Raw genomic sequence first — 57,671 nt, 5'->3', positions numbered from 1 at the left:
CTGAGGCGGCACCGAGGCGACGGTGCCTTCCATGATCTTCAGCAGGGCCTGCTGCACGCCCTCACCCGACACATCGCGGGTAATCGAGGGATTGTCGGATTTACGGCTGATCTTGTCGACCTCGTCGATATACACGATGCCGCGCTGCGCCCGCTCGACATTGTAATCGGCAGATTGGAGCAATTTCAGGATGATGTTTTCGACATCCTCACCCACATAGCCCGCTTCGGTCAGCGTCGTCGCATCCGCCATGGTGAACGGCACGTCGAGAATCCGGGCGAGGGTCTGCGCCAGCAGGGTCTTGCCCGAACCGGTCGGCCCGACCAGCAGAATGTTGGATTTGGCAATCTCGATGTCGTTATTCTTCTGCGCATGGGCCAACCGCTTGTAATGGTTGTGCACCGCGACGCTCAGCACTTTCTTCGCCTGATCCTGGCCGATCACATAATCGTCCAGCACCTTGCAGATTTCACGCGGCGTCGGCACACCGTCCCGCGTTTTGACCAGATGGGTGCGGTTGTCCTCCCGGATGATGTCCATGCAAAGCTCGACGCATTCATTGCAGATGAATACGGTCGGGCCTGCAATCAGCTTGATCACCTCATGCTGCGATTTGCCGCAGAACGAGCAATACAAGGTGTTTTTCGAATCTCCGGATTTAGTGCTCATCAACGCTCCAGCAGCACCTCAGGATACGCGGTGCCTCAATCATCGGCGATAGACTAGACCCCTGCCCCGCATCATACAAGCAGTCTCGCGCGCGGTGTCGCGCGAAGGGTACAATACGGGGCCGGGGATGAACCCGATCCGCGATCAGGCGGCCTCCTTAGTCGCGGTCTTGGCCTGATCCGGTGAGCCGGTCGGCTTGTGCGCCATCACCTCATCGACGATGCCGAACACTTTCGCTTCATCCGCCGACATGAACCGGTCCCGTTCAAGGGCCGATTCTATGGCTTCGAGGGTCTGACCGGTATGGTTGACGTAAATATCGTTGAGCCGACGACGCAAGGTGAGGATCTCGCGCGCCTGAATTTCGATATCTGCCGCCTGCCCCTGGGCACCGCCGGAGGGCTGATGGACCATGATCCGCGAGTTCGGCAGCGCAAAGCGCTTGCCCTTCTCGCCGGCGGCCAGCAGCAGGCTGCCCATCGAAGCGGCCTGGCCGATACACACGGTGGAGACCGGTGACTTGATGTACTGCATCGTGTCATAAATCGCGAGGCCGGCCGACACCACACCGCCGGGGCTGTTGATGTAGAACGAGATGTCCTTGGAGGGATTCTCGCTTTCGAGAAACAGTAACTGCGCCGAAATCAGTGACCCGACCTGATCGTAGACCGCGCCAGTGAGGAAGATGATCCGTTCCTTGAGCAGGCGCGAAAATATATCGTATGACCGTTCGCCGCGCGCAGTCTGTTCCACGACCATCGGCACGAGGCTGTTCATATAATATTCGGTAGGGTCGCGATCCATCGGCGTCTGTCTCCTGGTCGCGGGCCGAATCGGTCGCGCCCGCATGAAAATCTGATCGTGCCGATCGCGGCTCCGCCTCACCGAGGCCGAAACCGCGACCGCATGATCATAAGATGAGCCGAGAACCGGCTGTCGTAAAGCCCTGCCGGCGGCAGTCGATCAATCCTCGTCGTCCGCGAACAGAACTTCGGTGGAAACCTCCTGATCGGTGACGGTTGCCAGTTCCAGCGCATGATCGACCACCTTATCCTCGAAAATCGGCCCGCGCAGCCGGTCCATCGCGCGCGGGTTCTTCTGGTAGAAGTCGATGATCATCTTTTCCTGGCCGGGGAATTGCTGCATCTCGTTGATCATCGCGCGGCGCAGATCGGGCTCGGTGACCTGCACGTTGTTGGCGCGTCCGATCTCGGCGACCAGCAGGCCGAGCCGGACCCGACGGTCGGCGATGGCGCGATATTCGCTGCGCAGCGTCTCTTCGTCCTTCGCCGCGTCCTCTGCATCGAGCCGGCCATTGGCGCGCTCGGCCTCGACCTGACGCCAGATTTCGGCGAATTCGGCGGCGACCAGGGTTTCCGGCACCGGGAAATCAGCCTGCTTGGCCAGTTCGTCGAGCAGGGCGCGCTTGACCTTCATCCGGCTCGCACTGGAGCGGGCCTGATCGAGCCGCGTTTTGAAGAATTCGCGGAAATCAGCCAGATTCTCGAACCCGTTCGCCTCGGCAAACGCGTCATCGAGCGTGGGGACGACCTTGCGCTTGAGCGCCTTGGCCTTGATGTCGAACGTCACTTCCTTGCCGGCCAGATTCGCGGCGTGATATTCCGCCGGGAAGGTGACGGTGATCACCTTCTCCTCGCCGGGGCTCATACCCTCGATCTGTTCGGCAAATCCGGGGATGAAGCCGGAGCCGCCGATTTCGACATCGGCATCCTGCGCCGCACCGCCCTCGAACGGGGTGCCGTCGAGCTTGCCGAGAAAATCGACGCTGAGGACATCGCCGGTTGCCGCAGCGCGGGTTTCCTCGACCGGTTCGAACGCCGCGCGCTGTTCGGCGAATTTGGTCATCGCCTCGTCGATCTCGGCATCGGTCACCGGCGCGGTCGGACGCACCAGGTTCAATGCCTTGAGATCGGGCAATGCTACTTCGGGGAGAATTTCCATCTCGACCTTGAATTCGAGATCGGCATCGGTGCCGGGATTGACGACCTCGACCTTGGGCGAAACCGCCGGGCGCAGGCTGCGCTCGGACAGCATCTGATCGGTCGCATCGTTTACCGAGGCTTCCAGGATCTCAGCGGCCACCGCATCGCCGAACCGCTTGCGGACCATCGAGAGCGGCACCTTGCCCGGACGGAACCCGGGCATCTGCATCGTTTTCGACAGTTCGGCGAGCCGCTTCTCGCGCTTCTCGCTGAGATCGCTGCCCGGAATGACCACGGTGAAGCCGCGCTTCAGCCCTTCGGTCAGGGTTTCGGTAACCTGCATGTCCAACAAAATCCTTACGTTACGCCATCACATCGAGGCCGCGCGTCGCGCACGACCGGCAAAATTCATCCTGCGGCCCAAAATCTACGGACGGAGGGATTTGAACCCCCACGGCTCGCGCCACCAGAACCTAAATCTGGCGTGTCTACCAATTCCACCACGCCCGCCCGAAGCTATTCCGCCGGCGCACCTAGCGCGGATCGCCGCGCCGAACAAGCGCCGCCCCGCCGCCCACAGCCATTCCCGACCGATCCGCTACATCACCGCGCGATCGAGCGCGACATCCTCGGGCCGGTCGGCCAGCGCGGTGATCAACGCAGCACGCAGCTGGGCGAGCTTGCGTTCGTTTTCCACCTTCATGCCGAATACGTCCTTGACGTAGAACACGTCGACCGCGCGCACCCCGTAGGTGGTGATATGCGCCGAAGCGATCTGCAATCCCTGCGCGCTGATCGCCGCCGTTACGTCGTGCAGCAGGCCGGGGCGATCACGGCCATTGACTTCGACCACGGTGTGCCGATTCGAGGCGCTGTTATCGACGACGACGCGTGGTGGCACATGAATGGCGCGCATCCGCCCGCCGATCACGCTGCGACCGGCCTTGCGGATTTCCGCCGATAGCCGCAACCGTCCCGACAGCACCTGCTCAATCAGGGCGGAAACCCGCGCGAGCCGGTGCGGCGCGTCGAGCGGGCCACCGCCGGCATCCTGGATCCAGAACGTGTCCAGCGCCATGCCGTCGGTCATGGTATGGATCCGCGCGTCGACGATCGAGGCGCCAGCGACGGCGAGCGCCCCGGCGATCCGGCTGAACAGCCCGGCATGGTCGGCGGTATAGACCACGACCTCGGTCACGGAGCGGGCCGGCAGCGGCTCCGCCGCCACGAGCAGCGGCATGTTGCGGGTCCGTGCATCACGGATCAGGCGACCGTGACGAGCGATGCTCTCGGGGTCGAAGCTGAGCCAGTAGCCGGGATAGCCCATGCCGAGGAACTGCTCGCGATCGGCACTTGACCAGTCGGCGAGCAATTCGCCGACCATCTGCTTGACGCGCGCCACCCGCACGTCACGCTCGGTGGTGGCGAGGCCGCCTTCGAGCACTTCGGCGACCCGGGCATAGATCTCGCGCAGCAGCGTCGCTTTCCAGCCATTCCAGACCTTGGGCGACACCGCCCGGATGTCCGCGACCGTCAGGATCAGCAGCAGGCGCAGCCGCTCGGGCGATTGCACGACATCCGCCACATCGAGAATCGTTTTCGGATCGTCGATGTCGCGGGAAAACGCGGTCTGGCTGAGCAGCAGATGATGCAGCACGAGCCAGGACACCATCTCGGTCTCCTCCGGGTCGAGGCCGAGCGCCGGGCCGATGCTCAGAGCAAGCTCCGCGCCGATTTCCGAATGGTCCCCACCCCTGCCCTTCGCGATATCATGGATCAGCAGCGCGACGTACAAGGCGCGGCGCGATTGCAGATGCTGGGCGATCCCGCTGGCGACCGGGAGGGTCTCCGCGAGATCGCCCCGCTCGATCGCATTGAGCACGCTCACCGCCTGGATCGTGTGCATATCCACGGTGAAGACATGATAGGAATCGAACTGCATCTGGCCGACGATCCGCCGCCAGTCCGGCAGGTACCGCCCGAGCGCGCCGGTCTCGTTCAGAATGGTCAGCCAGACCGCACCATCAGCGGTCGGTTCGGCGGCACCGCAGAGAAGGTCGAGAAACAGTGCCGCAGCGGCGGGATCGGTGCGGAGTTCGGCACTTCGTCGGGCCCCGCGGATCATGGCGCGCAGCGACAGCGGATGGAGCGCCAACGCCCGATCGCGGGCGAACCGGAGAATTCGAAACAATTGCAGCGGCTCGGCCAGCGGCTCGCGACCGGGAGCGAACAGGATCTTGCCGTCGGCCAGGACGAAGCCGGCATTGGCGAGTTCGGCATCGGTCGAGGCGGCGATCGCCGGCGGGCCGAGGGCGGCGCGGATAACGGCGGGTTCGAGCACGCCGGTCACCCGCGCGACCTCGCGCACCACCAGGAAATAATGGCGCATGAAGCGCTCGACACCGTCCTGACGCCCGTGCCTCGTGTAGCCCATCCGCGCGCCGATCACCGGCTGAAGGTCGAAGGTCAGTCGTTCCTCGGCACGGCCCGCGACGTAATGAAGGTGAAACCGCACCGTCCAGAGATAATCCCATGCGCGCTTGCAGGCGCGGGCCTCGGCCTCGCTGAGGATGCCGCCGCCCGGTGCGGTCGGCCCGACCAGTTCGGTCATTGCGAAGGTGCCGAACACGTAGCGCGCGACCCAGTACAGCGTCTGCAGATCGCGCAACCCGCCTTTGCCTTCCTTGATGTTCGGCTCGACCATGAAAGGCGTATCGCCGAAGCGGCGGTGGCGGGCGGCGCGTTCCTCCTGTTTCGCCGCGATGTAGCCGGCGGGCGACCCGGCGGCGCAATCGGCACGAAAGGCGATCAGAAAATGCGCGAACAGGGTCCGATCCCCGGCAAGGCAGCGGGCATCGAGCATCGAGGTGCGGACCGTGATGTCGCCCTGCGCCTCGGTAAGGCAATCCGCAGTGGAGCGCGTGGCGTGCCCGACCTTCAGCCCGAGATCCCACAGAAAATAAAGAATGAATTCCACGGCCCGCTCGATCCGTGCCGAAGGTTCGTGATCGGTCAGGAACAGCAGATCGATATCGCTGAACGGGGCAAGGGTTGCGCGGCCGTAACCGCCGGTAGCGGCGACGGCCAGACGATCATCGGTTTCGACCGGCAGCAATTCGAGCGCGTAGCCGATCAGCGCGGCGATGAATTCGTCCATCAGCCCGGACAGCAGCCGGGCGGCCGCGAGTCCGCCGAGATCGCCGCGCTCGAAGACGGTTTGCACATGGGTCTGCAATCGCGCCAACTGGCGGCGGAACAGGCCGATTGCGGTTTCGCGCGGCGGCACCTCGCCGCGCGGGATCAGCCGACCGAGGGCCGCGGCGATATCCGGGCGGGCGGATTCGGACTCGATACGCGTGCCGGCCTGGGAATGGGGCAGGCCACCGGGAGCGAAGGGTGGCGGTTTGATCAGATCGGACATTTCACCCGAGCTTTACCGCGTTCACGCCGTCATCGCCAAGAAACTTTCGCCGCCACGCATAAATCAATTCCAGCGCCTCGCGCGGCGTCAGCTGGTCGGGGCTCACCTCGGCAAGGGCATCGCGCCACGCCGAAGCGCCGGTCAACGACGGGGCCGCCTGATCGCCGGGGGACGAATCGGAAGATTCCAATGCGGCGAACAACGGCAACGGTGCCCTCGCCGCTTGCGCGCGTTCCGCACCGCGCAGCAGCGTATCGGCCCGCCGCACCACGCTCTCCGGCACGCCCGCAAGCTTCGCAACGTGCACGCCCCAGCTTCGCTCGGCGGCACCTTCGACGACTTCATGCAAAAAAACCACCTCGCCACGCCATGATTTCACCCGCATCGTGCAGGGACGCAGCCGGGGCAGCGCCTCGGCCAACTGCACCAGATCATGAAAATGTGTCGCGAAGATGGTCCGGCACCGGATCGATCCATGCAACGCCTCCAGCACCGCCTGGGCGATCGCCAGCCCGTCTCGCGTGCCGGTGCCCCGGCCGATCTCGTCGATGATCACGAAACTGCGCGGCCCGGCCTGATGCAGGATCGCCGCGGTCTCGATCATCTCGACCATGAAGGTCGAGCGCCCGGCGGCCAGATCGTCCGCCGCCCCCACCCTGGAGAACAGCCGGTCGACCAGCCCGATCCGCGCAGCACCCGCCGGAACCGGCAATCCGGCCTGAGCCAGAATGATGATCAGCGCATTCTGGCGCAAAAACGTCGACTTCCCGGCCATATTCGGCCCGGTGAGCAGCATGAGGCGACGTTCCGGCGATAAATCAGCGTCGTTCGCGATGTAGTCGCTCCCCGATGGCAACGCCGCCTCGACCACCGGATGGCGCCCGGCCTCGATCACGAAATCGGCATCATCGGTGAGGTGCGGCGCGATCCAGCGGCCCGACGCCGCGAGGCTGGCGGCGGATTGCAACGCATCCAGCCGCGCCAGCGCCGTCGCACAGCCTGCCAGTTCCGCCTCATGCCCGATGATCGTGCGCAGAAGATGATCGAGCACCACGAGTTCCCGGGCCGCCGCCCGCTCATGCGCCTCGGCGATCTGGCGGTCGAGATCGGAGAGTTCGGGCTGGGTGAACCGCGCGGAAGAGGCCAGCCCCTGCCGCAGAACGAGTTCGGGAAACGACCGCAACCCATCGACCGCGCTTGCCGGCGCTTCGAGCACGTAGCCGAGTTGATTGTGATGGCGGATCTTCAGGCTGGCTACCCCATAGCGCGTCGCGAGTTTCAACTGCAGCGCGGCGATCACCTGTCGCGCATCGTCGCGCAGGCGGCGTTCCGCGTCGAGTTCGCCATCGAACCCTTGCCGGATCGACGCCGCATCACCCGGCCGGGACGGTGGCTGTTCCACCAGAGCCCGATCGAGCAACGCGGCAAGGTCGGGCGCCGCCGTCAATGCCTGCGCATCCTCAGACAGCGGATGACCCGGCATCGCGCACGCGCCCGGCAAAGCCGCGCGCACGGCGCGGGCGGTGGCCAGCGCATCCCTCACCTGGGCGAGATCGCGGGGCGCCAGCCGGCCCGATACCCGGGCAGCGAGGCTCAACCGCGCCAGCGCACGGGCGAGATCGGGCGCGCCACGCAGCGCCGCGCGAACCGAAGGCAGACAGTCCGGCCGTTCGAGCAGTGATTGCCAGCCCGATTGGCGGGCGCGCAACCGATCGAGCCGATCGAGCGGCGCCGCGATCCATCCGGCCAGATGCCGCGCCCCGGCGGCACTGACGGTTCGGCGCACGGTCCCGAACAGGCTGCCGAACTCGCCGCCGTCTCGGGTGCGCAGCAGATCGAGACTGGCGCGCGTCGCCGCGTCCATCGCGAGCAATCCGGCCTCGCCCTGGCGCATCGGGTGCCCGAGCCGGGGCAGCGCGCCGCCCTGGCTGCGCTCGATATAGCGCAGCGCCGCCGCCGCTGCCTCTGCCTCCGCATCGGAGAACGCCCCGAATGCGTCGAGCGAGGCGACCCCGAACAGAGCCGCAAGAGTGCGTCGCGCCTGTGCCGCAACGGGTGGTGCCTCGATCATCGCGCATCGCGCCGCGTAGCCACCCGGAACATCGATCTCGCGCCCTGCGGCATCACCGGTCGATCCGGTATGGAGAATTTCCGCCGGATCGAGCCGTCCGAGCAACGCGGGCAGATCGGCGTGCGAGATCAGCCCGGTCTCGAACATTCCGGTCGAGACATCGATCCACGCGGCACCGATTTTGCCCTGATCTGCCACGAGAGCCAGCAGCAACGTCGCGCGACCGGCTTCGAGCAGGGTTTCCTCGGTGATGGTCCCCGGCGTGATCAACCGCACCACGGCACGCTCGATCGGCGCTTTCCCCGGCCGCGCGCGCGATGCTTCGGCGCTTTCGATCTGTTCGGCGATCGCCACGCGAAAGCCGCGCCGGACCAGGCGGGCGAGATAGGTATCGCGCTGCGACACCGGCACCCCGCACATGCGGATCGGAGCGCCCTGGTGCGTCCCACGCGCGGTCAGTGCAATGTCGAGCGCCGCCGATGCAGCTTCGGCGTCATCGAAGAACATCTCATAGAAATCGCCCATCCGGAAAAACAGCAACGCGTCCGGGTAGTCGGCCTTGGCCGCGAACCACTGCGCCATGGCGGGGGTTGCGCCTTCGGCGCGATCGGAACTCATTCCCGCTGTTTAGCCGAGGCGCCCCCCGTTGCGAAGCCGATTGCAGCACAGCCGATCAGCGGGCAGAACGAGGGCATGAATCGTTGGGCCACAGGGACGAAATCGGGGATGCGCTGGCATGGCCCGGCGCTGCTCGCGCTCATCGCGCTGCCGTTTGCGGCCAATCTCCTCGTGCTGACCGGCGTGCTACACAACGACCCCGCTCTGTTCACCATGTTTCTGACCCGCACGATGGGGCCGCGCCCCCTGCTGGCCGCACCGGGCTGGTTCGACCCCACGATCGGGCTGATCACCCAGCCGCTCGGCATGCTGAGCGCCAAGGACTGGCTCCACGGCATCGTACCCTGGTGGAACCCCTATACCGGCGTCGGCATGCCGCTCGCGGCGGAGATGCAGACCCTGTCCTTCTTCCTGCCCTTCGTGCTGGTGCTGAAATTCTGGCCGGGGTGGCTGGTGCTGAAGCTGATGATGCAGATCCTGTGCGGTCTGTTCATGTACGCGCTGCTGATCGAGCTGCGGCTCACCCGCCTCGCCGCCCTGGTCGGCGGTGCCCTCTACGCGCTGAACGCAACGTTTTTCCTGGTCCCCCACGTCATGGGACCGTTGCCCTTCGCACCGCTGCTTCTGCTCGGGATCGAACGGGCGGCACGCGCCGCACGCGATGGGCGGGGACAGGGCTGGGGGCTGATCCCTCTGGCCCTCGCATACCTGATCTACGGTGGATATCCCGAAGTCGCATATATCGAGGCGACGCTTGCTGCCGTCTGGACCTTATGGCGGTTCGCCAACGTGGGGAGTGGCGCGCGGGCGCGTTTCGCCGGCAAGATCGCGCTCGGCGGCGCGCTCGGGATCGCTCTGGCACTCCCCCTGCTGGTACCGTTTCTCGCCTATGTCCGAACATCGTATCTCGGCATCCACGCAACCAAATATGCCTGGCTCTGGCTGCTGCCGCCGGGCGTGCCGGTCCAGCTGTTTCCCTTCATCTACGGGCCGATCGGCGGGCCGACGCCGCCCGGCCTGAACCCGGCGCTGGCCAACACGATCGCGGCCTACTGGGTGCAGAGCGCCGGCTGGTTCGGCCCGGTTGCCGCATGCCTCGCGCTGGCCGCCGTCGCCCGCCCCGCGCGGCTGCGCGGTCTCGCCTTGTTGCTGTTCGGGTTTATCCTGGTCTGGCAGGCCCGGATCTGGGGCTTCAAGCCGGCGATCTGGCTGATCGACCTGATCCCGATGATGGCCCGGACCGATGCGATGCGGTTCTGCGCCCCGGCAATGGAACTCGCCTGCTTCATCATGGCGGCGATCGCGTTCGATGCCTGGCAGGTCGATGGCGCGCTGCCACGCCCCCGCGCAATCGGTCTGTCGCTCGCGGCCACCGCGATCGGCGCGATCTCGATCGGCGTCGCGCTGCCGGCGCTGTACGCCTGGTTCACGGCGGTGCCGGGCCGGCTCGATCTTGCGCTTGGCGTCACCCTCGCGGAGGCCGCACTTGCGGTCGGGGCGCTGCTGATCCTGCGGCGGCAACCCGGCGGTCGCCGGGGCGTGGTGCTGGCCGCGCTGGTGATCGCCGACCCGCTCGGCCTTGCGGTTCTCACCACTCTCGGCGCACCGCGCAGCGCAGCGCTCGACTTCGGCGGGGTCACCTATCTGCAACGCCATGCCCGGCTGGCGCGGATGTATTCGCTGCAACCCTTTGGCCCGAATTTCCCGGCAGCGTTCGGCGTCGCCTCGATCGACGACAACGCATCGCCGGTCTCCGCCGCCTGGAACCGCTACATCCACCGCCACCTCGATCGCTACGCCGATGTCGTGATGTTCACCGGCTCGCAGGCTCGCGCGCTGGGATGCGTCCTGCTGCCGCGTGCGGCAGCGGCCCTCGATAACGGCATCTTCATCCGCCCGACCCGGGCGATCATCCCCCCGGATCAGAGCGCCGAATTGCGCCGCCATATCGCGGCCTACCGCGCGATCGGCGTGAAATATGTGGTCTCGCCACCCGGCCACGATCCGTTCGTGGCGCATGCCACGCTGCCGGTCAGCATCACGGCACGGTCGGCCTTCGCGCTTTCAGCCGGGGGTAAGCTGAGCGGAGTCGTTCCGGCCGGGCTACTCGGCATTGCGCGGATCAGCGAGGTCGACACACTCATCGGCACCTACGCTGGTGCCGCGCGCGGCACATTGCGGCTCAAGCTCTGCGCCGGGGCCGATTGTGCCACAGCATCGGCCCCGCTGGCCGGGGCAAAGGATAACGGCTTCCTCGCCCTCCCGCTCGACCATCCGTTGACCGTCGCCCCGGCGCAGCCGCTCCGCTATCGCTTCACCCATCGCACCGGATCGGCAGTGGCTCTTTGGCTGGGCGATCTCCAGCCGGATGCACCCGCAACCCTCGCTGTGGCCGCGAGCGCGCCGGCCCAACCGCCGCAGGCACCGATCCTGCGATTCGTGGAAACAACGCCCGGGATTGCGGCCCGCCCGGTGTTCCAGGACCAGGTGATGCGGATCTACCGGCTCGAAGGCGCGCGACGGTTTTTTTCAGCCACCCCGTCCTGCCGGATCACGCCGTCCGGATTCGACCGATTGACCACCGACTGCCCTGCCGCAGCCACGCTCGTGCGGCTCGAAGCGGCGGATGCGGGATGGCACGCGACCGTCGATGGCCATGACGTTCCGATCGCCACGGTTTCAGCCCTGTTTCAATCGATTGCGGTGCCCGCGGGACGCAGCGACATCCGGTTTTTCTATCGCCCGCCATTCATCCGATCGAGCTGTGCTGCCGCTCTTGCAGCCCTTGCAATCTGGCCGTTCCTCATCGCGGGACTCCCGGCTCTCACCGCCGGTCGCAGGCGACCGCCATTCCCGTGACGGTGTGGCCCGTCGCGAACAGCTCAACGATCTGCTCGCGGCGCACTGGCGGGGAAAACAGGAATCCCTGGCAATCGTCGCACTGATAAATCGCAAGGATCGCGGCGTGGTGTTCGGTTTCAACACCCTCCGCCGTCACGCGCAGCCCCAGGGTCTGGCCGAGATCGATCATCGCCTTGACGATCGGCGCGTCGCTGTCGCTGCGCTCAAGGTTGCTGATGAAACTCCGGTCGATCTTGAGACGATCGAACGGAAACCGCCGCAGCGTCGCCAGCGAGGAATATCCGGTGCCGAAATCGTCGATCGCGATGCGGCATCCCAGCGCCCGCAGCCGATGCAGATTATCCAGTGTACGCCCCTCGGTTTCCAGCACGGCGGATTCGGTGACCTCGAATTCGATCCGGCCAGCCCCGATACCGCCGGCCTCGATGATCGCGGAGAGTTGATCGACCAGCCAGGCATCGCGCAGATGCAGCGGCGACAAATTGACCGCGATGGCGATCCCCGGTGGCAGGGTGGCGGCGAAACTGACCGATTCGGCCAGGACATAAGCGGTCACCGCCCCCACGAGGCCAACACGCTCGGCGATATCGATGAAATCGCCCGGCGAGATGATCCCTCGCTCCGGATGATCCCAGCGCACCAGCGCCTCAAGCCCGACGATCCGGCGCGTCGCGAGCGCAATGACCGGCTGATATTCCACGAACAACTGCCCGTCGCGCAGGGCGCGCTTGATATCGCGCTGCAGACCGCGGCGGTCTTCCAGATGACGATCCATGGTGCGGTCGAACAGCCGCCAGGTTCCACGCCCGGAATCTTTCGCCCGATAGAGGGCGAGGTCGGCGTTGCGATAGAGCTCCTCGGTGGTCCGGCCATCGCGCGGCGAGAGGGCAATGCCGATGCTCACACCGATCTCGACGGTGACACCCTCGAATTTGTACGGGCGGGAAACCCGGTCGATCACCCGTTCGGCCACCGCGGTCGCCTCGAACTCATCGTCCGAAGGAAGCACGATCGAAAACTCGTCACCACCGAGTCGTGCCGCGACATCGCCCTCGCGGATCACGCCGCGTATCCGGTGCGCCACGGCCCGGAGCACCGAATCGCCGAGTGCATGGCCGTAGCTGTCATTGACCGCCTTGAACTGATCGAGATCGAGACAGAGCAACGCAGCGCCGAGCCTGATATCCTCGGCAAGAAGACGGGACAATGCGGCGTTGAACTCCGTGCGGTTCGCAAGGTCGGTCAGCGTGTCATGCCGGGCGAGATAGGCAATCCGCTCGCGCGAGCGATGCATTGCGGTGACATCGGAGCCGACCCCGCGATAGCCGAGGAAATTGCCGTTGAGATCCTCGACCGGCTTGCCGGTCATCGACCACCAGCGCCGCTCGCCCGCCGTGTTGACCGGCACGACCATATCACGGAATGCCTTGCGGGCCTGCATACGGCGGCGCAGCGGTTCGAACGGATCCCCCGCCGAGTCCCGCGGCACGCGGAGAGTCCGGTCCTGCCCTGACATGAACCCCAACAGATCACCCCGGATCGCGTCCACCGGTTGCCGCGCCACCTCGGCGAAGCGGGCGGAGACGTGTTTGATTTCACCGGCCGGACCGGTTTCCCAAAGCCAGTCGCTGGCATTTTCCTCAAAATCGCGCAGCAGGATGCGGATGGTTTCGTTGGTTTGGGCGAGGCGGATGGTGTTGACGGCTCGCTCGGCCATCTTTCGGTTCAGAAAGATCATGGTGAACAATGTCAGCAACGAGTAGCTGATCAAGCATATCTGATAAGCCAGATCAAAGAAGTAGCTCGAAATAAACAAAGATACGTAGACACCGAGTGTCAGCATCAGCCAGAAAGGAAAGGTAGATGATAGCGGTCCGCTAGAAATCGTTGTCGAGATCAATCCAATATATATTGAGAATATTAATACTTGTTGCTCAGTATCTGATATAGAAAATAGGAGCGTCAGGAATATAGACCATGACAAACCCAAAAGCAGGATTATCATATTGAAAGTCAAACGTTGTGATTGAGAAATACGTTTTAGTTTTCCAAATATGGTTCCCAATACAAAAAGAGCTGAATATGTTAATAGAATTAACGAAAGACTTCCAAGTTTCTGTAATTCATATCTCCGGTCATCAAAGTTGGCGGCAATTGCGATTGCAACGATCGAACCCACGACACATGCCGCACGGGTAAGGCGAAAACGGATCAGAAACGTCTCTGTATGAACCCGGTCTGCAAGATCTTCAGGCAACAGATCTGCTGCCCGCACGTAACGCCATAGCGGGTCTACAAACTTAAGTGTTTTTTTTAGAATTGGGATATTTCAATCCTTTCTAAATTATATCTAAATATCTCTACAAATAATCAACCTTAAACCTTTATGATTATCGCCTTATGAAGGATATGGCCTGATCTTTCACTAATCATGATGTTTCTTGACCGCTTGCTTCATCGCATTCATTCTCAAGGATAAAAGATGCTGGAACATTCGTTGCTTCAACAAGCAGAGTGCTTGGGACGCAGCCGCAGGAAGTCCGTTCCCGTCGTCGCCAAACTGGCGACATCTGCCCTGGATTTTCAAAACGCTTGGCGGCTACGCTACGAGGCTTACGCGAGCGCCGGTTATCTGCACCATTCAGACAAACGGATCTATCTCGACAAGTACGATAACGAAACGAACAGGACGCTGTTGTTGTATCGCGGCGGTACGCCGATCGCTTCAGCCCGGGTATGCATTCTACTCGAACCATCAGCCCGTACCCCCGAATGTGCCATTCCCGCCTACGAGATCTTTCAGGAAGAGATCGACCAACACCTCGCCCTGCTACAGGAGGATGGTCGCCCAGAGCGATCGATCGAGGTGACGCGTCTGTCACGCAGTCCTCAGTTCGGCAGCGATCTCGCGGTGACACAGGCACTCTTCAGAATGATCGGATACCTGATAATCCACTTCAATGCCTCTGTCATGTTTGCGGCTGTTTCCGCTAACCATATACCATTTTACCGGCGTATGGGATTCAAGTTGATCGGACCCCCCCGGAGTTATCCGGATCTTGCTGTCCAGACTGCGCTGATGGGATGCGACTGTCATGGGCACCGACCGATCAACGGTCTCTTGTCATCGCTCGGCAGTCTTTCAAAACGGGATCCGATTTATCGAAGATTCATGGAAGGGCAAGAGGTCGAAGTGACACCGGAACCGCAGCGACAATCGGTCTCGTTCACTGCAGTAGAAACGATTCCGACACCAAAAGCCGTTTGATCGAACAGCGGCACCACAATGAAGTCAAGCTGCTCTCAGAACGCCGAAATCCCCGTCTGCGCCCGCCCGAGAATCAGCGCATGCACGTCATGCGCTCCCTCATAGGTGTTCACGGTTTCGAGGTTCATCAGGTGCCGGATCACATGATACTCATCGACGATGCCGTTACCGCCGTGCATGTCGCGCGAGAGGCGGGCGATATCCAGCGCCTTGCCGCAATTATTTCGTTTCATCAATGAGATCATCTCGGGCGCGGCCTCCCCGGCATCGAGCAGGCGTCCGAGTCGCAACGCACCTTGCAGGCCGAGAGCGATCTCGGTCTGCATGTCGGCAAGCTTTTTCTGCACCAGCTGGGTCGCCGCAAGCGGACGGCCGAACATCTGACGGTCGAGCGTGTACTGCCGTGCCGCATGCCAGCAGAACTCCGCCGCTCCCAGCGATCCCCAGGCAATCCCGTAGCGCGCATTGTTCAGGCATGAAAACGGCCCGCGCAGCCCCTTCACGCCCGGCAGCATATGATCATCAGGCACGAACACATCGCTCAACATGATCATGCCGGTCACCGATGCGCGTAACGAGAATTTGCCCTCGATCTTGGGTGTCTCCAGTCCGGCAGCACCCCGATCGATCAGAAACCCGCGGATCACATCCGCGTCGTCCTTCGCCCACACCAGCATCATGTCCGCGATCGGCGCATTGCTGATCCAGGTTTTCGACCCGTTGAGCAGATACCCGCCATCCACCTTGCGCGCCCGCGTGCGCATCGAACCAGGATCGGAGCCGGCATCCGGTTCGGTCAGCCCGAAACAACCCACCCATTCGCCCGCCCGCAGCTTAGGCAGGTATTTATCCTTCTGCGCCGGCGATCCGAACGCATCGATCGGGTACATCACCAGCGAGGATTGCACCGAAAATACCGAACGATACCCGCTATCCACCCGTTCGAGCTCGCGCGCGATCAACCCGTAGGCGACATAGGACACATCTGCGCAGCCATGATCCGAAAGCGTCGCCCCGAGAAACCCCATCTCCCCCATTTCGGAGACGATCTCACGGTCGAAACTCTCATGACGAAACGCCTGGAGCACGCGCGGAAACAGTTTATCCTGACAATAGGCATGGGCAGCATCACGGATCGCGTGCTCATCCTCGGTCAATTGCGTGTCGAGATGAAACGGGTCTGCCCAGTCGAATTGTGAAAATCCGCCTTTCCTGGCGGCTTTCGTATCGGTAGCCGGGGCCACCCTGAGCATCTCGTTCATGCCGCGATCTCCGTATCCTCGCTATCCGTGCTCGTTTCATCATCGTGCGACGAAAGATCGACCCTGGCATCCCGCGTTCGCCGCGTGATCTGCATGAAGGCCGGAACATCGCCGCCGAACCCTACCACCACGCCGCGCTCCTCGCGATCCTCGACATCGCGGCCCCGGCGCGACGCGCCATCGCGCTCCCGGCGCGGGCCATCGTCACGCTCCCGGCGCGGGCCGGCATCACGCTCCCGGCGCGGTGAACGATCCGCATTGCGTGAAGGCCGCTGCTCGCTTCGCTGGCGTGGCGCAACCGTCTCAGCAGACGCCTCGACCGCTTCCACGTCGACCACCGGCGTCGCGTCCCGGCGCTTTGCAACCTCGCGCACCGGCGCCGGGCGGCCCGCAGACCCGCCGCGCCCTCGCCGGCGTCCTCGCTTGTCATCCTCAGCCCAATCGACCGGATCGAGCCCTTCGACGCTCAGCGGCGGGATCGCGTGTCCGGTGAGTTTCTCGATCGCCTCCACCGCCAGCCGATCTTCCGGCGTCGCCAGCGTCAGCGCCCGTCCTTCAAGCCCGGCTCGACCGGTACGACCAATCCGATGAACATAATCCTCGGCATGATGGGGCACATCGAAATTGAACACATGCGAGAGACCGCCGATATCGATCCCGCGCGCCGCGACATCCGAACACACCAGCAGGCGAATCGCCCCGGCCTTGAAGGATTCGAGCGTCGCGAACCGGGCCGATTGCGGCATGTCGCCATGCAGCATGCCAGCCGAAAACTTGTGCCGCACCAGCGATTTGTACAGAATGTCGACATCGCGCTTGCGATTGCAGAACACCAGCGCGTTCTGCACATCCTCAGTCCGGATCAACCGCCGCAGCGCCTCACGCTTGTCATGCGTCGCCACGAGGAACAACCCTTCGGTGATCATCTTGGATACCGAAGCCGGCTTGGAGACGCTGATTTCCTTCGGATTCGACAGGAATGCATCCGCCAGGCGCTTGATTTCGGGCGCCATCGTGGCCGAGAAAAACAGCGTCTGGCGCAGAGGCGGCAGCATCGCCACGATCCGCTCGATATCGGGAATGAACCCCATGTCGAGCATGCGATCCGCCTCATCGATCACCAGAACCCGAACGTCCGACAGCAGCAGACCGCCGCGCTCGAAAATATCGATCAACCGCCCCGGCGTCGCGATCAGCACATCCACCCCGCGAGTCAGCACATCACGCTGCTCGCCCATGCTTTCGCCGCCGATCAGCAGCGCATGCGTGAGTTTCAGATGCTTACCGTACTGAACGAAATTCTCGGCAACCTGCAACGCGAGTTCACGGGTGGGTTCCAGAATCAACGACCGCGGCATCCGCGCCCGTGCCCGCGAGCCAGAGAGAATATCGAGCATCGGCAGGGTGAAGCTCGCGGTCTTGCCAGTTCCGGTCTGCGCACAACCAAGCACATCCCGCCCCATCAGCACGATCGGGATCGCCTGCTCCTGGATCGGCGTCGGGATCGAGTAACCCTTCTCGGTCAGCGCCTGAAGCACCGGCTCCGAAAGCCCGAGATCGGCAAACGTGGTCACCGCCGCCGAAGCCTCATCCGGCCCGACAACGTCCTCCTGGCCATGCGAGGCGGACAGATCAACACCCTCCGCTGGCGGGTTCACGGACACCGGCTCGCTCGGCGTTTCCGGCAGGGCCTGCATTTCGGGACGGGATGAATCGAAATCCTTGGATTCGGGCAAATCAGCGACCAATACGGATAAGAGGGCTGCGACCGGCTGTAACAAAGATTACCGGATCAGGCATGAATAAATCGGCACCGTTTCGCGCGCCGATCCCCCCTGATATCTCCCCGAACCCCTGAAAAGTCAAGCGTTGACGAGTGTAAGCAGCCCTGCGAGCGCCGCGTCCAGCGCGCCGATATCGACCTCGATACTCATCATCCGGCTCGCCCCGATCGGCAGCGGCGACTTGACCGGATAACGCGGCGCCGGGGTCAGAACCGTCCGGCGCGCAAGCGCGAACAGCCGTATCGCCTCCGCTATCTCCGGCTGCGCCCACCCCTCGACGCCGAGCTCGATCACCACCGCGCCGGGATCGCAGAAACCGAGCAGAGACGCCTGGCGGGCATCGTCGATAAGCACGATCCGGCAGGCGGCGAGCAGCGCGATCAGATCGAGCAGACCGAGCGGGTGGTGGTCGAGCAACATCCTGTCGAGGTCGAGCACCGCCACACCCCGCGCGCGCAGCCACACCCGCAACCCCGCGTCGTTGGACCGGTCGAACCGCGCCAAACCGGGCGGGGTCAGAATGGCAACCGCTTTTACCGCCTCGAACGGTTCGGCACAGAACCGCAACGTGTCGATCGCAGGGCGAACCAACCGCGACAACCCTCGGTCGACCGGTGCCATCCCCACCCGCGTCACCCTGACCGGCCCGGAAATCGGCGTATAACGCCCCAGCAATCCGAGCATCGCCATCGCATCGAGTTGCGGCGCCGTCAGCGCGGCACCGATCAGCCCCGCCCCGCCAAGCATGGCGGCACCGAGTTGCGCGCCGAGAAACACCCCCAATGGAACCGATGAGCCACTGGCGATCGGGATCACCGCATCAGCAATGACCGGGATTTCATCCGGGTCCGGCAATCTCGTCGGCATCACCCCCCGGCACAGCGCGCCCGCCTGATCGAGCACGCCGAACGGTTCCGGCACCACCAGCGCATCGTCGAGCCAGGTCCAGCCCGCCTCGCCCGCCATTCCCCCCACGGATGCGACCCGCACGGTCACCCCGTCCCCAGCAGCACGGCAAGCGCGGCGCGGAACGTGTCCGGCTCGATGTCGAAATGAAACTCACCCGGCACGCTCTCCGCACCTTCCGGCTCGGATCGCGCGAACAAGCCATGCCATCGCAAACCGAGCAGATGGCACGCCGCACGGGTCCACCCGTCGGAAAACCGGTCCGGCTGCAGTTCCAGCACCGAAGCCCCGGGCGGGCAGAACCCGATATTGGCGAGCCCCGCCCCGGATTCTCCGATCACCCAACGCGCGGACGCAAACATCCGCACCTGCGCCGCGACACTCAGTTCAGCCGGTCGGACGATTTCGAATCCCTGCGCCACCGCAATCGCCTCGATGACGTCACGATGATCCATGATCCGCCGGTTGGTCGCCTCGTCCCGCGAAATCATCACCCGGCGCGCCCCGCCCGGCGCGCCGCCAAGCTGAAACCGCATCTGGTCGAACACCGTCCGGACAAACCGGTTCGGATAGGAGACGGTAAACGACAGCATCGTGCTGGTCAGGATCTTGCGGAACCGGGTCGGCCGGTCGAGCGTGATGTAATCGTCGAGCAGGCCTAGCGCCGCAAGAATCTCGGCCTGCCAGGGCAGCAATACGCGCCCCGCAGCGCGCACGGCGGCACCCAGCAGCCGACGATGCAACACTACCGCCGCCAGCCCGTCATAGAGAAAATGCCCGTAATTGCTGCCCCCGACGCCCACGACCGGCATCGCAACCGCATCGACATACGGGATCGCCGCATCAGGCTCCGCGAGCATCCACGCCCCCGGTCCGGCATCGCGAAAATTCGGATCGATCGAGGACAGGCGATTGTTCCAGACCGCGAGGTTATTGACCGAGGGCTCGAAGAACCCACGCGTCTCGCTCAACACGGCCATCGAATCCGGCGCAAGAACCGCGTCGCGCAACACGAGGCTTACGACCTGGGCCAGGCGATGCCGCGGCTCGTCGCGCAGACCGGCGATCGCCGGTTGGCCCTCGCCGAATATCGTTCGGTCGACCACCAACCCCTGCGGCACGACATCGACGATCCGATCGGGCGCATGACGGAATGCACACTCGGCCCCGTCCGGATCGAGCACGGCGCGACGGAAGGCGGCAAAGCGCGATACCGCCGGAACGGACTCCGCCGAAAAACGACCGATCATCTCGAAGGCGGCAGGTCCATCCATCAATTGAGACAATGCGGTCACCATTGGCGTTCGGCAAGGGACGCCCCCCATTTTTTCCTGACGACGGCGCGATCGGCCCGGCTCTGGCGAAATTGGCGTTGATCGGCGATGATATCGCCATGAAAACGCTCGTCCCCGGCCGATCCGCAGCCCTGCGCCTCGGCGTCGCCACGCTCATCGCCGCCCTCGCCTGGTCGCTTGGTTCGGCCACCATCCGCGCCGCGCCGAGCACACCCCCTCCGACTCAACTCAGCCTTGCAGTCACCGGCCACGCGGATCATGCGCCGGACCAGATGCTGGCAACGCTCACAGTCGAGAGCCAATCCCCGAGTCCCGCGAAAGCCCAGGCCGACGTCAATCGCCGCATGGCCGCTCTCCTGGCCGGGGCACGCGCGCTGAAGGGTCTGCGCGCCACAACAGGCTCCTACAGCGTCGAGCCCACCGATCAGAAACGCACGAGGTGGCGTGCGGAGCAAACCGCCACTCTGACGTTCGATGCCGCCCCGGATACAGCCGCCGCAGCGCCGGTCCGCAAATTGATTGGCACCTTCCAGCATGACGGCATTCTGCTCGACTCGATCGGTGCCGGCCTCAGCGAGGCAGCCCTCCGCCAGACCCGCTCGGCTGCGATCGCCGATGCGGTCGGCCAGATGCGCGCGGAGGCCAGGGCCGCCGCCACGGCACTGGGTGCCACCGTCGGCCCGGTCACCCACATGCAGATCGCCACGCGATCGCCGATCCGCCCGATGATGATGATGGCAACGCGCGCCGCACCTTCGGGTCCGCAGGTTCAGGCGGGCCCGATCAGCGAGGAGATCAACCTGTCCGCGACAATAACGCTGTCGAATCGCTGAGCGCCGTCACGGCCTCCCGGCCATCACCCAGAGCGGCAATGATCGCCGCCGCACTATCCGCCCAGGAGGGCGGGCGGAACTCGCGCGCGATCCTGTCCTCCAGCGCAGCCACGATCGCGGGCTCAAGGATCATCCGCGAGATCACCCGATACGCATCGTTCATATCCTCGGGATCGAAATAGGCACAGAACGGACCCCCCGCCTCAGGGATCGATGCCCGGTTCGACGCGGCAACCGGGCGGCCGAAGCTCAACCCCTCGGTCACCGGCAATCCCCATCCTTCATAGAACGACGGATAGACGGTAAACAGGCAGTCCCTATAAAGCGACGCGAGTTCGGCATCACTCGGCCCTTGGATCAGGCGCAACTTTCCACCGAACCAGTCAGCATTCTCGGCCTGCGCCACCACGTCATGCGCGAGCCACCCCACCCGCCCCGCCAATACGAGATCGGGTACCTGCTCGGCGGGCAACTCGTCGATCAACCGCCGCCACAACCTGAGCATCCCCGCGTGGTTCTTGCGCGGCTCGATGGTCGAGACGAACAGCACGAACGGCCGCTCGTGCAGACGCGGCGCATCGGGATCGATCGCGCGGGGAAAACTCGCGCCCATCGGCAGCTTGATGGCGGGCGGGATGACAAGCCCGGTCCGCCGCGCGTAATGCGCAACATCGCGCGCCGTCGCATCCGAATTGGCGAACAGCACATCCGCGCGGGTCAGAACCCCGCGTGCCCAGCGCTCGAAGGCCTCGGTGGTGGCCTTCACCGACCATTCCGGGAACAGCAGCGGCACCATGTCATGCGCGAACGGCGCAAACCGCACCCCCATGGCCCGGATATGATCGATCTGAGCGCCGTAATGCGGAAACTGCCAGGTCGCACCCGTCGAGATCAGGACATCGCCGGCGGCAAACTGTACAGGCCGGTCGACGACGACAGGCTCAGGTGCCACATCCGCAGGCAGGGTCTCGTGCACGCCCGCCACCGGCATCATCGTCGCAATGCGCCGCCGCGGCCGAACCCAGCGCCAGGAGCCGACAACAAGATCGCGCATTGCGCGAAGGGCATGGACCTGGGCGATCCCGAAATGCCTCAACCCGTCGAATGCGTTGCGTTCGGCAACGTAGATCCGCGCCACCGGCCCCCGCAGATCGAGCGGCAGGCCGCGCGCCGCGCGCCGGATCGCCGACAGCTCGGCGACCGCATCGGTCCCTTGGCTCACCGCCGCATCCACCGGCCCGTGTTCACCCGCGCCATGCATCGCATCGGATAATTTGGTCCGGCAATCCACCCAGTCGATCTCGGTGAAACCCGGCATACCCGGCCCATGACGACACGCCTTGATGTGCCCCTCACCCGCGTCAATCAATGCACAGGCCAGATCGAAGGACAGCCGCTGAATTCCGCTCGGGCGATTTCCCGCATAAAAATACCCGATGAGATCATCGACATCGATCCAGATGGTCATCGCGCGCGGTCAATTATGTTCAAAATATAGATTAACATATCGAAATTATACTACGCCCCTTGCTCATTACGATTGGCAACCTTAAGGATACCTTGTCCGACCCTGTAAACACCGATGATGTGGGCGTCCAGTTGAGCCCTGCAACATATGGTGACAGAATGATCATGATCCAGGAGTAAGCATGCCCACTGCCCTGATTACTGGTGTCACCGGCCAGGACGGCGCATATCTCAGCCGGTTTCTGCTCGAAAAGAGCTACGAGGTCGTCGGTGTCATGCGGCGGTCGGCCTCGTCGGACATCATCGGCGAGCGCCTCCGCTGGCTCGGCGTGATCGACCGGGTCCGACTGGTCGAAGGCAACCTCACCGATCTCGGCAGCGTCGTGCGGATCGTGCAGACCCACCAGCCGGACGAAGTCTATCATCTCGCGGCCCAGAGCTTCGTCGCCACCTCGTGGCAGCAACCCTCGCTGACCGGCCTCGTCACCGGGCTCGGTGCCGTCACCATGCTCGAAGCGGTGCGGATCGGTCGCCCGCAGGCCCGGTTCTACCAGGCATCCTCCTCGGAAATGTTCGGCAAGGTGCAGGCCGTGCCACAATCGGAGACCACGCCGTTCTACCCCCGCAGCCCCTACGCCGCCGCGAAACTCTACGCCCACTGGATGACGGTGAACTACCGCGAAAGCTTCGGCATGCACGCCTCCTCCGGCATCCTGTTCAATCACGAGAGCCCGTTGCGCGGCATCGAATTCGTCACCCGCCGGATCACCGACGGCGTCGCCCGGATCAAGCTCGGCCTCACCGATCACCTCACCCTCGGCAATGTCGAGGCGAAACGCGACTGGGGCCACGCCGCCGATTACGTCGAGGCCATGTGGCTGATGCTCCAGCAGGACCAGCCCGACGATTACGTCATCGCAACCGGCCGAACCATGCGCGTCGCCGATTTCGCGGACATGGCGTTCAAGGCCGCAGGCCTGACGATGGCCGATCACGTCCGCACCGATCAGGCCCTGATGCGCCCCGCCGAGGTCGAACTTCTGCTCGGCGATCCCGCCAAGGCCGAACGCAAACTCGGCTGGAAGGCCCGCGTGAAACTCGAAGACCTCGCCGCCGAAATGGTCGCGGCGGATCTCGCCCGCCTCTCGCGCTGAACGATGCCGGCGCCCGCCCGCATCCTGATCACCGGTGCCGGCGGTTTCGTGGGCACCTATCTCCGCCGTGCTCTCGCTTCCCGCTGGCCCGCCGCCTCGATCATCGCCGGAACCGCGGACATGACCGATCCCATCGCGGTCACCGCGATGATCGAGGCGGCACAGCCGGATGTCGTGGTCCATCTCGCGGGCATCGCCTCAGTTCCGGCAGCGCGCGCGGCGCCTGACGCCGCTTTCGCGGTCAATCTCGGCGGCAGCCTCGCGGTGGCCCGCGCCCTCCTCGCCGTCGCCCCCGATAGCGTGATGGTCCACGCCGGCAGCGCCGAATGCTATGGTGACAGTTTCCGCGCCGGCACCGCGCTCGACGAACAGGCGCCGTTCGCACCGCTCAACATCTACGCCGCGAGCAAAGCCGCCGCCGACCTCGCCCTCGGGGCGATGGCCGCGGAATCCCGCCTCCGCCTGGTTCGGTTTCGCCCGTTCAACCATACCGGCCCCGGCCAGAGCGATGCCTTCGTCATCCCCGCCTTCGCCGCCCAGATCAGAGCGATCAGCGAGGACCGGCAACCCCCGGTGATCCGCGTCGGCAACCTCGATGCCGCACGCGACTTCCTCGACGTGCGCGACGTGGTCGGCGCCTACAGCCTCGCAATCGAACATCGCGACGATCTGCCGCTCAACCCGGTCTTCAATCTGGCCTCAGGCGTGCCACGCCGGATCGGCGACATTCTCGACGCCATGATCGCCGCCTCCGGCAAGGACATCGCCATCGAGATCGACCCGTCCCGCCTGCGCCCGGTCGATATCCCCACCGCCTTCGGCAACCCCGCCGCCGCACGCCGCATTCTGTTCTGGCATCCCACCATCCCGTTCGAGGACACCCTGCGCGCCATGCTGCAAGCGGCCCCCACCCCGGAACCGCGCTGACCACCCTCTCCGGAAGTCGGCTCACCCCGCTCCGGCGGTCACCTCGCGATCGGCCTCGAACAATTCCTGCAATTCGGTCACGCTCTGTTGCAGGCTGGCGATCACCCGCGATTCGTCACCGGCGAACCCCTGGGTCTCGGACAGCAGCGCCTCGTCGCGGGCCGCAAACGTCGCGACCGTGCGCGCCGCCTCCCCGGGCGGCACATCAAGCGCGGTCAATGCCATCTCGCCCAGTTTCAGGCTCGACAGCAGGGTCTCGCGCACGATCAGCGTTACCCCGAGGTCCATCAGCAACTGCGCGTGTCGCCGGTTGCGCGCGCGTGCCATGATGGTCAGATGCGGCAGATGCCGGCGCGCCAACTCGGCCAGTTTCAGCGCCGCCTCGACATCGTCGAGCGCGATCACCAGCACTTTCGCGGTCTCGGCGCCGGCGGCGCGCAGCACCGTGATCCTGGTCGGATCGCCGAAATACGCCCTCGCGCCGAACCGGCGCACGAAGGCGACATGCTCGGCATTCTGATCAAGCGCGGTGAACGGTATCCGCCGGACCGAGAGCAACCGACCGACGATCTGCCCGACCCGCCCGAACCCGCAGATCAGCACCGGTGTGGGCCGATCCGGCGCGATCGCGGCGGAGGCCACCTTGCGCTTGTTCATCCGGGGAACCGCGAACCGTTCGATCCCCGCGAACAGCAGGGGCACCACCAGCATCGAAAGCGCCACCGTCAGCGTCGCCAGCCCGGCCTGGGTCCTGCTCAACGCCCCCGCGCTTACCGCCGCGCCGAACAGCACGAAGCTGAATTCGCTCCCCTCCGGCAAGGCCACCGCAAACCGCAGCGCGGTCGCGGCACTCCGGCGCTTGATGAAGGAAACGACGAACCCGACGACTGCCTTCACAATCAGCGTCGCCGCCACCGCCGCCACGATCGTCAGCGGTTGTGCCACCAGCAGCCCGAAATCGACCGACATGCCGACCGAAATAAAGAAAAACCCGAGCAGCAATCCCTCGAACGGCTCGATATCCGCCTGAATCGCATGACGGAACTCGGAATCCGACAGCAGCGCCCCGGCCATGAACGCGCCGAGCGAGGGCGACAATCCGGCCCAATGCGCCAGCGCCGCCGTGCCGACCACGATCAGCAGCGTCATCGCTGTGAACACTTCGGGCGTCCGCGTGCCGCCCACCAACCGAAATATCCGCTCGACAAGGTATATCCCGCCGCCCAGAATCGCGACGACCGCGACCACCGCCCGCCCGACCGCGAGCCACGGCACGTGGTGCGGCAAATGATCCGGCAGATGCCCGCCGGCGAACAGCGGCACCAGTGCCACCAGCGGAATGAACGCCATGTCCTGAAACAGCAGCACAGCGAATGCATCCCGCCCGGAGGCAGCACTCAGCAGGTTGCGCTCGCCGAGCATCGGCAGCACGATCGCGGTGGAGGACAGGGCGAGCCCCAACCCCAGCAATACCGAGGCCCGCCAGTCCAGCCCCGCGAGATGCGCGAGCCACGCAAGCACCGCCGCACTCGGCACCATCTGGCCGAAGCCGAGACCAAGAATGGTCTTGCGCAGAATCCAGAGCCGATGCGGCCGGATTTCCAGCCCGATCAGGAACAGCAGCATGATCACGCCGAGTTCCGACACGTTCTGGATCTGCGATACTCCGGTGACCAGCCGCAACCCGTCCGGCCCGATCACCAGCCCGGCCACCAGATAACCGACGATGCTGCCCACCCCGAGCCGCCGGGCAATCGGCACCATAACCACTGTCGCGGCCAGCAAGGCCACCAGCGTCTCAATCATCATCAATGCCCTTTTCGTGAACGCCCAACCCACCAGCCCGCAGCATGCCCTGTCAAGCACGATGTCGCGCATGGACACATCGTCATGTCCGCGACCCTGCTTTCGATACCCTCGGGTTCCAACATCCCGATTTGAACAACAGGGGATCATCTCATGACCAAACTCGCCGTCATCACCGGCGCCGGCGCCGGTGTCGGTCGCGCCACCGCTCAGGCCTTCGCCCGCGAGGGCTGCGATATCGGCCTGATCGGGCGCGACCGCGAGCGTCTGGAAACCGCCGCCGCCGAACTGCGTACGCTCGGTGTCCGTGCCTGCGTCGCCCCCGCCGACATGGCGGATGCGGATGCCGTGGACCACGCCGCCGACACGATCGAAGCCGAACTCGGCCCGATCGATATCTGGGTGAACAACGCGATGGCAACGATCTTCGCCCCGGTCGCCGAAATCACGCCCGCCGAATTCAAGCGCGCCACCGAGGCGACCTATCTCGGCACCGTCCATGGCGTCATGACCGCGCTACGGCATATGAAAACCCGAGGCGAGGGTACGATCATCAACGTCGGCTCCGCCCTCGCCTACCGCTCGGTGCCGCTGCAATCAGCCTATTGCGGCGCGAAAGCCGCGATCAAGGGCTTCACCGACAGTCTCCGCAGCGAACTCATCCACGACCGCAGCGCGATCAAGATCAGCATGGTCCATCTGCCGGCGGTGAACACGCCGCAATTCGACTGGGCGCTGAACAAAATGGGCCGTCGCGCCCAACCCGTCCCGCCGATCTACGACCCCGAAATTCCCGCCAACGCCATCGTGTTCGCAGCCTTCAACCACCGAAGGGAAATCTGGGTCGGCATGCCCACCGTGGTCGCCATTCTCGCCAACCGGATCGCCCCGGGTTTCGCCGATAACTACCTCGCCACCCACGGCTATTCCACGCAAATGTCCAACCAGCCCCTCCCGGCGGATCAGCCCGCAAACCTGTTCGAACCCGTCTCCGGCCCCCGCGGCGCCCGGGGCCGCTTCACCGACCAGTCCCGCCACGGCAGCTTCGAGATGTTCACCGACCGGCATAAATCCGTGGCCTACGGTCTCCTCGCGGTGGCCGGTGCCGGAGCGATCGCCGGGTTGCATCAGCTGGCGAAAAAATACGATTTCTAGCGCGGTCGCCCGTCGATCCTTCCCTCTCGCCGCCCGATCATGCGAAACTGGGCGGCGAATGCAAGGAGCCTGACGTGCAATGACCCATGATTTCGACCTTTTCGTCATCGGCGGCGGTTCGGCCGGTGTCCGCCTCGCCCGCATCGCCGCCGGGCACGGCGCCAGGGTCGGCATCGCGGAAAACCGGTTCTGGGGCGGCACCTGCGTCAATATCGGCTGTGTCCCGAAAAAGCTGATGGTTATGGCCGCCGAATACGGACTCGCCGCCGAGGACGCCACCGGCTTCGGCTGGAACATGACCAAAGGCGCTCACGACTGGTCCCGGTTCATCGCGGCGAAAAATGCGGAGATCGCCCGGCTGAACGGCGCCTATACCGGCCTGCTCGAACGCGCCGGCGCCACCATCTTCAACGGTACGGCCACGATCCATAACGCCCACACCATCGAAATCGGGCATCACCGGCACACCGCCGCCCGAATCGCCATCGCCACGGGCGGCCACCCGATCCGGCCTGACATCCCCGGTGGCGAGCACGCCATCGTCTCGGACGACGCTTTCTACCTGCCTGAGCGCCCCAACCGCGTCGTCATGATCGGCGCCGGCTATATCGGCGTCGAATTCGCCGGAATCTTCGCGGGCCTCGGCTCGAAGGTCGATCTGGTCTATCGCCAGCCGCTCCCCCTGCGCGGCTTCGACCCCGATCTCCGTGCCGGCCTCTCCGAAGCCCTGACCAATCACGGGATCACCCTCCACCCCGGCCAGTGTCCCCTGAAAATCGAGGATCTCGGCCATGCCAAACGCCTGCACATGACCAACGGCCATCACATCGATGCCGATTGCATCTTCTTCGCGACGGGCCGGGCTCCGAACACGGCGGGTCTCGGTCTCGAACACGCCGGGGTCACCCTTGCCCCCGGCGGGGCGATCCCGATCGATGAGGCGTTCCGCACCAACATCCCCCATATCTTCGCCCTCGGCGACGTCACCGACCGGCTCAACCTGACCCCGGTCGCCACCGCCGAAGGCCACGCCTTGGCCGACACGTTGTTCGGCGCCAATCCGCGCGGCGTGTCGCTGACCAACATCCCCAGCGCCGTATTCTCGATCCCGCCGCTCGCCACCATCGGCGTCCACGAGGATGAAGCGCCGCCGGGCACGAAAATCTTTGTCACCCGCTTCACCCCGATGCGCCACAGCCTGAGCAGACGCCCGCGCAAGACCCTGATGAAACTGCTGGTCGACGGCGAGACCGACAAGGTGATCGGCGCCCACATGCTCGGCGAGGACGCCGCCGAGATCATCCAGGGCATCGCCATCGCCATCATCGCGGGAGCGACCAAGGCGGATTTCGACCATACCATCGGCATCCATCCCACCGCCGCCGAGGAATTCGTCACCCTGCGGACCGAGACCCGCCGTGTCGGCACGGCGGATGCGAAAGCGGCGGAGTAGCTAAATTGCTCGATTCGGGATTATAGCGATCCCGCCGAGGAGACCAGCATGACCGCAACGACCCCGATTGCCGCACCCCAGGGACAATGGACGCCCGCATCCTGGCGCGCCAAGCCGATCCTTCAAGTCCCGTCCTATCCGGACCAGGACAAGCTCGCCGCGATGGAAGCCCGCCTGCACCGCTTTCCGCCCCTGGTCTTTGCCGGCGAAGCCCGTCGCCTCAAATCCTCGCTCGCCCTTGCCGCGCAGGGCCGTGCCTTCGTGCTCCACGGCGGCGATTGCGCCGAGAGCTTCGGCGATTTCACTGCCAACATCATCCGCGACACGTTCCGCGTCCTGCTGCAAATGGCCGTGGTCCTCACCTATGGCGGCTCGGTGCCGGTGATCAAGCTCGGCCGCATGGCCGGCCAGTTCGCCAAGCCCCGCTCGTCGGACACCGAAACCATCGGCGGCGTGACACTGCCCTCCTATCGCGGCGATATCGTCAACGGCCCTGATTTCAGCCCCGAAGCCCGCATGCCGGACCCCGCGCGCATGGAATTCGGTTATTTCCAGTCCGCCGGCACCCTCAATCTGCTGCGCGCCTTCGCCTCCGGCGGCTATGCCGACCTCCATCAGGTCCATCGCTGGAATCTCGATTTCGTCCGCCGCTCGCCCCTGGCCGAGCGCTACCGCGACCTGTCCTCGCGCATCGACGAGACCCTGCAATTCATGGCCGCCTGCGGCATGACCAGCCAATCCACGCCGCAGATCCACGAGACCGAATTCTACACCAGCCACGAATCCCTCCTGCTGCCCTATGAACAGGCGCTCACCCGCGTCGATTCCACCACCGGCGATCACTATGCCTGCTCCGCCCATTTCCTCTGGATCGGCGATCGTACCCGCCAGCTCGAAGGCGCGCATGTCGAATTCATGCGCGGGGTGAAAAACCCGATCGGCCTGAAGGTCGGCCCGACCATGGAGGAGGACGACCTGCTCCGCCTTATCGAGCGGCTCGACCCCGATGCCGAACCCGGCCGCCTCACGCTCATCGCCCGGATGGGGGCCGATCACGTCGCGGCCAAGCTGCCCAAACTCCTGCGCGCAGCCCGGCGCGAAGGCCGCCACAATGCCTGGCTGTGCGACCCGATGCACGGCAACACCATCACCACCGCAGGCCGGATCAAGACCCGTCGCTTCGATGCGATCCTGTCCGAAGTCCGCGGCTTCTTCGACATTCACGAGGCGGAGGGCACCATTCCCGGCGGTGTGCATGTCGAAATGACCGGGCAGGACGTCACCGAATGCATCGGCGGGGCCCGCCAACTCTCGGAGGCCGACCTTTCAGCCCGTTACGAAACCTTCTGCGACCCCCGCCTCAACGCGGAACAATCGCTCGAACTCGCCTTCCTGATCGCCGCCGAGCTGAAATCCCGCCGCGCCCCCCGGACCACCGAGATCGCGGCGGAATAATGGGCCGCGCCCCGCGCCGCGTCTCCCGCGCCGATCTCGATGCCGGGATCGCGGCGCGGACCGATGCGTATTTCAACCGGACCAAGGCGATCGTCGCCAAATTCGGCGACAGCCGGGTGACCTACGCCTATTTTCTCCGCCGCCCGGTCGTCTCCGCCCCCGCCCTCATGCTGGCCTGGCTGAACGAGGTCGCCGCCGCGCGCGGCGAGACCATCGATATCGAGCTTCAGCACCCCGAAGGCACCTGGGTCGGCGCTGGTGAACCGATCGCCTATATCACCGGCAGTTTCCTGCTCCTGGTCGACCTTGAGACCATCCTGCTGCAGAAACTCGGTCCGGCCTGCGTTGCCGCGCACAACGCCTATCAGATGTGCGCGGCCCTGCCGAAATCCGCCTTTCTCGCGATGGAAGCCCGGCACTGCGCCGGGGCCGAGATGGCCGAGATGATGGCCTACGCCGCCGCCGTCGGCTCGCGCGCGGCGCAGGCCGAAGGCGCGCGCGGCTTCATCGGCAACGCCAACGATGCCACCGCGCATTATTTCGGCGCGCCGCACGGGTTCGGCACCATGCCCCACGCCCTGATCGGCTATGCCGGCAGTACCTTGCGCGCCGCCGAGATGTTCCGCGAAACCTTTCCCGACTCCGACCTCACGGTGCTGACCGATTATTTCGGCCTCGAAGTCACCGATGCCCTCGCCGTGTGCCGCCGCTACCCCGAACTTGCCGCATCCGGCCGCCTCTCGGTCCGGCTCGACACCCATGGCGGCCGATTCCTCGAAGGGCTCGATCCGCAGGAAAGCTATGCGGTGATGGAACGTCACGCACCGGGCGCGATCCGCCGCTACCGCAGCCACAACGAATTGCGCTACCTGATCGGAACCGGCGTCTCCGCGGCCGCGATCTGGCGGATGCGCGAAACCCTCGATGAAGCCGGGTTCGTCCGCGTCAGGATCGTGGCCTCCTCCGGCTTCGGAGTCGAGAAATGCAGCGTCCTCGCCGATGCCCACACCCCGATCGACGTGGTCGGTACCGGCAGCTTCATCCCCGAAACCTGGGGCGAAACCTACGCCACCGCCGATATCGTCGCCTATGACGGCCAGTCCCGCGTCAAGATCGGCCGCGAATTCCTGCTGCGCGACCGAACCTGAACGCCACCAACCGCTTGTCCTGAACTCCGACGATCCCATAGAGTTTGTCAGGAAATCTTACACTCGTCCCAATTGGGGAGACGTAACCCGTTGTTTTCTCATATCGGCATGAACCTTGCATTAAATTTCTGGCTAGGTCCGTCGCGACCTGATCGCTCAACCTGAGGAGCCTACCGATGCATCCAGTCGTGACCGCCTCGCTGGTCCTGGCCATGATCGCCGCAGTCCCCGGCATCGCGATGCGCGGCACGCCTGTCGGCCTGTCACTCAGCCCCCTCGGCCAGAACATTCTGATCGTGCTCATCGGCCTCGCCTTATGCCTGGAGGGCGCCCGGTGGTGGCTCCGCCGTCGCGCCGCGCGCAACATCGTCTTGACGCTGCGATAATCCCGGCGCTACCAGCGTAACGTTCCGGGCGCGATCCGCGCCCCATTCTGGAGTAAATGCCATGGCGCGCAAGCGAAATCCCATGGCGCGCGATCTTCTGACCAATCCGCTCTACCGCCCGAAACACACGAAAACCCGCGTGGAACGTGCGCTGAAAGCCGATCGGTGGAACCGCCGCGCCAAACACAAAGCCCCGACAAGATCGCCCGAACCGCCCCACGGTTCGGGCGATTGCCGTTTCAGCCCTGCAACCGCCGCGCCCAGTCGCGCAATGCGATGATCTGCTGACCGATGAACTGGCGTGTCACCGGATCGACCAATACGCCACCGCCATCGAATTTCTGCGCGGCCCCGCCAATCATGATCTCCGGCTTGTTCAGCACATGCGCATCGAGAAACACGAACACCTTGCGCAGATCGTATTGCGCCCGCGCCGTCCCGATCATGCCGGGGCTCGCCCCCATGATCGCCACCGGCTTGCCCTTGAATGGCTGCGGATCGCAGCGGGACAGCCAATCGATCGTGTTCTTGAGCACCCCGGGAATCGAGTAGTTATATTCCGGCGTCGCGATCAGAACCGCATCCGCCGCCGCCACACGCGCGGCCAGCGTCAGCACCGGTTCAGGCATTCCCGTCGCGCGCACATCATCGTCATATAACGGGATATCGCCGATCCCGGCGATCTCGATCACCGCCCCCTCAGGCACCAGATCGGCCGCCGCGCGCAACGCGGCCATGTTGAACGAACCCCGCCGCAGACTGCCGCACAACCCGACGATGGTGAAATCGCTCATCCCCGGTCACGAACCGTCGGGCATAGTGCCATCCGGCGTCGCCTGATCCACCGCATCGGGCAGGTGCTGCGCGAGCAGATTGGCCGCCATCGCCGGATCGACGCCGAACCGTTGCGCGATCGAGGCAATCACCGGACTGCCCAGCGCTGCCTGCACCTGCGCGGCCGAAATCGGCAAATTCTGTCCGTCCCCGACCCATGAGGCGACATGCGCCCCCATGCCGGATTGCTCGAATTGCTGCACCAGGCCGGACATCCCATCGATCCCGTTCTGCTTCAGCACGCTCATCACCTGAGCCTGTATGCCACCGCCCGCCGCATCGTCGGACCCGCCGAGCGCCGAGCCCACCATGCCGGAAATCTGATCGAACAAACCCATGACACCCCTCGCGATTTCGCGACCGGATCAAGCAGGCAATCCGGCCGCGAGTCAAACGGGATTATTGCGCGTTGCGATTAATTCTTCGCCGCGTGCAGATGATCCTCCATCGCCGCCTTCTCGCACACGTAGGCACCATGCTTGGTCTTGCCGAAATACTTCGACTTTGCAGTATGATACGCCTTGCTGCCGGTAGCGTGCCACACCACTGCGCCCATGCCGCAGGCGGTCTTGGCTTTTGCTTCGGTCTTGTAGCCCGGCAGCTTGCTGTGGGTCATGCTCGATTCGGTCTTCTTCTTGGTGCTGGCATGCGCGGTGCCGATCGCACCCACCGCGAAGGTCAGCGCCAGCGCGGGCAGGATCGCCCGCAGGATTTTCGTCGTCGTCATGAAAAACATCTCCGTCAAAGGTTGGGTGAAGCCGATCGCATTGATTGATGCCTCGTGCGGACACAACCTCACAAGGGCGTGAGGCGGCATACCGCCCGTTCGCTGCCAAAACAAGCGCGATCCGCGCCGGCAATCATGACGCGCCGCCCGAATCCCCCTATCATCGGCACATGACCGAAAAGCTGACCATCGCGATCGCCCAGCTCGACCTTCACGTCGGCGCCATCGACAAAAACCTCGCCGCCATCCGCACCGCCCGCAACGAGGCATCCCGCCAGGGTGCGGATCTGCTGGTCACGCCCGAACTCAGCATCGCCGGCTACCCGCCCGAAGATCTCGTCCTGAAACCCGCCTTCATCGCCGCCTGCGAAACCGCCGCCGCATCCCTCGCCGCCGACACCGCGGATGGCGGACCCGGCGTGATCGTCGGCCTGCCCTGGCTCTCGAACGGCAATCTGCACAACGCCGCCTTCATCCTCGATGGCGGCGCCATCATCGCCCGCCGTGCCAAGCACGAACTGCCGAATTACGGCGTGTTCGATGAAAAACGCGTCTTCGTCGCCGGTCCCGCCCCCGGCCCGGTGCCATTTCGCGGCTTCCGCCTCGGCGTGCCGATCTGCGAGGATTGGTGGTTCCCCGCCGTTCCCGAAACCCTTGCCGAAACCGGGGCCGAAATCCTGATTTCGACCAACGCCTCCCCGTTCGAAGACGGCAAGCAGGGGCGGCGCCTGCAACTCGCGCTCAACCGCGTGGTCGAAACCGGCCTCCCGTTCATTTTCGCCGCCCTCACCGGCGGGCAGGACGAGATCGTGTTCGACGGTGCCTCCTTCGCCCTGAACGCCGATCGCTCGATCGCCCTGCGCATGGCCCATTTCGAACCCGGTCTCGCCATCACGACGTGGCAGCGCACCGCAACCGGGCTGGTCTGCACGCCGCATCCCATCCCCCCCGATCCCGAACGGCTCGACCTCGTCTACCGCGCCATGGTCATGGGCCTCGCCGATTACGTGAACAAAAACAACTTCCCCGGCGTCATCCTCGGCCTGTCCGGCGGGATCGACAGCGCGATCTCCGCCGCCGTCGCGGTCGATGCGCTGGGCCCGGCCCGGGTGCGCGCGGTGATGATGCCGAGCCGCTACACCAGCGCCCACAGCCTCGAAGACGCCGCCGCCTGCGCCAGCCTGCTCGGCATCCGGTGCGACACCATCCCGATCACGGATGCCACCGCCGCGTTCGAGACCGTCCTCACCCCGCTATTCGAAGGCCGCGCGCCGGACATCACCGAGGAAAACATCCAGTCCCGCGCCCGCGGCCTGATCCTGATGGCGCTATCGAACAAACTCGGCGCGATGGTGCTCACGACCGGCAACAAATCCGAAATGTCGGTCGGCTACGCCACCCTCTACGGCGACATGTGCGGCGGCTACTCGGTTCTGAAAGACGTCTACAAAACCACGGTGTTCGAGCTCTGCCGCTGGCGCAACACCCACCGTCCGGATAACGCGATGGGCCCGGCCGGCCCGGTCATGCCCGCCCGCGTCATCACCAAGCCCCCCAGCGCCGAACTCCGCGACAACCAGACCGATCAGGACAGCCTGCCGCCCTACGAGTGTCTCGATGAAATCCTCGCCGGCCTGATCGAGGGCGAAGCCTCCCTCGCCGACCTGATCGACGCCGGCCACGACCGCGCCACCGTCACCCGGATCTGGCGCCTGCTCGACCGCGCCGAATACAAACGCCGCCAGGCCCCGCCCGGCGTGAAAATCACCCAACGCGCCTTCGGCCGCGACCGCCGCTACCCGATCACCAACGGCTTCACCGACCTGATCTCCTGACCAAGGAACCGCGCCACAATCACATCAAGCAGCGCTGAACCCCGCCAAACCGCGCGGTCCAGCGATCAAAATTCCCGGAATTCGGTAAAACACATGGTGCCGACACCCGGGATTGAACCGGGGACCTACTGATTACGAATCAGTTGCTCTACCGCTGAGCTATGTCGGCCACGCGCCCGCTATAGCGAGAGCGCATCACCCTCGCAAGCCGACCCTACGCCGCCGCCACCGCGCTGGCGCCCGAGAGAATATGCTTCAAAGCGGTGACCAGATCGTCCATCATCGCCTCGGTATGCTTCGGACCCGGGGTAAAGCGCAGCCGCTCCGTCCCCGCCGGTACCGTCGGGTAATTGATCGGGGTCGCATACATGCCGAACTCGCGGATCAGCCGCATCGAAACCTCGGTCGCCCGCGCGGCATTGCCGATCATCAGCGGCACGATATGGCTCTCGGACGCAAGGCGCGGCAACCCCGCCGCATCGAATTTCGCCTTCAGCATTTCCGCCCGCGCAAACAGCGTATCCCGCCGCGCCTGATCCACCTTCAACCGCCGGATCGAAGCCAGCGCCGCAGCCACCGTCGGCGGCGGCAAGGCCGTCGTGAAAATGAACCCCGCCGCGGTCGAGCGGATATAATCGATCACGCTGGAATCCCCCGCCACATACCCACCATGGCAGCCATAGGCCTTTGCCAGCGTCCCCTCGATGATGGTCAGCCGGTGCGCCACCCCGTCCCGCTCGGAAACGCCAGCCCCATGCGGCCCATACATCCCCACCGCGTGAACCTCGTCGAGATAGGTGATTGCGTTATATTTATCCGCCAGATCGCAGATCGCCCCGATCGGCGCGATATCGCCATCCATCGAATACACGCTCTCGAACGCCACCATCTTCGGCGCATCGACCGGTGCCGCTGCCAGCTTGCGTTCCAGATCCTCCAGATCGTTATGCCCGAACACATGAACGGTCGAGGATTTACCGCCCTTGATGCCCACGATCATTGAATTATGGTTCTGCGCATCGGAAAACACATGCCAGTCCGGCAGCGAATTCAGCACCGCACTCAGCGTCGCCTGGTTCGACACATAACCCGAGGTGAACAGCAACGCCGCATCCTTGCCGTGAAGCGCCGCCAGCTCGGCTTCCAGCGCGACATGGATCGGCGAGGACCCCGCAATGTTGCGTGTGCCGCCCGCCCCCGCGCCCATGGTCCGCGCCGCCTCGATCGAGGCCTCGATCACTTCGGGGTCGGTGCCCATCGCAAGGTAATCGTTCGACGACCAGACCAGAATATCTTCGGTTCTGCCCTCCATCGTCACGCGGTAATACGGAAACCGATCCGCCAGCTTCTCAAGCGCCACGAACCGGCGATACCGCCCGGCGGCGCGGATTTCTGCCAAAGCCTTGTCGCATTGCGCGATGAACTTGTGGTCGCGGTTCATATCCTGCTCCTGGCGCACGCCCGGATTCCGGGCACCGATCGATTTGTTAACCTATTGGCCTGTACGGCAACATGATATTGCGCGGATGCAGGCCGGTCTCGTCAAGTGGATATATTCGATCTTTTTCATTTTTTTGCCATGTCCGCCGATCACATCGGCGATATGCGTGTTTGGAACGTCCCGCATCCATTATTCGAGCATGGCCATCATTTCGGACCATTCCCGCTTCGAAAGCCCGGACGCCGCCTGCTCCACCACCTCGCCGCCCAGCATCCGCCGCAGCACCGCCAGCATCGTCGCGGAAAACTGCGCGGCCCCGAGCCGGTAGTCCTCGAACGCCCGGCAGCTCGCCGGCACCCAGGCACGGGTCATCGCCAGCATCGCATCGGCATAGACCCGAATTTCATACTGGGCATGAGCATCGCCGCGTAACGACATGAAATTGAACAAATTATGCAGGTCAGTCTTCCAGTACCACTGGGTATAGGCGTTCAGCGTCAGGTTCATCCGCGCCAACTCCCGCGCCAACCCGCGCCGGTCGGGATCGGCACCGCCCTCGTTGAGCATCGCCTCGTAATGGGCGTAATTGCGTTCGGCATCCTCACGCAGCAACGCCAGAACCGACTCTGCCTCCGCGCCTTCCAGCACCTCGCCGCGGCCCTGCCGGTTGCTCGCCGATTGCGCCGCCAGATGCTCAGGGGCCGGAATATAAAACTCCCGGTCCATCACCGAATACCGCCCGGAATACTCGTTCACATTCGCGGTCCGATGCCGGATCCATTGCCGTGCGACGAAAATCGGCAGCTTCACATGAAACTTGATCTCGCACATCTCGAACGGCGTGGAATGACGGTGGCGCATCAGATAGCGGATCAACCCCTCATCCTCGCTCACCTTGCGCGTCCCCCGCCCATAGGAGACCCGTGCCGCCTGCACCACGGCGGCGTCATCGCCCATGTAGTCGATCACCCGGACGAATCCGTGGTCGAGCACTGGCACCGGGGTGAACAGCATCGCCTCCAGCGCCGGCACGGTGGCGCGCCGGGTCGTGGCCGACTGCCCCCGCGCGGCGTCGATCTCGGCAAGGTCGGATTCCGTGAGATTCATCATGCTCCCTTTCGCAAGGCGCTTATATCGCCTATATGACGCAAGCTGGGCAACCGGCTATGGCGATAAACGGTGCGTGGAATAAGTGTTGTGGACCCGGGGGCAGTACCCGGCGCCTCCACCAAATTCCGCCTTCATTGGCGGATCATGGGGGCGAAACAGGCTCGACACGCACGGTAAAGACCCATCTTTCGCTCGGCATTGTACCGCCGTTATCGGGCTATATCACAAGTGCCAACGATAATTTCGAGGCATTCGCTGTCGCTGCATAAGCGATAAGCGCGGTTCGGGGGGCACCGGGCAACAGAAGCCCCCCACTTCCACCGAACCCCGAAACCTCCCGGCAAACCCAAACCAGCCCGCAAAACCGCATAAAAAAAGGCCGGTCATTGGACCGGCCAGCACCATTCTGATGCGATATATGAGGCTCCCTAAACTTGGCGGCTGGCACCCTGACAACCCGACCAATCGATTTCGACCTGTCAAATTCCCGTAAGCGCCACGGCCGATAGATGAACGATTTTTGACAATCGAGCAAGACCCTTTCGTGTCGTATAGGGGGTATTGAAAGAAAAAATGTGTTACATGCATCCATCGGCATGCTAATTTTTGATATATTCGTATTTCATCCATATCTGCCGATCACCGCAAACCCCAGATTCATCACGGCCAGCAGCAAATCGATCGCGACCAGCCGGTTCAACCGCCGCATCGCCTGCTCCCGCGCATCGGCATCGCGCGAGGCCTCCGAATCGCGCACCAGCAACACCCCGCCGAACCACGCCACCAGCAGCACGACCGCCATGGCGAGCCCTGCGGTCTGCATCGCATTGACCGCCCAGGGCCAATCCTCCGGCCCCCCATACTGCACGACCGCCAGCGCCCAGCCCGAAGCCAATGATACCGGCATCGCGATCAGCGACCATCGCAACAACTGCACCCCCGCCGGCCCGAGCAGCAGAACCCCGGCGAGAAAGCCGCTCCACGCCGCGAACCCGGCCAAGTGAACCGCGAGCAAGCCGGTCATCAGATCATAAGCCGGCGTGCTCATGCCACCATCGCCAGCACCCGCGCCGCCAGCGCCGCCACTTCCCGCCCCGCGAGGCTTGAAGGTGCGGTCTCCGCCACCCCCAATCCCTCGGCGAAGGCATTGGCATAACCAGCCCGATTCCCGAGCGTCTCTTCGAGCAGGACCAACCCGCGCCCCGCAATCCCGGCCTCCATAACCCGCCGCAGCTTCGATCCCGCCGCCGCCCGGTTGAACACCAGCGCCACCGCGCGGCGTTCCTCGGCGGCGAGTTTCAGCGTCCCCTCCGCCGCCCATAAATCGGGTGGCGCCGGATTAAGCGGCACCAGCACCAGATCAGCACCCCTGATCGCCCGCCGCGCATCCGAATCGAGCACCGGCGGTGTATCGATCAGCACGATCTCATGGCCCCCACGCAGTTTTTCGAGCGCCGCCGCGAGCCGCCAGCCCGAGACGGTCTCGATCGTCACCACCCCCCGCGCCTTCGGATTCGCCGCCCGCAGCCGGGCCCAGGCGGTGAGCGATCCCTGCGGATCGATGTCGAGCAGCGCCACGCGCCGATCCGCCGCAAACGCCACCGCGAGCTGTGCCGCCATCATGGTCTTGCCCGCCCCGCCCTTCTGCTGCGCCACCGCAATCACCGCCACCATCGGAGCCTCCGGTTTCACCATGCACGCGAAACACGATCATGGGCCCACCGGTCTAGCAAACCCCCGACCGCCTGTCCCACATATCGAACATGGAACCACTATTCACGCCTGCGGAAATGACCCTGATCGACCGCGCCGCCCCCGGTTGCGGCATGCCGGTCGCGACATTGATGGAAAACGCCGGCCGCGCCGTCGCCCGCCTCATCCGCCGTCACCACCATCCGTGCCGGGTGCTGGTCCTTGCCGGACCGGGCAATAACGGCGGCGACGGGTACATTGCCGCCCGTCATCTGGCCGCCGCCGGCTGGCCGGTTACCGTCGCCCCGATCACCCATTCCCATCCCGCCAGCCCCCCCGGCCAGGCCGCCGCCGCCTGGCGCGGTCCAACCGTCGCGCCCGATCTCGATCAGGTCCGCCGCGCGGATCTGGTGATCGACGCGGTTTTCGGCGCCGGCCTGTCCCGCCCGCTCGACCCCGCAGTGTCCCGCCTGCTCGATGCGGCAAAAACCCTCATCGCGATCGACATCCCGAGCGGGGTGGACGGTGCGACCGGCGCACTGCGCGGCGAGCCCGGCCATGCCGCCCGCACGATTACCTTCGTTGCGCCCAAACCCGGCCATCTCCTGCTGCCCGGCAAATCCCGCTGCGGCATCATTCACTGCGCGGATATCGGCATGCCGTCCGAGGCGATCGCGCACATCACCCCCTCGCTCTGGCGCAACACCCCGGCACTCTGGCGCATCCCCACGCCGGACCACGCCGGACATAAATACGATCGCGGCCACCTGACCATCCTCGCCGGCCCGATGTCCGGCGCCGCCATCCTCGCCGCCAATGCCGCGCGCCGCACCGGCGTCGGCCTCCTCACCCTCGCCACCCCGACACCGATCCACGGTGCCGCTCCCGGCATCATGATCCGCACCGATCCGATGGCCGGCCTGCTCGCCGATTCCCGCCGCATGACCTGGCTCTGCGGCCCCGGTCTCGGCATTGAAACCGCAGGCTCCGCCCTCGCCACCCTGATCGAAGCGCAACGCCGGATCGTCGCAGACGCTGATGCCCTGACCGCCTGCGCCAACCAGCCCGAACGCCTCGCCGGCGTTGCCGTCATCACCCCGCACGAAGGGGAATTCGCCCGGATCTTCCCTTCCCTGTCCGGCGACAAACTCGCCCGCGCCCGCACCGCCGCCGCCCGGATCGGCGCGGTCGTGGTCCTGAAAGGCGAGGATACCGTAATAGCCGCCCCCGATGGCCGGGCCGCGATCAACGACAACGCCCCGCCGAGCCTCGCGACGGCAGGCTCCGGTGACACGCTCGCCGGCATCATCGCCGGACTGCTCACCCAAAACATGCCCACCTTCGAAGCCGCCGCCGCCGGCGTCTGGTTGCATGGCGCGGCGGCCCGCTCGTGCGGCCCCGGCCTGATCGCCGAAGACCTCGCGGACGCCCTGCCCGCAATTCTTGCAAGCCTCGTTCCCACGTATCATTCCAAGCACCGCCCGAAAAATACGACTTAAGATCGTTGGCGAAACCCGATCTGTTAACCTATTCTTAGGAAATGTTGATTATCCTGATGCTCATGATCGCAGTCACCTCACTCTCAGCCTTCGCCGCCCCGATCGGGTCGAGCTTCGGCACCCCGCCTTTGCGCATGGCGCCGAGCGCCCCCGCACCCGTGCCGCAACCCCCGGCAACGACACAGCCGGTTCCATCCCCCGGTGCCACACCGCGTGGCTCGATTCTCAACATGTCGGTATAGTGCGGCTGCCTCCGTTACGCGCCGCTTGCTTTTAACTCCAACCTCGCTCATCAAGGGCGTATTCGAACTCCCGCGCGGGAGAGAGCGACGCAACCGGAACCAACCCCGGGCCTCAGCATCGCCGCCGAAGGCGCAACCGGCCCCCGGAAACGCTCAGGCACACAGGACCGCGCGGAAAAACGAATCTCTGGAAAGCCGGCGCAATCGCGCCGCACCGACGGCGTAAGGACCGGGCCAACCCCGATCCGAATCTCTCAGGTTCCGCGACAGAGGGGGGTCAGTCTGGACGGTTCTGCACCCGTCCGCTGTTCACGCGGGAGACACTCGACCCTTGGCCGATCACGAATCGCACAGTCTCGAATCGCAAAGTCTCGAATCGCACACCCACGACCCGCACATCGTGCCGCTCGATGCAATGCACCGTGCCCTCGGCGCCCGCATGGTCGATTTCGCCGGCTACGCCATGCCGGTGCAATACGAGGGCATCATCGCCGAACACCTCCATTGCCGCGCCCATGCGGCCCTGTTCGACGTCTCGCACATGGGCCAAGCCATTCTGACCGGCCCGGATGCGGCATCCGCCCTTGAGCGCGTCGTCACCGGCGACATCACCGGCCTGAAACCGGGCCGCCAGCGCTACACTCTTTTAATGAACGAAACCGGCGGCATCGTCGACGACCTGATGGTCGCCAACACCGGCGATCATCTCCTCCTCGTCCTCAATGCCGGACGCAAACATACCGACATCGCCCATATCCGCGCCCATCTCCCCCCCGGCGTCACCCTCACCCCGCAATTCGACCGCGCCCTGCTCGCCCTGCAAGGCCCCGAATCCGGTGCCATCCTGCAATCCCTGATCCCCGAAATCGCCGGAATGCGCTTCATGGACATCATCACGGTCACCAGTCTCGGTGCCCGCATGACAATCACCCGGTCCGGCTACACCGGCGAGGACGGTTTCGAAATCGGCCTCCCCGCCGAACGCGCCGAAGCCCTCGCCACCGCCCTGCTGACCGATGCACGGGTCAAACCCGCCGGCCTCGGCGCCCGCGATTCCCTCCGCCTCGAAGCCGGCCTGCCGCTCTATGGCAACGATATCGACGAAACCACCTCGCCGATCGAGGCAGGACTCGGCTTCGCCATCGCCAAGCGCCGCAAGACCACCTGGGATTTTCCCGGCGGTGCCACGGTGCGCGCCGCCTTCGAATCCGGCGCCGCCCGCAAACTCGTCGGCCTCCGCGCCGAAGGCCGCGCCCCGGTCCGCCACGGCGCCAGCCTCCACACACTCTCCGGCACACCCACCGGCATCGTCACCTCCGGCACCTTCGCCCCCAGCCTCGATGCCCCGATCGCCCTCGGCTACGTCCACCCCGACCACGCCGAGGACGGTACGCCGCTGCAAACCACCCTGCGCGGCCGCACCGTCACGCTGCACGTCGCCCCGTTGCCCTTCGTCCCCCACCGCTACGCCCGCTGAAAGGCTCCGCCATGTCCGAAACCCGCTTCACCAACGACCACGAATGGGTCAGCCTCGAAGGCGACATCGCCACGATCGGCATCACCGACCACGCGCAGACCGCCCTCGGTGACGTCGTGTTCGTCGAACTCCCGGAACCGGGCCGCCACGTCGCCGCCGCCGAGGCCTGCGCCGTGGTCGAAAGCGTCAAGGCCGCGTCGGATGTCTACGCCCCGCTCGCCGGCAGCGTCACCGAACACAACCCCGCCCTCGCCGAAGATCCCGCCCTGGTCAACAAATCCGCCGAATCCACCGCCTGGTTCTTCAAACTCCGCCTCGACGATCCCGCCGCCTTCGCCACGCTGATGACCGCAGCGGACTACCAGGCTTTCGTCCAAACCCTCTGACCCCAGGTCCGATCATGCCCGATTCGATTGCCGCGTTCGACGCCATCACCGCCGCAGACCGCTTCGCCACCCGCCATATCGGCCCCGATGACGCCGACCGCGCCGCCATGCTCCGCGCGCTCGACGCCCCCACCCTCGATGCGCTCATCCGCCGCATCATCCCCGGCGACATCCTGGCCGATCGCGATCTCGACCTTCCGGCCGCGCTCACCGAGGGCGATATCCTCGACGATCTGCGTCACTTCGCCGCGCGCAATCAGGTCAAGCGCAGCCTGATCGGTCTCGGCTACCACGGCACCGTCACGCCGCTGGTCATCCTGCGCAACGTGCTCGAAAATCCCGGCTGGTACACCGCCTACACGCCCTATCAGGCCGAAATCTCCCAGGGCCGCCTCGAAGCCCTGCTCAATTTCCAGACCATGGCCGCCGAACTGGCCGGCATGGCGATCGCCAACGCCTCCCTGCTCGACGAAGCCACCGCCGCCGCCGAAGGCGTCGCTCTCGCCCACGCCGTCCATAAAGGCCACTCCACCACCATCGCCGTCGCGTCCGATCTCCACCCGCAGACCCGCGCCGTCATCGCCACCCGTGCCGCCCCGCTCGGCTGGACCCTGACCGATATCGAGCCCGACGACGTCGCCGCCATCGCATCCACCGCGCCCTTCGCCGTGGTCCTGCAATACCCCGGTACCACCGGCGCCATCCGCGATCTCACCGCCGAAATCGCCGCCGCCCATGCCGCCGGCGCGCTCGCCATCGTCGCCGCCGACCCGCTCGCCCTCGCTCTGCTAAAACCTCCCGGCGAAATGGGGGCCGACGTCGTGGTCGGTACCACCCAGCGCTTCGGCGTTCCGATGGGATTCGGCGGCCCGCACGCCGCCTACTTCGCCACACGCGATTCCCTCAAGCGCCACATGGCCGGCCGTCTCGTCGGCGTCTCGATCGACGCCGCCGGCACCCCCGCCCTGCGCCTCGCTTTGCAAACCCGCGAGCAACACATCCGCCGCGAAAAAGCGACCTCGAACATCTGCACCGCCCAGGTCCTGCTCGCCGTCATGGCCGGATTCTACGGCGTCTGGCACGGCCCCGAAGGCCTTCGCCGCATCGCGACCCGCATCAACCTCGCCGCGCGCATCCTCGCCACCGCCAGCCGCTTCCCCCTCCGCCACCAGCATTTCTTCGACACCATCGCCCTCGAAACCGGCACCGAAACCGATGCCGTCATGGCCAGCGCCCTGCACGCCGGCTTCAACCTCCGCCGGATCGACGCAACCGGCGTCGCAATCGCGCTCGACGAAACGATCACCCGCCCCGAACTCGACACTCTCGCGACCCTGCTCGGCCCCGCACCGCAAACTGGCGAACAAACGGGCCCGATCCCCGAACCGCTCACCCGGCGCAGCCCCTACATGACCGCCCCGGTCTTCCACGCCCACCGCTCGGAGCACGAAATGCTCCGCTACCTCAAGCGCCTCGAAGACAAGGACATCGCCCTGAACCGCAGCATGATCCCGCTCGGCTCCTGCACCATGAAACTCAACGCGACCGCCGAAATGGTCCCGATCACCTGGCGCGCCTTCGCCGATATCCACCCCTTCGCCCCGCCCGATCAGACCATCGGCTACACCACCCTGATCGAACGCCTCAGCACCCATCTCGCCCGCATCACGGGCTTCGCCGCCGTCTCGCTGCAACCCAATTCCGGCGCACAGGGCGAATACGCCGGCCTGCTCAGCATCCGCGCCTGGCACCAGTCACGCGGGGATGCGCACCGCGACATCTGCCTGATCCCGTCCTCCGCCCACGGCACCAACCCCGCCTCCGCCACCATGGCCGGCTACCGCGTCGTCGTGGTCGGCTGCGACAAGTCCGGCAACATCGACCTCGCCGATCTCGATGCCAAACTCGCCCTCCACGCCGAGCGTCTCGCCGCGCTCATGATCACCTACCCCTCCACCCACGGCGTTTTCGAATCCACAATCCGCACCATCTGCGACCGCGTCCACGCCGCCGGTGGCCAGGTCTACATGGATGGTGCCAACATGAACGCCCAGGTCGGCCTCACCAGCCCCGGCGCGATCGGCGCGGATGTCTGCCACCTCAACCTGCACAAAACCTTCTGCATCCCCCACGGCGGCGGCGGCCCCGGCATCGGCCCGATCGGCGTTGCCGCCCATCTTGCCCCGCATCTGCCCAACCACCCGCTCCGCGCCGATGCCGGTCCCGCCACCGGCTACGGCCCGGTCAGCGCCGCCCCGTTCGGCAGCGCCTCGATCCTGCCGATCCCCTACGCCTATATCCGCATGATGGGCCCCGAAGGCCTGCGCGAAGCCACCTCAATCGCCATCCTCAACGCCAACTACATCGCCCACCGCCTCGCGCCCCACTACCCTATCCTCTACACCGGCACCGGCGGCATGGTCGCCCATGAATGCATCATCGACTGCCGGGGCTCTCAGTCCACCACCGGCATCCAGGTCGAAGACATCGCCAAACGCCTCCAGGATTACGGCTTTCACGCCCCCACCATGTCCTGGCCGGTCCCCGGCACCCTCATGATCGAACCCACCGAAAGCGAAACCAAAGCCGAAATCGACCGCTTCTGCGACGCCATGATCGCGATCCGCGCCGAAATCGCCGAAATCGCCGCAACCACCCTCCCCCGCGACGACAACCCCCTGAAAAACGCCCCCCATACCGCCGCCGAAATCATGGCAACCACCTGGACCCACCCCTACAGCCGCGAACAAGCCGCCTTCCCGCTCCCCTTCGTCCAGACCGCCAAATACTGGCCACCAGTCAAACGAGTCGACAACGCCTACGGCGACCGCAACCTGGTCTGCTCCTGCGCCCCGCTCACGGATTACGCGACGGCGGCAGAGTAGGGCGGGAAGTCAAGGGTAGGAAGAAAGTACTTCTTTTTTGTAAAAAAGAAGCAAAAAACTTTCTTAACCTAGGGCACGGGCGTTTTCAGGTGCGCAGTCCCAGATAACAGAAGTTTTTTTGCTTCTTTTTTTTCAAAAAAAGAAGCGCTTCCTTCCCTCGCACTCACCCCGCCGGCGGCGCGGTTTCGGTGAATGCCCGATCGGTGGCAAACTGATCGAACCACGATGCCAGTTGCGGATGGCCGGCGCGCCAGTCATCCTCGGCGAACCGGAAATCGAGATAAGCCAGCGCACATCCCACCGCGATGGTGCCGATATCCATCAGCTTACCCGGCATATCGCGTTCCAGCATGGCAAGGCTGCGCTCGACCGCCTGCTTCTGCCGCGCCATGAACGCGTCGCGCGCATCCTCGCGCGGCTTGGCGCTTTCCATCCGCCGCGCCACCGCCGCATCGAGCATCCCGTCCCCGACCGCCTGATGCCGCAGCGCCACCCACCGCGCCGCGCCGCTCGCCGGAAACAGCGGCAGCGCATCCCCCACCGTGTCGAGATATTCACAGATCACCGGACTGTCGAACAGCGCGAACCCGTCCTCCGTCACGAGGCACGGCACTTTCGAGAGCGGATTGGCGGAAACCAGCGCCGCCGGGCTTTCATGCGCATTTGTCGGAATTTTCTCGATCTGCTGATCGATGCCGCGCACGATGGCGCACGCCATCACCTTGCGAACATACGGGCTGGTGGCGGAATAGAACAGTTTCATGGCGTTGCCTGACCTTGGTTGGACCGCGAATATCGGCCTTGCCGCGCGTCATGCAAGCCCACCTCACCCGCCTTGCACCAGCTCCCACCCCGTGGTGGCGACCGTGACGAACATATCATGCATCCGCCCGGCCCGTTGATCGGCGGCATTGCCCGCGAGCGAGCGCGCATACACACCCTCCACGATCGCCGCCGAACGGAACAGCGAAAACCCCATGAAGAACCGCCAGTCGGCAATCCCGTCCCGCCCGGTCCTCGCACAATACAAATCGAGCGCCGCCGCCTCGCTCATCAACCCGAGCGATGCCAGATCGACCCCCCGATACCCCGCCATCGCCGGCCCCGATCCCGGCGGCAGATGATACGACATGCAGCAATACGCAAAATCCGCGAGCGGATGCCCCAATGTCGCCAACTCCCAGTCCAGCACCGCCGCTATCCGTGGCGCCGCCGGATCGACCACCATATTGCCGAGCCTGAAATCGCCGTGAACGATCGCGGTTTCATCCGTCGCCGGCATATGCGCCCGCAGCCACGCGATCAGTTCGGTCATCGCCGGCAAATCCCCGGTTTTCGAGGCCTCGTACTGGGTCGTCCACCGCTCGATCTGCCGCGCCACATACCGGTCCGGCCGCCCGAATCCGTCGAGCCCCGCCGCCCGATAATCCACCCGATGCAGCGCCGCGATGGTCTCGATCAACTGCGCCTGAATCGCCCCGCGCTCCTCTGGCACCAGCCCCGGCATCATCACGTCATGAAACACCCGCCCCGCGACATGGCCCATCACATAAAAGGGCGTGCCGATCACCCCGGCATCCGCGCAATAATGCAGCATCGGCGCCACCGGCACGCCCGACCCCGCCAGCGCACTTTGTATGCGGTACTCCCGGTCGATCTGATGCGCGGAGGGCAGCAATCGCCCCGGCGGCTGCTTGCGCAGCACATACCGCGCTCCCCCCGCCTCGATCAGATAGGTCGGATTGGACTGTCCGCCCTGAAACTGCCGGATCGCCATCGGGGGTTCGAATCCGGGAACATGCGCCGCCAGATACGCCCCGAGCCGCACCTCATCGAGACGATGCTGCGGCAACATGTCAACAAGCCTCGGCGCCGCCGGATCATCCATTTGCCGTTCCCTTCCTTCCCTCATCATTCCGCCCCGATCCCTACCCTGGCTGAACCAGACGCCCGCCCGGCAGCGGCTGCGCAACACCGGTCGTCCCCGGCAGCGACAGCGGCAAGCCCCGCAGCACCCGCACCGCCAGAAATCCGAAACACTGCGCCTCCAGCGCATCGCCATCCCATCCCACCGCCTCGACCGGATCGACCGGCACGGCAAACCGCCCCCGCAGCGCCGCCATGATCGCCCGATTATGCCGCCCCCCGCCTGCCACTAGCACCCGCAGCGGCGGGGCCGGCAGCGGTGCCGCGGCAATCGCCGCCGCGGTGAACGCCGCCAGCGTCGCCGCCCCGTCAGCCGCACTCAGCCCGGCGGTCGCTTCGTCCACCAGTGCTGAAAAATGCAACCGGTCGAGCGATTTCGGGATGGGCCGCCGGAAATACCCATCGCTCAGCAACCGCTCCAACCGCCGATGCTGAACCACGCCCGATGCCGCGAGTTCGCCGTCGCGATCGAACGCGGCCCCGGTATGCCGCCGCACCCAGTCATCGAGCGGCCCGTTGCCCGGCCCGGTATCGCACGCCAGAATCTCCGCATCCGCCCCGAGATAAGTGATATTCGCAACACCGCCGATATTCACGATCAGCAGCGGCTTGGCGATCCCCGCCGCCATCGCCGCATGAAATAACGGCGCGAGCGGCGCACCCTCGCCCCCCGCCGCCACATCGGCACTGCGAAAATCGAACGCGACCGGCAGCAGCGTCTTGTGCGCCAGCAACCCGGCATCCCCGATCTGCCAGGTCCGCCCCGCCGCCGGATCATGCAGAATCGTCTGTCCGTGAAACCCGATGATATCCGCCCGGCTCGCGAGCATCGCCACCGCCTCGGCATGCCGATCCGCAATCAACCGCGCCACCGCAAGCACCTCCGGATCATCCGGAGCCAATCCCGGCGCCGCATCCAGCAAGCGCCGCAACCGTATCCGCAACCCATCCTCGAACACCAGCGTCGCGGTCTTCCCGCTCCGCCCGACCACCTCCCCATCGGTCTCGATCACCGCCGCATCCACCCCATCCAGCGACGTCCCGCTCATTAACCCGATCGCAATCATCTTATCCTACACAAAACCATGTTCGGTCAGTTCCAACCATAACGACCTATGAGAGTGTAGCGACAAAAGCGATATGAGCGCATCAACACGACGCCTGCCCGATGCTCTCACCCGGCACATATCCCCGAAAATCGCTTTCCCCTGGGTTCTTCTGGGCATTCTGTCTCCGCTCTGGCTCAATTACGCGCGCTCCCTGATCAACGCCCTGATCATCGCACTCATCGGCGTCTCGCCCTGGCATGGGAGCGTGTCGCCCGCCGATCTCGGTAATGATTTCCTGGTTTTCTGGCCCGTGGGACATCTGGCCACCACGACCGATGCCGCCCGCATCTATGATCCGCCCTGGTTCTCCGCATGGCAGTCTTCGCACCTGATGCCGCATACGCCCAGCTACCTCCAGTTCTTCTATCCACCGCCGACCCTGCTTCTGACCCTGGTTACCGCTCCATTCGGCTTCATGGGCGGATTCCTGATCTGGACGCTCAGCCTGACCGGAACCGGCATCGCTCTCCTAAGGCGTGCAAGGGTACCGTGGATCATCATCGCCGCCGGTGTGCTCAGCACGGCAAATCTTTTCAACATGCTAGTCGGCCAACTCGGTTTTCTGACCGGGGCGATGTTCATCACCGGCCTCGCCTCCGTCGAAACCGCACCGGCAACATCCGGGTTCATCTTCGGCGCCCTCGTGCTGAAACCGCAGGCCGGGCTTCTTGCGCCGATCGCTCTTCTGGCGCGACGCGAGTACCGCCCCATCGTTACGGGCACCATCATGATCGCGTGTCTCTGCGCGGCGATTACCCTGATCTCCGGCTGGTCGATCTGGGGTGCCTTTCTGCTTGAGGGTATGAAAACATCGCATCAAATCCTCGTGGCGCCATTTCCAACGACGTACGAGCAGAAGGGCGCATCTGTTTTCTGGATGGTCCGCAGTCTCGGCGGCTCGGTCGGCGTGGCCGGGGTGATCCAGACGATCAGTGCAGCCGGCGCCATCGCGATCTGCTTCCACGCATGGCGCCGCCCCGTCACCGACCGCACTGCCCTGATCGCATTGACCGTCATGCTCACCCTTCTGGTCACCCCCTATGGCTATACGACCGATCTCTGCGGCGTCTCGATCATGGTCGTCTGGCTCGCCTGGGAACAGCGCAGACTGGAGTTTGCCGACGTTCTCATCTGGATGTGGCCCGCTTTGTGTCCGATCATAGCCACCAGCCTCCATATGGAACTCACGCCCCTGATCCTCCTCCTCGGTGCCATCCGCGCCTACCACCGGCTCGACGGAATTGGCACCACCGCCCCCGCGTGCTACCCCGCCTCTGTCTGAAACCGGCGGATTTCCATCATGAGTGACCCTAGCGATTTCCTGCGCGAAGCCGAAGCGCGCGGCTTCATTTTCCAGTGCACCGATATGGATGGCCTTCGCGACGCCATGCGCGCCGCCCCCGTCGCCGGCTATGTCGGGTTCGACTGCACGGCAGACAGTCTGCACGTCGGTCACATGACCCAGATCATGATGCTGCGGCTGCTTCAGAAATACGGTCACAAACCGGTCGCCGTGCTCGGCGGCGGCACCACCCGCATCGGTGACCCCTCGTTCCGCGAAGAAGCCCGCCAGCTCCTCACCGACGAGCAAATCGCCATCAACCTCGCTGGCATCCGAAAGAGTCTCGAAACATTTCTCAGCTTCGGTCACACCGGCAGCGACGCCATTCTGGTCAACAATGCCGAGTGGCTCGACAAGCTCAGCTACATCGATCTTTTGCGTGAAGTCGGCGTCCATTTCAGCGTCAACCGCATGCTGTCCTTCGATTCGGTGCGCAACCGTCTCGAACGCGAACAGGGCCTCACCTTCCTCGAATTCAACTACTCCATCCTTCAGGCGTTCGACTTCCGCGAACTCAACCGCCGCTACGGTGTCACGCTGCAAATGGGCGGATCGGACCAGTGGGGCAACATCGTCCAGGGGATCGATCTGGTCCGCCGGACCGAGACCAAACAGGTCTTCGGCCTCACCGCCCCGCTCCTCGCCACCGCCTCCGGCGTCAAAATGGGCAAAACCGCCGCCGGCGCGGTCTGGCTCTCCGCCGCAAAACGCTCGCCGTTCGACTACTGGCAGTTCTGGCGCAACACCGAGGATGCCGATGTCGGCCGCTTCCTCCGCCTGTTCACCGATCTGCCGCTCGATGAAATCGCGCGCCTGGAGTCCCTCGGCGGTGCCGAAATCAACGAGGCCAAAAAAATCCTCGCCACCGCAGCCACCACCCTCTGCCACGGTGCCGAAGCCGCCGAAGCCGCCGCCGAAACCGCCCGCCGCACGTTCGAATCCGGCGAAGCCGCCGAGGACCTGCCGGGCATCGACATCCCCCGCGCCGAGCTCGGTGCCGGCGTCCCCGCCATCGCGCTGTTCGTCCGCACCGGTCTCGCCACCAGCAACGGCGAAGCCCGCCGTCTGATCCGCGGCGGCGGTGCCCGCCTCAACGACACCCCGATCACCGACGAAGCTCAAACCGTCTCGCTCGCCGACCTGATCGATGGTGCCGCGAAACTCTCCGCCGGCCGCAAGCAGCACCGTCTGGTCCGCGCCGGATGACCGACGCGCCCTTCGTCCAGCCCGACCAGCCCACCGCCGCCGAAGCGATCGCGCACCTGCACGACGAATTATTCCTGTTCGATGACTGGATGGACCGCTACCAGTTCATCATCGAACGCGGTCAGGCCCTTCCCCTCTACCCGGACGCGCTGAAAACCGAAGACCGTCTGGTCCCCGGCTGCCAGAGCCGCGTCTGGCTCGAACCCGCCCGCCAGGATGACCGCCTGTTCTTCGCCGGCGCGTCGGACGCGCCGATCGTCGCGGGCCTCGTCGCCCTGCTGCTGGCGGTCTATTCGGGCCGCCCCGCCGCCGAAATCCGCGCCACCCCGGCAAAATTCCTCCAGGACTGGGGCCTGATCGGCGCCCTGTCCGGCAACCGCGGCAACGGCGTCGCCGCCATGGCCGCCCGAATCCAGCGTTTCGCCCAGGACGAAGCGTGACCCCCGCTTTGTCGATGGCGCGCGTCCGGGTGTAAGCAGCCTTCATGTCGCATAACAGCTTCGGCCACCTGTTCCGTGTCACCACCTGGGGCGAGAGTCACGGCCCCGCGATCGGCTGCGTGATCGATGGCGCCCCACCCCGGATTCCCCTCACCGAAGCCGACATCCAGCCCTTCCTCGACCAGCGCCGTCCCGGCCAGTCCCGCTTCACCACCCAGCGCCGCGAACCGGACGCGGTCAAAATCGTCTCCGGCGTCCATGACGGCATGACCACCGGCACACCGATCGCCCTGATCATCGAAAACACCGACCAGCGCTCCCGCGACTACGCCAACATCGCCGACCGGTTCCGCCCCGGCCACGCCGACATCGCCTATCACTGGAAATACGGCATCCGCGACCCCCGGGGCGGTGGCCGCTCCTCGGCGCGCGAAACCGCCATGCGCGTCGCCGCCGGTGCCATCGCCCGCAAAATCCTCCCCGCCACGGTCGTGATCCGCGGTGCCCTGGTGCAAATCGGCGCCCACCGCATCGACCGCTCCCGGTTCGACTGGGATGAAATCCCGCGCAACGATTTCTTCTGCCCCGATCCGGTCGCCGCAGCCGAATGGGCCACCGAACTCGACGCCATCCGCAAAGCCGGCTCCTCGATCGGCGCCGTCGTCGAAATCCAGGCAACCGGCGCCCCGCCCGGCCTCGGCGCCCCGATCTACGCCAAGCTCGATGCCGACCTCGCCAGCGCCATGATGGGGATCAACGCGGTCAAAGCCGTTGAAATCGGCGACGGTTTCGCCGCAGCCGCCCTGCGCGGCGAACAGAACGCCGATGAAATGCGAATGAACCCGGATGGCAGCGTCGCCTTCCTCGCCAACCATGCCGGCGGCATCCTCGGCGGCATTTCAACGGGCCAGCCGATCATCGTGCGCTTCGCGGTCAAACCGACCAGTTCGATCCTCACCGAAGTCGCCGGCGTCGATTCCGAAGGCCGCGAAACCCCGATCCAGACCAAAGGCCGCCACGACCCCTGCGTCGGCATCCGTGCCGTGCCGGTCGGCGAAGCGATGATGGCCTGCGTGCTGGCCGACCATTTCCTCCGCCACCGCGCCCAATGCGGCAGTTTCACCCCCGCTTCGCTCCCGCTGCCGACCAATATCACAACTTTGTGATATCGCTGCCGCAATCAATCCGCTACAATCTGCGTATCATGGACATGTTGCGCACCAAGGCCACCGAGACATCGGTCCCGCGTTCCCCCGCCCCACGATCCGCGGCACAGCGTTGCCGGGATATCAAGGCGCTCATCGCGATGGTCGGCCGAAAATCGTGGTCCGCGCGCATCTCCGCTCTCCGCGCCAACGTCGCCGCCACCGCGCGCTACGGCAAACTCGTCGCGATCAAGCACGCCGCCGAATTCGCCGCCGAAAAATGCCGCACGGGTGCCGAACTCACCCCCACCGAAGCGATCCTGGCCGACCGCGTGGCCGGGCTGGTCGCGCTCGACGCGCGCCTGAGCGATGCCGGCAAAACCCGCCTGCGCGAGCGGCTCGCCGAATGCCTGACCGGTGAGAATACCCTAGTCCCCCTGCTGCACATCCACCGCACCGGCTGCCTGCACGAAAATCTCGGCTTCATCGTCGATTATACCGGCTTCGACCTCGGCACCCCCTACGATCTCCTGATTGCGCGCGATGGCGAATTCGCCGAAATCGCCTGCGATACGCTGTCCGCCGAGGAAGGCCGCCTCGTCCATCGCGCCGCCTGGATGCGGCTGGTCGACCGGATCGATCCGGACCTACAAACCTGGCTCTCCGCCCATCCCGGCCGCTACCTGCTGAAAATGACCCTGCCGCAAGGCCTGCGCGACGCGAAGGACGGCACGGCCACTCTGGCGGCGCTCCATGAACGGATCAACACCATGCTGGCCGGTGCCAAGCGGTCGGATCACGACGAAGCCGCCGTGCTGCGGCTCGATCCGCTCATGCTCGCCGCCGCCCAAGCCAACGAAAACGGCCTGATGACCAAGCTGCGCCACGAATTCGGCCCCGAAGCCAATCTCGCGGTCACCGGCAGCGGCAAGGGCGTGCTGGTTCTCGCCGCCCGCGCCGGCAGCGAAAACGAGGTCGCCGTCGCCATGCGCAAACGCCTCTCCGCCCTCGCCCCCACCCGCCTGACCGGCACGAAACCCGGCATTCTCGCCATGTTCATCGAGGATACCGACCGTCTGGAATGGGGCTTGCTGCGTGACCAGCTCACCCTGGAAGGGGAAGCCCGCCAGTTCCTGACCTTCCCGGAAGCCCGGGTGGTCGTCGCGGTCACCTGCGCGTCGCGTCTCGAACTCTACGGCGCGCTGGGTCCGGAAAGCGCGATGCGGTTTCGAAATCCATCCCACCCCGCCGCCAAGACCGTCGCCCTCGCCCCCGCGATCCTCTCGACATCCTGAGCGAGCCCGAAGGGGATCACCCCACCAGCGCGCCGTGCCGCATTTCGCTCGGCAGACAAAGCCCGGTCAGCAACCGGGCCTTGTCATCCGTGCACGCATCGACCCCGCCGGTATCGAACAGATTGATCCGCAACCGGCTCCGCCGATGCTCCTCGGCCCAGGCCAGAACCAGATTCCGCCGCGCCGCCATACTCGCCGAACCGAGCGCCGCATAGGCGCGCGGAATGACCGCCCCTTCATCGACCAGAACCACCGCGCGGCCATAAGGCGCCGTCCGCAACAAGAATTCGGTCGAGCGGATCAGCCGCCACGTCGCATTGACATTGAGGCCCCAGGTCCGGTCCCAATCCCCCTGATCGATCCCGGTCGCCGCGCCCGGCGCTGCCCGATGCATCGCGGCATGAACCAGAATATCCAGCCGCCCGAAACGGTCATACAGGCTCGGCCCGGTCTGATCCGCGACATCGGCGCGGGTCAGATCCGCCGGCAGCAGCGTCGCCTCGCCGCCAGCGGCGCGGATCGCATCATCCGTCGCGGTCAACCCCGCATCGTCGCGCGAGGCGATCACCACATGCGCGCCCCGCGCCGCCAGCGCCAGCGCGGTCGCCGCCCCCAGGCCGCGACCCGCACCGGTCACCAGCGCAACCATTCCGTCCAGACGAGATCCCGCCATGTCGCTCATGGGGGGATTATGGGTCAGTGCATGTCGATGAACAAGCCGATCGTCAGCCCGATCCCGATCAGAACCACCCCGACCCGCAGCACGGTTTCGTTGATCCGCCGCAGCAGCGCCACCCCGAGTTGCCCACCGGCGATCGCCGCGATCGCGACATAGGCAACCAGCCCCCAGGCGACATGCGCGCGGAACAGAAACACCACCACCGCCGCCGCATTCATCACCCCGGCCAGCACATTCTTGGTCGCCCCCGCCGCCCGCACCGCGACACCCGCCGCCGTCAGCGCCGCCAGCATCAATATCCCGATCCCGCCGCCGAAATACCCGCCATAAATCGCAATGATAAACTGCGCGAACATCGCCCCCCGCACCCCGAGCCGCGCCCCCGCATCACCCGCCGGGCGGCGACCGAAACTGCCCCAAGCGAACACCACCGTCGCGAACAACACCAGAAACGGCACCATCCGCGCGAACACGCCCGGCGGCGTCACCAGCAGCAGCACCGCACCGAGCGCCCCGCCGACCAGGCTGAGCCCGAACAACGTCGCAAACCCCAGCCCCGCCGCCCCGGTCACCAGACTGCGCCCGGCCAGCCCGGTGGTCACCTGCCCGGGAAACAGCGCAATGGTCGAGGTGATATTGGCCGCGCGCGGATCGAGCCCGGCGAACAGCAAGGCCGGAAACGTCAGAAACGAACCACCGCCCGCCAGCGCGTTCTGCGCCCCCGCCGCGAAGGACGCGAGCACCAGCACCACATCCTGCCAGCTCACGACGCCGCAGGTTCGGGCGGCATCTCCGGCGGCGCCACATGCAGCGCCACCCCCAGCGCCGCCAGCAACGCGGTCATCGCCGGCGGCGGCGGCATATCAGTGTACAGGGCGGAAACCTGCGCCATCGTACCCACCCGCATCAGCGCCGGCCGCCCGAATTTGGTATGATCCGTCACCAGAAACACCCGCCGCGCATTCCGGATGATCGCCTGCGAACAGATCACCTCGTCCATGTCGTAATCATACAGATCCCCATCGGCATCGATCCCCGAAATCCCGATAATCCCGATATCCGCGCGGAACTGATCCAGCATATCCCGCGTCGCCTGCCCGGTAATGCCGCCATCGCCGTTGCGCACCATCCCGCCGGTAATCACGATGCGAAAATCGGTATTCTCGCTCAAAATCCGCGCGACATTCAGATTATTGGTGATCACCCGCAAATGCTGATGATCGAGCAGCGCCCGCGCAACCTGCTCGGTGGTCGAACCGATATTGATGAACAGGGACGCACGCTCCGGCACATCCGCCGCCACCAGCGCCGCAATCCGCTGCTTCGCTGCCAGATGCACCACCTTCCGGCGCGCATATTCCATGTTCTCGATGCTCGACGGCAGCCCAGCCCCACCCCGATAACGGCTGATCCGCCCCTCGGCGGCAAGCGCATTGAGATCGCGCCGGATCGTCTGCACCGTCACGTCGAAATGCTGGGCGAGGGCATCGATGGTCTGAAACCCGCGCGATGCGACCAGCGCGACGATCTCGGACAGGCGGCTGGTGGTCGTGACACGGTCTGACAGTCTGAACTCCTGCGCGGATTCGCGGCGGTGATGGATCCGGCAACGAGAAATGCCGCGCCCCCACGCAATTGGCAACCGGAACCGCAATCGGGCCACCACCCCGGCACCATCCCGCACTTGCGAAATCACATCTCGTCGAAAGCTAAAATTTTCGCTTGCGAATATCAAACCGGCCTGATAATGCGATTTCAACAAAATACACCGGGAAACAGTTCGAAAATGAGGAATTTAATGTCATATTCCGAATATGTGATCCGCTCCCCGCGCGGCCACGGATCATGACCGCGCCGGTCGACCTGCTGATCATCGGCGGCGGCATCAACGGCACCGGCATCGCGCGCGACGCCGCCGGGCGCGGCCTGTCGGTCCTGCTGGTGGAGCAGGACGATCTCGCCTCCCACACCTCGTCCGCCAGCACCAAACTGGTCCATGGCGGCCTGCGCTATCTCGAATATTACGAATTCCGTCTGGTCCGCGAAGCCCTGATGGAGCGCGAACGTCTGCTCACCATCGCCCCGCACATCATCTGGCCGCTCGAATTCGTCCTGCCGCACTCCGCCGAGCAGCGCCCCGCCTGGATGATCCGCGCCGGCCTGTTCATGTACGACCATCTGGCCAAACGCCGGCGCCTGCCCGCCTCGCGCGCGGTCCGGTTCGGTCCGCACCCCGCCGCCGCGATCCTCAAACCGCAAAACCGCAAAGGTTTCACCTACGCCGATTGCTGGGTCGAAGACAGCCGCCTCGTCGTCCTCAACGCGATGGATGCGCGCGAACGCGGCGCCGATGTTCGAACCCGAACAAAACTGATCACCGCCCGCGCCGAGGGCATGCTCTGGTCCGCCGACCTCGAAGACCGCGCGACCGGCGCGCGCGAAACCGTCACCGCCCGCGCCATGGTCAACGCCGCCGGCCCCTGGGTCGGCGACGTGCTCAGCACCAGGCTCGGCCGCA

General features: G+C 65.1%; 47 protein-coding genes, 2 tRNA genes, 1 other RNA gene and 1 riboswitch (2 of these 51 running past the window's edge). Of the genes, 22 read left to right on the top strand and 28 right to left on the bottom strand.

Annotated elements, in window-relative coordinates:
- From clpX to mutS, 6 genes are all read right to left on the bottom strand, one after another.
- Positions 1 to 669, bottom strand: the 5' portion of a protein-coding gene (gene clpX / locus SIL87_RS07755; RefSeq protein ID WP_319613602.1) for an ATP-dependent Clp protease ATP-binding subunit ClpX. Its footprint begins 588 nt before the window's first position; only the first 669 of its 1,257 coding nucleotides appear in the window; the start codon lies at positions 667 to 669; its stop codon lies beyond the left edge, outside the window.
- Between the two features lie 144 nt (positions 670 to 813).
- On the bottom strand, positions 814 to 1,473 hold the full coding sequence (gene clpP, locus SIL87_RS07750) for an ATP-dependent Clp endopeptidase proteolytic subunit ClpP (protein ID WP_319613601.1): 660 nt from the start codon (positions 1,471 to 1,473) through the stop codon (positions 814 to 816).
- 159 nt (positions 1,474 to 1,632) lie between these two features.
- Positions 1,633 to 2,955, bottom strand: coding sequence for a trigger factor (gene tig / locus SIL87_RS07745; RefSeq protein WP_319613600.1), 1,323 nt, complete (start codon positions 2,953 to 2,955; stop codon positions 1,633 to 1,635).
- A gap of 85 nt (positions 2,956 to 3,040) precedes the next feature.
- A tRNA-Leu gene (locus SIL87_RS07740) sits at positions 3,041 to 3,122 on the bottom strand.
- Between the two features lie 88 nt (positions 3,123 to 3,210).
- Positions 3,211 to 6,033, bottom strand: a complete 2,823-nt coding sequence (locus tag SIL87_RS07735; RefSeq protein WP_319613599.1) for a [protein-PII] uridylyltransferase — start codon at positions 6,031 to 6,033, stop codon at positions 3,211 to 3,213.
- A gap of 1 nt (position 6,034) precedes the next feature.
- On the bottom strand, positions 6,035 to 8,722 hold the full coding sequence (gene mutS, locus SIL87_RS07730; RefSeq protein ID WP_319613598.1) for a DNA mismatch repair protein MutS: 2,688 nt from the start codon (positions 8,720 to 8,722) through the stop codon (positions 6,035 to 6,037).
- 75 nt (positions 8,723 to 8,797) lie between these two features.
- On the opposite strand from mutS, the gene SIL87_RS07725 reads away from it, so the two are divergent.
- Positions 8,798 to 11,581, top strand: coding sequence for a YfhO family protein (locus tag SIL87_RS07725; protein ID WP_319613597.1), 2,784 nt, complete (start codon positions 8,798 to 8,800; stop codon positions 11,579 to 11,581).
- On the opposite strand, the gene SIL87_RS07720 is transcribed toward SIL87_RS07725, so the two are convergent.
- Positions 11,547 to 13,301 carry a putative bifunctional diguanylate cyclase/phosphodiesterase gene (locus SIL87_RS07720; protein ID WP_319613596.1) on the bottom strand — a complete coding sequence of 585 codons (1,755 nt, stop codon included), beginning with the start codon at positions 13,299 to 13,301 and terminating at the stop codon, positions 11,547 to 11,549. The genes SIL87_RS07725 and SIL87_RS07720 overlap by 35 nt on opposite strands.
- A 765-nt stretch (positions 13,302 to 14,066) precedes the next feature.
- Here SIL87_RS07720 and SIL87_RS07715 point away from each other — a divergent pair.
- A complete protein-coding gene (locus tag SIL87_RS07715; RefSeq protein WP_319613595.1) occupies positions 14,067 to 14,852 on the top strand; it encodes an N-acyl amino acid synthase FeeM domain-containing protein in 786 nt (261 codons plus the stop codon).
- A gap of 35 nt (positions 14,853 to 14,887) precedes the next feature.
- Here SIL87_RS07715 and SIL87_RS07710 read toward each other — a convergent pair whose 3' ends face one another.
- The 4 genes from SIL87_RS07710 to SIL87_RS07695 form a co-directional block, all read right to left on the bottom strand.
- The gene (locus SIL87_RS07710; RefSeq protein ID WP_319613594.1) at positions 14,888 to 16,114 is read right to left on the bottom strand and encodes an acyl-CoA dehydrogenase; all 1,227 of its coding nucleotides are present in this window, start codon (positions 16,112 to 16,114) and stop codon (positions 14,888 to 14,890) included.
- The gene (locus SIL87_RS07705) at positions 16,111 to 17,811 is read right to left on the bottom strand and encodes a DEAD/DEAH box helicase (protein ID WP_319615932.1); all 1,701 of its coding nucleotides are present in this window, start codon (positions 17,809 to 17,811) and stop codon (positions 16,111 to 16,113) included. Before SIL87_RS07705 ends, SIL87_RS07710 begins: the two co-directional genes overlap by 4 nt.
- 165 nt (positions 17,812 to 17,976) lie before the next feature.
- Positions 17,977 to 18,888 carry a hypothetical protein gene (locus SIL87_RS07700; RefSeq protein ID WP_319613593.1) on the bottom strand — a complete coding sequence of 304 codons (912 nt, stop codon included), beginning with the start codon at positions 18,886 to 18,888 and terminating at the stop codon, positions 17,977 to 17,979.
- Positions 18,889 to 18,890: 2 nt separating this feature from the next.
- Positions 18,891 to 20,078: a glycosyltransferase family 61 protein gene (locus SIL87_RS07695; protein ID WP_319613592.1), complete on the bottom strand. Its 1,188-nt coding sequence runs from the start codon at positions 20,076 to 20,078 to the stop codon at positions 18,891 to 18,893.
- Between the two features lie 119 nt (positions 20,079 to 20,197).
- Here SIL87_RS07695 and SIL87_RS07690 point away from each other — a divergent pair, with 119 nt between their 5' ends.
- Positions 20,198 to 20,932: an SIMPL domain-containing protein gene (locus SIL87_RS07690; RefSeq protein WP_319613591.1), complete on the top strand. Its 735-nt coding sequence runs from the start codon at positions 20,198 to 20,200 to the stop codon at positions 20,930 to 20,932.
- On the opposite strand, the gene SIL87_RS07685 is transcribed toward SIL87_RS07690, so the two are convergent.
- Positions 20,895 to 22,400: a glycosyltransferase family 4 protein gene (locus SIL87_RS07685; RefSeq protein WP_319613589.1), complete on the bottom strand. Its 1,506-nt coding sequence runs from the start codon at positions 22,398 to 22,400 to the stop codon at positions 20,895 to 20,897. The two genes, SIL87_RS07690 and SIL87_RS07685, sit on opposite strands and share 38 nt — an antisense overlap.
- Before the next feature lie 181 nt (positions 22,401 to 22,581).
- Between SIL87_RS07685 and SIL87_RS07680 the strand changes: the two genes are divergently transcribed.
- Together SIL87_RS07680 and SIL87_RS07675 are read left to right on the top strand one after the other, a co-directional pair.
- Positions 22,582 to 23,553, top strand: a complete 972-nt coding sequence (locus SIL87_RS07680; RefSeq protein ID WP_319613587.1) for a GDP-mannose 4,6-dehydratase — start codon at positions 22,582 to 22,584, stop codon at positions 23,551 to 23,553.
- A gap of 3 nt (positions 23,554 to 23,556) precedes the next feature.
- Positions 23,557 to 24,480, top strand: a complete 924-nt coding sequence (locus SIL87_RS07675; protein WP_319613586.1) for an NAD-dependent epimerase/dehydratase family protein — start codon at positions 23,557 to 23,559, stop codon at positions 24,478 to 24,480.
- A 21-nt stretch (positions 24,481 to 24,501) separates the two neighbouring features.
- Here SIL87_RS07675 and SIL87_RS07670 read toward each other — a convergent pair whose 3' ends face one another.
- On the bottom strand, positions 24,502 to 26,289 hold the full coding sequence (locus tag SIL87_RS07670; protein ID WP_319613585.1) for a monovalent cation:proton antiporter-2 (CPA2) family protein: 1,788 nt from the start codon (positions 26,287 to 26,289) through the stop codon (positions 24,502 to 24,504).
- A 150-nt stretch (positions 26,290 to 26,439) separates the two neighbouring features.
- Here SIL87_RS07670 and SIL87_RS07665 point away from each other — a divergent pair, with 150 nt between their 5' ends.
- The 5 genes from SIL87_RS07665 (at position 26,440) to SIL87_RS07645 (ending at position 31,883) form a co-directional block, all read left to right on the top strand.
- Positions 26,440 to 27,441, top strand: coding sequence for an SDR family oxidoreductase (locus SIL87_RS07665; RefSeq protein WP_319613584.1), 1,002 nt, complete (start codon positions 26,440 to 26,442; stop codon positions 27,439 to 27,441).
- 79 nt (positions 27,442 to 27,520) lie between these two features.
- Positions 27,521 to 28,894: a glutathione-disulfide reductase gene (gene gorA / locus SIL87_RS07660; protein ID WP_319613583.1), complete on the top strand. Its 1,374-nt coding sequence runs from the start codon at positions 27,521 to 27,523 to the stop codon at positions 28,892 to 28,894.
- A 48-nt stretch (positions 28,895 to 28,942) separates the two neighbouring features.
- Positions 28,943 to 30,349: a class II 3-deoxy-7-phosphoheptulonate synthase gene (locus SIL87_RS07655; protein WP_319613582.1), complete on the top strand. Its 1,407-nt coding sequence runs from the start codon at positions 28,943 to 28,945 to the stop codon at positions 30,347 to 30,349.
- Positions 30,349 to 31,497 carry a beta/alpha barrel domain-containing protein gene (locus SIL87_RS07650; protein WP_319613581.1) on the top strand — a complete coding sequence of 383 codons (1,149 nt, stop codon included), beginning with the start codon at positions 30,349 to 30,351 and terminating at the stop codon, positions 31,495 to 31,497. The genes SIL87_RS07655 and SIL87_RS07650 overlap by 1 nt, the downstream gene beginning before the upstream one ends.
- A 176-nt stretch (positions 31,498 to 31,673) precedes the next feature.
- On the top strand, positions 31,674 to 31,883 hold the full coding sequence (locus SIL87_RS07645) for a hypothetical protein (protein WP_319613580.1): 210 nt from the start codon (positions 31,674 to 31,676) through the stop codon (positions 31,881 to 31,883).
- Between the two features lie 239 nt (positions 31,884 to 32,122).
- On the opposite strand, the gene SIL87_RS07640 is transcribed toward SIL87_RS07645, so the two are convergent.
- The 3 genes from SIL87_RS07640 to SIL87_RS07630 form a co-directional block, all read right to left on the bottom strand.
- The gene (locus tag SIL87_RS07640) at positions 32,123 to 32,677 is read right to left on the bottom strand and encodes an NADPH-dependent FMN reductase (RefSeq protein ID WP_319613579.1); all 555 of its coding nucleotides are present in this window, start codon (positions 32,675 to 32,677) and stop codon (positions 32,123 to 32,125) included.
- Positions 32,678 to 32,683: 6 nt separating this feature from the next.
- Positions 32,684 to 33,055: a YidB family protein gene (locus tag SIL87_RS07635; RefSeq protein WP_319613578.1), complete on the bottom strand. Its 372-nt coding sequence runs from the start codon at positions 33,053 to 33,055 to the stop codon at positions 32,684 to 32,686.
- A gap of 77 nt (positions 33,056 to 33,132) precedes the next feature.
- Positions 33,133 to 33,444, bottom strand: a complete 312-nt coding sequence (locus SIL87_RS07630; RefSeq protein WP_319613577.1) for a hypothetical protein — start codon at positions 33,442 to 33,444, stop codon at positions 33,133 to 33,135.
- Between the two features lie 47 nt (positions 33,445 to 33,491).
- Here SIL87_RS07630 and SIL87_RS07625 point away from each other — a divergent pair, with 47 nt between their 5' ends.
- The gene (locus SIL87_RS07625) at positions 33,492 to 35,279 is read left to right on the top strand and encodes an NAD+ synthase (RefSeq protein ID WP_456304825.1); all 1,788 of its coding nucleotides are present in this window, start codon (positions 33,492 to 33,494) and stop codon (positions 35,277 to 35,279) included.
- Positions 35,280 to 35,373: 94 nt separating this feature from the next.
- Here SIL87_RS07625 and SIL87_RS07620 read toward each other — a convergent pair.
- From SIL87_RS07620 to thyX, 3 genes are all read right to left on the bottom strand, one after another.
- Positions 35,374 to 35,448: transfer RNA gene (locus SIL87_RS07620), tRNA-Thr, on the bottom strand.
- A gap of 45 nt (positions 35,449 to 35,493) precedes the next feature.
- Positions 35,494 to 36,720, bottom strand: coding sequence for a 5-aminolevulinate synthase (hemA, locus tag SIL87_RS07615; protein ID WP_319613576.1), 1,227 nt, complete (start codon positions 36,718 to 36,720; stop codon positions 35,494 to 35,496).
- Positions 36,721 to 36,909: 189 nt separating this feature from the next.
- Positions 36,910 to 37,827 carry an FAD-dependent thymidylate synthase gene (thyX, locus tag SIL87_RS07610; protein ID WP_319615930.1) on the bottom strand — a complete coding sequence of 306 codons (918 nt, stop codon included), beginning with the start codon at positions 37,825 to 37,827 and terminating at the stop codon, positions 36,910 to 36,912.
- 5 nt (positions 37,828 to 37,832) lie between these two features.
- On the opposite strand from thyX, the gene ssrA reads away from it, so the two are divergent.
- Positions 37,833 to 38,146: a transfer-messenger RNA gene (gene ssrA, locus SIL87_RS07605) on the top strand.
- A gap of 306 nt (positions 38,147 to 38,452) precedes the next feature.
- Here ssrA and SIL87_RS07600 read toward each other — a convergent pair.
- Together SIL87_RS07600 and parA are read right to left on the bottom strand one after the other, a co-directional pair.
- A complete protein-coding gene (locus SIL87_RS07600) occupies positions 38,453 to 38,878 on the bottom strand; it encodes a hypothetical protein (protein WP_319613575.1) in 426 nt (141 codons plus the stop codon).
- On the bottom strand, positions 38,875 to 39,504 hold the full coding sequence (gene parA / locus SIL87_RS07595; protein WP_319613574.1) for a ParA family partition ATPase: 630 nt from the start codon (positions 39,502 to 39,504) through the stop codon (positions 38,875 to 38,877). The genes SIL87_RS07600 and parA overlap by 4 nt, the downstream gene beginning before the upstream one ends.
- Positions 39,505 to 39,593: 89 nt before the next feature.
- Between parA and SIL87_RS07590 the strand changes: the two genes are divergently transcribed.
- Complete coding sequence (locus SIL87_RS07590) at positions 39,594 to 41,021, top strand: NAD(P)H-hydrate dehydratase (RefSeq protein WP_319613573.1); 1,428 nt, start codon at positions 39,594 to 39,596, stop codon at positions 41,019 to 41,021.
- Between the two features lie 34 nt (positions 41,022 to 41,055).
- Here the strand turns inward: SIL87_RS07590 and SIL87_RS07585 are convergent, their stop codons facing one another.
- Complete coding sequence (locus SIL87_RS07585) at positions 41,056 to 41,253, bottom strand: hypothetical protein (protein WP_319613572.1); 198 nt, start codon at positions 41,251 to 41,253, stop codon at positions 41,056 to 41,058.
- 75 nt (positions 41,254 to 41,328) lie between these two features.
- A riboswitch (glycine riboswitch) is annotated at positions 41,329 to 41,443 on the top strand.
- Positions 41,444 to 41,660: 217 nt separating this feature from the next.
- Between SIL87_RS07585 and gcvT the strand changes: the two genes are divergently transcribed.
- The 3 genes from gcvT to gcvP are packed head-to-tail and all read left to right on the top strand — an operon-like array spanning position 41,661 to position 46,011.
- The gene (gene gcvT, locus SIL87_RS07580) at positions 41,661 to 42,740 is read left to right on the top strand and encodes a glycine cleavage system aminomethyltransferase GcvT (protein ID WP_319615929.1); all 1,080 of its coding nucleotides are present in this window, start codon (positions 41,661 to 41,663) and stop codon (positions 42,738 to 42,740) included.
- Between the two features lie 11 nt (positions 42,741 to 42,751).
- Complete coding sequence (gene gcvH / locus SIL87_RS07575) at positions 42,752 to 43,126, top strand: glycine cleavage system protein GcvH (RefSeq protein ID WP_319613571.1); 375 nt, start codon at positions 42,752 to 42,754, stop codon at positions 43,124 to 43,126.
- A gap of 14 nt (positions 43,127 to 43,140) precedes the next feature.
- A complete protein-coding gene (gene gcvP / locus SIL87_RS07570; RefSeq protein WP_319613570.1) occupies positions 43,141 to 46,011 on the top strand; it encodes an aminomethyl-transferring glycine dehydrogenase in 2,871 nt (956 codons plus the stop codon).
- A gap of 163 nt (positions 46,012 to 46,174) precedes the next feature.
- Here the strand turns inward: gcvP and SIL87_RS07565 are convergent, their stop codons facing one another.
- The 3 genes from SIL87_RS07565 to SIL87_RS07555 all read right to left on the bottom strand — a co-directional run bounded on the left by SIL87_RS07565 (position 46,175) and on the right by SIL87_RS07555 (position 49,004).
- Positions 46,175 to 46,774 (bottom strand): glutathione S-transferase N-terminal domain-containing protein, encoded by a 600-nt coding sequence (locus SIL87_RS07565; protein ID WP_319613569.1) that lies wholly within the window; start codon positions 46,772 to 46,774, stop codon positions 46,175 to 46,177.
- A 63-nt stretch (positions 46,775 to 46,837) separates the two neighbouring features.
- Complete coding sequence (locus tag SIL87_RS07560) at positions 46,838 to 47,899, bottom strand: phosphotransferase family protein (RefSeq protein ID WP_319613568.1); 1,062 nt, start codon at positions 47,897 to 47,899, stop codon at positions 46,838 to 46,840.
- 40 nt (positions 47,900 to 47,939) lie between these two features.
- On the bottom strand, positions 47,940 to 49,004 hold the full coding sequence (locus SIL87_RS07555; protein ID WP_319613567.1) for an anhydro-N-acetylmuramic acid kinase: 1,065 nt from the start codon (positions 49,002 to 49,004) through the stop codon (positions 47,940 to 47,942).
- 73 nt (positions 49,005 to 49,077) lie between these two features.
- Between SIL87_RS07555 and SIL87_RS07550 the strand changes: the two genes are divergently transcribed.
- From SIL87_RS07550 to SIL87_RS07530, 5 genes are all read left to right on the top strand, one after another.
- The gene (locus SIL87_RS07550) at positions 49,078 to 50,328 is read left to right on the top strand and encodes a glycosyltransferase family 87 protein (RefSeq protein ID WP_319613566.1); all 1,251 of its coding nucleotides are present in this window, start codon (positions 49,078 to 49,080) and stop codon (positions 50,326 to 50,328) included.
- 18 nt (positions 50,329 to 50,346) lie between these two features.
- Complete coding sequence (gene tyrS / locus SIL87_RS07545; protein WP_319613565.1) at positions 50,347 to 51,594, top strand: tyrosine--tRNA ligase; 1,248 nt, start codon at positions 50,347 to 50,349, stop codon at positions 51,592 to 51,594.
- On the top strand, positions 51,591 to 52,034 hold the full coding sequence (locus SIL87_RS07540; RefSeq protein WP_319613564.1) for a SufE family protein: 444 nt from the start codon (positions 51,591 to 51,593) through the stop codon (positions 52,032 to 52,034). The genes tyrS and SIL87_RS07540 overlap by 4 nt, the downstream gene beginning before the upstream one ends.
- A 44-nt stretch (positions 52,035 to 52,078) precedes the next feature.
- The gene (gene aroC / locus SIL87_RS07535) at positions 52,079 to 53,200 is read left to right on the top strand and encodes a chorismate synthase (RefSeq protein WP_319613563.1); all 1,122 of its coding nucleotides are present in this window, start codon (positions 52,079 to 52,081) and stop codon (positions 53,198 to 53,200) included.
- Positions 53,201 to 53,340: 140 nt separating this feature from the next.
- Positions 53,341 to 54,474 (top strand): hypothetical protein, encoded by a 1,134-nt coding sequence (locus SIL87_RS07530; protein WP_319613562.1) that lies wholly within the window; start codon positions 53,341 to 53,343, stop codon positions 54,472 to 54,474.
- Between the two features lie 16 nt (positions 54,475 to 54,490).
- On the opposite strand, the gene SIL87_RS07525 is transcribed toward SIL87_RS07530, so the two are convergent.
- Genes SIL87_RS07525 through SIL87_RS07515 form a run of 3 tightly spaced genes read right to left on the bottom strand, consistent with a single transcriptional unit; the run spans position 54,491 to position 56,849 of the window.
- Positions 54,491 to 55,147, bottom strand: coding sequence for an SDR family NAD(P)-dependent oxidoreductase (locus SIL87_RS07525; RefSeq protein ID WP_319613561.1), 657 nt, complete (start codon positions 55,145 to 55,147; stop codon positions 54,491 to 54,493).
- 23 nt (positions 55,148 to 55,170) lie between these two features.
- Positions 55,171 to 55,920 carry a sulfite exporter TauE/SafE family protein gene (locus SIL87_RS07520; RefSeq protein WP_319613560.1) on the bottom strand — a complete coding sequence of 250 codons (750 nt, stop codon included), beginning with the start codon at positions 55,918 to 55,920 and terminating at the stop codon, positions 55,171 to 55,173.
- Positions 55,917 to 56,849, bottom strand: coding sequence for a DeoR/GlpR family DNA-binding transcription regulator (locus SIL87_RS07515; protein WP_319613559.1), 933 nt, complete (start codon positions 56,847 to 56,849; stop codon positions 55,917 to 55,919). The genes SIL87_RS07520 and SIL87_RS07515 overlap by 4 nt, the downstream gene beginning before the upstream one ends.
- 149 nt (positions 56,850 to 56,998) lie before the next feature.
- Between SIL87_RS07515 and glpD the strand changes: the two genes are divergently transcribed.
- On the top strand, positions 56,999 to 57,671 hold the 5' portion of the coding sequence (glpD, locus tag SIL87_RS07510; RefSeq protein ID WP_319613558.1) for a glycerol-3-phosphate dehydrogenase. Its footprint extends 851 nt past the window's final position; only the first 673 of its 1,524 coding nucleotides appear in the window; its start codon is at positions 56,999 to 57,001; its stop codon lies off the right edge, out of view.

The organism is Acidiphilium acidophilum (assembly GCF_033842475.1).
GTDB classification, from domain to species: domain Bacteria; phylum Pseudomonadota; class Alphaproteobacteria; order Acetobacterales; family Acetobacteraceae; genus Acidiphilium; species Acidiphilium acidophilum.
This window is presented reverse-complemented; position numbering and strand designations above follow the sequence as displayed.

What these genes read in the sequence shown, in the direction of transcription:
- clpP (WP_319613601.1), bottom strand. Translation starts at nt 1,473, where the DNA reads ATGGATCGCGACCCTACCGAATATTATATGAACAGCCTCGTGCCGATG.
- tig (WP_319613600.1), bottom strand. Translation starts at nt 2,955, where the DNA reads ATGCAGGTTACCGAAACCCTGACCGAAGGGCTGAAGCGCGGCTTCACC.
- SIL87_RS07735 (WP_319613599.1), bottom strand. Translation starts at nt 6,033, where the DNA reads ATGTCCGATCTGATCAAACCGCCACCCTTCGCTCCCGGTGGCCTGCCC.
- mutS (WP_319613598.1), bottom strand. Translation starts at nt 8,722, where the DNA reads ATGAGTTCCGATCGCGCCGAAGGCGCAACCCCCGCCATGGCGCAGTGG.
- SIL87_RS07725 (WP_319613597.1), top strand. Translation starts at nt 8,798, where the DNA reads ATGAATCGTTGGGCCACAGGGACGAAATCGGGGATGCGCTGGCATGGC.
- SIL87_RS07720 (WP_319613596.1), bottom strand. Translation starts at nt 13,301, where the DNA reads ATGGCCGAGCGAGCCGTCAACACCATCCGCCTCGCCCAAACCAACGAA.
- SIL87_RS07715 (WP_319613595.1), top strand. Translation starts at nt 14,067, where the DNA reads ATGCTGGAACATTCGTTGCTTCAACAAGCAGAGTGCTTGGGACGCAGC.
- SIL87_RS07710 (WP_319613594.1), bottom strand. Translation starts at nt 16,114, where the DNA reads ATGAACGAGATGCTCAGGGTGGCCCCGGCTACCGATACGAAAGCCGCC.
- SIL87_RS07705 (WP_319615932.1), bottom strand. Translation starts at nt 17,811, where the DNA reads ATGCAGGCCCTGCCGGAAACGCCGAGCGAGCCGGTGTCCGTGAACCCG.
- SIL87_RS07695 (WP_319613592.1), bottom strand. Translation starts at nt 20,078, where the DNA reads ATGGATGGACCTGCCGCCTTCGAGATGATCGGTCGTTTTTCGGCGGAG.
- SIL87_RS07690 (WP_319613591.1), top strand. Translation starts at nt 20,198, where the DNA reads ATGAAAACGCTCGTCCCCGGCCGATCCGCAGCCCTGCGCCTCGGCGTC.
- SIL87_RS07685 (WP_319613589.1), bottom strand. Translation starts at nt 22,400, where the DNA reads ATGACCATCTGGATCGATGTCGATGATCTCATCGGGTATTTTTATGCG.
- SIL87_RS07680 (WP_319613587.1), top strand. Translation starts at nt 22,582, where the DNA reads ATGCCCACTGCCCTGATTACTGGTGTCACCGGCCAGGACGGCGCATAT.
- SIL87_RS07675 (WP_319613586.1), top strand. Translation starts at nt 23,557, where the DNA reads ATGCCGGCGCCCGCCCGCATCCTGATCACCGGTGCCGGCGGTTTCGTG.
- SIL87_RS07670 (WP_319613585.1), bottom strand. Translation starts at nt 26,289, where the DNA reads ATGATGATTGAGACGCTGGTGGCCTTGCTGGCCGCGACAGTGGTTATG.
- SIL87_RS07665 (WP_319613584.1), top strand. Translation starts at nt 26,440, where the DNA reads ATGACCAAACTCGCCGTCATCACCGGCGCCGGCGCCGGTGTCGGTCGC.
- gorA (WP_319613583.1), top strand. Translation starts at nt 27,521, where the DNA reads ATGACCCATGATTTCGACCTTTTCGTCATCGGCGGCGGTTCGGCCGGT.
- SIL87_RS07655 (WP_319613582.1), top strand. Translation starts at nt 28,943, where the DNA reads ATGACCGCAACGACCCCGATTGCCGCACCCCAGGGACAATGGACGCCC.
- SIL87_RS07650 (WP_319613581.1), top strand. Translation starts at nt 30,349, where the DNA reads ATGGGCCGCGCCCCGCGCCGCGTCTCCCGCGCCGATCTCGATGCCGGG.
- SIL87_RS07645 (WP_319613580.1), top strand. Translation starts at nt 31,674, where the DNA reads ATGCATCCAGTCGTGACCGCCTCGCTGGTCCTGGCCATGATCGCCGCA.
- SIL87_RS07640 (WP_319613579.1), bottom strand. Translation starts at nt 32,677, where the DNA reads ATGAGCGATTTCACCATCGTCGGGTTGTGCGGCAGTCTGCGGCGGGGT.
- SIL87_RS07635 (WP_319613578.1), bottom strand. Translation starts at nt 33,055, where the DNA reads ATGGGTTTGTTCGATCAGATTTCCGGCATGGTGGGCTCGGCGCTCGGC.
- SIL87_RS07630 (WP_319613577.1), bottom strand. Translation starts at nt 33,444, where the DNA reads ATGACGACGACGAAAATCCTGCGGGCGATCCTGCCCGCGCTGGCGCTG.
- SIL87_RS07625 (WP_456304825.1), top strand. Translation starts at nt 33,492, where the DNA reads ATGCCTCGTGCGGACACAACCTCACAAGGGCGTGAGGCGGCATACCGC.
- hemA (WP_319613576.1), bottom strand. Translation starts at nt 36,720, where the DNA reads ATGAACCGCGACCACAAGTTCATCGCGCAATGCGACAAGGCTTTGGCA.
- thyX (WP_319615930.1), bottom strand. Translation starts at nt 37,827, where the DNA reads ATGAATCTCACGGAATCCGACCTTGCCGAGATCGACGCCGCGCGGGGG.
- SIL87_RS07600 (WP_319613575.1), bottom strand. Translation starts at nt 38,878, where the DNA reads ATGAGCACGCCGGCTTATGATCTGATGACCGGCTTGCTCGCGGTTCAC.
- parA (WP_319613574.1), bottom strand. Translation starts at nt 39,504, where the DNA reads ATGGTGGCGGTGATTGCGGTGGCGCAGCAGAAGGGCGGGGCGGGCAAG.
- SIL87_RS07590 (WP_319613573.1), top strand. Translation starts at nt 39,594, where the DNA reads ATGGAACCACTATTCACGCCTGCGGAAATGACCCTGATCGACCGCGCC.
- SIL87_RS07585 (WP_319613572.1), bottom strand. Translation starts at nt 41,253, where the DNA reads ATGTTGAGAATCGAGCCACGCGGTGTGGCACCGGGGGATGGAACCGGC.
- gcvH (WP_319613571.1), top strand. Translation starts at nt 42,752, where the DNA reads ATGTCCGAAACCCGCTTCACCAACGACCACGAATGGGTCAGCCTCGAA.
- gcvP (WP_319613570.1), top strand. Translation starts at nt 43,141, where the DNA reads ATGCCCGATTCGATTGCCGCGTTCGACGCCATCACCGCCGCAGACCGC.
- SIL87_RS07565 (WP_319613569.1), bottom strand. Translation starts at nt 46,774, where the DNA reads ATGAAACTGTTCTATTCCGCCACCAGCCCGTATGTTCGCAAGGTGATG.
- SIL87_RS07560 (WP_319613568.1), bottom strand. Translation starts at nt 47,899, where the DNA reads ATGGATGATCCGGCGGCGCCGAGGCTTGTTGACATGTTGCCGCAGCAT.
- SIL87_RS07555 (WP_319613567.1), bottom strand. Translation starts at nt 49,004, where the DNA reads ATGATTGCGATCGGGTTAATGAGCGGGACGTCGCTGGATGGGGTGGAT.
- SIL87_RS07550 (WP_319613566.1), top strand. Translation starts at nt 49,078, where the DNA reads ATGAGCGCATCAACACGACGCCTGCCCGATGCTCTCACCCGGCACATA.
- tyrS (WP_319613565.1), top strand. Translation starts at nt 50,347, where the DNA reads ATGAGTGACCCTAGCGATTTCCTGCGCGAAGCCGAAGCGCGCGGCTTC.
- SIL87_RS07540 (WP_319613564.1), top strand. Translation starts at nt 51,591, where the DNA reads ATGACCGACGCGCCCTTCGTCCAGCCCGACCAGCCCACCGCCGCCGAA.
- aroC (WP_319613563.1), top strand. Translation starts at nt 52,079, where the DNA reads ATGTCGCATAACAGCTTCGGCCACCTGTTCCGTGTCACCACCTGGGGC.
- SIL87_RS07530 (WP_319613562.1), top strand. Translation starts at nt 53,341, where the DNA reads ATGGTCGGCCGAAAATCGTGGTCCGCGCGCATCTCCGCTCTCCGCGCC.
- SIL87_RS07525 (WP_319613561.1), bottom strand. Translation starts at nt 55,147, where the DNA reads ATGGCGGGATCTCGTCTGGACGGAATGGTTGCGCTGGTGACCGGTGCG.